The organism is Paraburkholderia silvatlantica (assembly GCF_003096715.1).
Lineage (GTDB): Bacteria > Pseudomonadota > Gammaproteobacteria > Burkholderiales > Burkholderiaceae > Paraburkholderia > Paraburkholderia silvatlantica.
On record NZ_QEOL01000041.1, the window covers coordinates 1 to 44,688 of the forward strand.

The window sequence follows — 44,688 nt, forward strand, 5'->3', positions numbered from 1 at the left end:
GCACGCGTGTTGTAGTGCTTTTCGTAATACAGATAGAAGAGCGCGGTGATGAGGCTGAACAGCACGAACACTTCATAGAGGTTCGAAATGGGTATGTGCCCGACGTCCGCGCCGATGAGGTAGGACTCGTACCAGCGCACCATCAGGCCGACGAAGCCCATGAGCACCGCCGCCCACGTGAGCTTCGAGCCGATCGCGCCGCCCGAGGGCGAACGCGAGAGCAGGCCGATCCAGTAGAACAGCGTGGCGAGCACGAACAACGCGCTCATCCACAGAATCGCCGACTGGCTGGAAAGGAAGTATTTGAGGAAGAAAGCCTGGTCCGCGCGCGCGAGGTCGCCCTGGTAGATCTGGATCGCGAACAGCGCGAGCACCGCGATGCCGGCCATGAGCAGCCGCGCCGGCTTCCAGCGCCAGCCCAGTACGACGAGCGCCGGCGTCGTGCCGCAAAGCACCAGCTTGTCGTAGTAGTTCATGTGCGCGTGGTAGCGCGAGAGCGCGAAACCCGCGCCCGCCACGAGCGCCAGCGCAAACAGCCAGTCCACCACCGTCAGGCGGCGCAGGAAGGGGCGTTCGTCGAACAGGGCGTCGGCGAGCGGATCGCGGGCACTCGAGGCGCCGTGCGCCACAGCGGCATTGGCCACCTGCGCACGTTCGGCGCGGCGAGCCTTCGCGGAGGAGGAAACCTGAGACAAGTCCATGGGCTTACCGGTGTTGATCGTGAGTGGCTGCAATCACGCGCGTGGATCAGGGCGCACGGTCCGTGCCGCTGCCGTTCGTGTCGCCCGCATCGTTCGTGGCGCCCGTCTGCGGCGCCGCGCCTAGCGCACGGCCGACCGCGTCGCGGGTACGGGCGAACTCCTTCTCGAAGTCGAGGGTACGGCGGGCGGTCGACATCGCCATGATGACGTCGACGCCGTGGTCCCGACCGTCCTGGCCCTTCCGGTCCTTCAGCCAGAACCACAGACGCCGCTCACGCACGTAGAACATCGAGAAGATGCCGAGCACGAGCAACAGGCTGCCAAGATACACGACTTTCTTGCCCGGCGCGCGCGTCAACTGAAATACCGAGGCTTGCACCTGCTTGAATGAATCGAGCTGTAGATAGACAGGGGATCCATACAGGAAGCTGTCGGATATCGCGTTGATCGAGTCCTGCACGAAGCGCGCGGCATCGGCATCGGGCTTCAGGTCGGGCTCGCCGGCCTGTTCGCGCGCGAGCTGCCAGAGGTCCCATGTCGCGCCCTCGAGCATGCGCAGCAGGAGGCTCGCCGCCTTTTCCTGCTGCTCCTTCGGCACCGACTTGTCGATGAACGCCGCCACGGCCTGGAAGCCGCCTGCGGCGCCTGCAGCACCTGCCTGCGGGGCGTCCGAGCCCGCGAACAGGCTCAAGACTCGCTCGGCGCTGTCCTCGAGATGCTGTTGCAGCTCGCGGTTCGAAGCGGGGACCGAGCGCGCGGCGAAACGCTTCGCCGCCTGAGCGCGCAATGCGGGGTCCTCGAAGGCCGCGCGCAGCATCATCCACTCTTTCGGCGTGCCGCCGCTGTCGGCGGGAATACGCAGGTAGCGGAACGGATCGTCGGGATTCTCGCGCATGCCGGCGAGGAACATGCGGTCGCCGCCCACATCCACGGGCAGCATGTAGTTGTTGTACTCGCGCGCCTGGCCGTCCTTGCCGCGCACCTTGTACTGCACCGAAGGGCCGACGTTGTGCAGGTCGAGCGGCTTCGAACTCTTCGCACCTGAGCCCAGGCGCTCGTCGAACGCTTCCTTGAGCGACTGATGCGCCACGCCGCGCGCGTCGTTCGCGCCGCTGCCGTTCGAGATGTTCTCGACGTTGATCGCGCGGAAGTCCGCGAATTCGATGGTCTGCCCATCCACGCCCGGCACCGTCTGGCCGGCGGGCACCGCGAGCGGCGCCGAATTGCCGATCGTGCCGCCGAACGGGAAGCTCTTCGCGCTCGCACCCGACATGGGCCACGCCGTCATCGACATCTGCGAGCCGCCGTCCTGGAAGCTCGACTGATAGATCGACACGCCGTCGTATTCGAACGGTTCGTTCACCTCGATACGCGCCGGAATGCGCTGGCCCGTCTTGTGGTCGATCACGACGATGTCGCTCGCGAACAGCTTGGGCATGCCGGTCGAGTAGTAATCGACGATGAACTTGTTGAGCTGGATGGAGAACGGCAGGTCCTGGATCAGCGAGCCGTCGGGCTGGTTGAGGATGGCCGTGGAGACGAACTGGCCCTCGGGCACCCAGGCGTAGCCGCGGAAGGTCGGGTTCGACTGCGAGAGCCGGTGCTCGGGCGCAATGTCGTTGATGACGGCGTTGCTGCGGATCGGCGTCTTGTCGAAGAGCCACATCTGGAATTTGATCGGCAGATTGCTGTCGAGCAGGCCGCCGAGGCAGATGATCACGATCGCGAGGTGCGCGAAGATGTAGCCGATCTTCGTGAGCGCACCGCGCTTGGCCGCGATGAGCGTGGCGCCTTCGCTCTCGCGCGTGACGAACCGGTAGCCCATGCGCCCCGCCAGCTTGCCGAGCGTGGCGGCCGTTTGCTCGCGCGTGCCGCCGTCCAGCGCGAACTCGCCCTTGTGATGGAACGCGCGCAGACTGCCTTCACGGACCTTGTCCTTCCAGCTCTTCATGTCCGCGAGCATCTTCGGCGCGTTGCGGATCACGCACAGCGAGATCGACACCACGAGAAAGCCGAGAATCGTCATGAACCACCACGCGCTGTAGACCGTGTAGAGGCTCAGCGAGCGGAAGATGTCGGCCCAGAAGGGGCCGAACTGGTTGACGTAGTTCGGGTACGGGTCGTCCTGCGTGAGCACCGTGCCGATGATGCTCGCAATGGCGAGCACGACGAGCAGCGCAATCGCGAAGCGCATCGAACTGATCAGCTCGACGGCGCTCTTCACCGCCTTCTGGCGAACATTCAACTGCAAACCCTGCGTGGTGACGCTCATTCAAACTCCGCTTTTTCGCTCTTGCCGCTTTCTTGCCGACCAGGCATGACAGCAAAAAAGGGTGCAGGCGCGCCGTCAGCGCGACGACGCCCTCACCCTTTTCTTGTTTTCCTGCCAGCTGCGCCGTGAAACCACCGATCAAACGCGCGGCGACCCTGTTGCGCTCAATGCAGGCCGGCCGCGTAATCGGCGACGGCCTTGATCTCGTCGTCCGAGAGCCGGTGCGCGATCGTTCGCATCGGATCGTTATTGTTACGCGTGCCCTGCTGGAACGCATTGAGCTGTGCAACGACATATTCCGACCACTGGCCCGAGAGGCGCGGATACTGGATCGGAATGCCCTGGCCCGTGGGTCCGTGGCAGGCCGCACAGGCCGGCACGCCCCGGTCGGCGATACCGCCACGCCAGATCGACTGGCCGAACGGCACGGTCTTCGCGTCGCGCGCGTAGCCGGGTTTGGGTGTCTGGGAGGCGAACCAGGCTGCGACGTTGATCATATCCTGGTCTGACAGCGCGGCAGCGAAGCCGGCCATGATGGGGTTTGCGCGCGCCGCCGGCTTGCCGCCGGGCTGCGGCTTGAAGTCCTTGAGTTGCTTGACGAGATAGTCGGCGTGCTGGCCGGCGAGCTTGGGATAGGCGCCGCCGGTGCTGTTGCCGTCGGCTGCGTGGCAGGCTGCGCACACCTGCGCAGCAATGGCCTGGCCCCGGGCGATGTCGGGCTTGGCCGGCGTTCCCTGGTCCGCCGCGTTTGCCTGCCCCGCCATCATGAATAAACCTGCTGTAAGACCTGACGCTATCGCACTCTCGAACACCTTCAAGCACTTGCCCAGTCGATTCATTCGCGCACCTTGTTTCGTCTTGTGGGAATCAGGTTCTGCAATGGACGACAGCGACCGATCTACCTCGAAGGCCCGCGCTGGCCTCACTGGTATTCAGTAAACCATCGCATTGTACAATAGCGCGCAAGGCGCTACGGCGCCAGTCGGGCCTGCCCCCGATATTCCAGAACCAGAATCCATCCCGGGCGCGTCCGGGCCCGGCGGCCCTTCCCGCCGCGTTGTTTCACATTGTGGTCCTTTTCCGATGGCCTTCCTGCTGCACCAAGCCCGCTTCTTCACGACGGTGAATCATCTGCGCGATCTGCCCGCTACGGCGCGGCCCGAGGTAGCGTTCGCCGGCCGTTCGAACGCCGGCAAATCCACCGCCATCAATCTGCTGTGCAACCAGAAGCGGCTCGCCTTCGCCTCGAAGACGCCGGGCCGCACCCAGCACATCAACTACTTCTCGGTCGGCCCCGCCGACGAACCCGCAGGTTATCTCGTCGACCTGCCCGGCTACGGCTATGCCGAAGTGCCGGAAGCCGCGAAGACGCACTGGGAGCAACTGCTTTCGCTCTATCTGCAAACGCGCGCGCAGCTGTCGGGCCTCATCCTGATGATGGACGCCCGCCGCCCCCTCACCGACCTCGACCGCCGCATGGTCGAATGGTTTGCGCCGACGGGCAAACCGATCCACGCACTCCTTACGAAGTGCGACAAATTGACGCGCCAGGAAAGCGTGCTCGCGCTGCGCACGACCAATAAGGCGTTCGACGAGTACCGCAAGCAAGGCTATGAAGGGAAGCTGAGCGCCCAGCTCTTTTCGGCGCTCAAGCGCGTGGGGCTCGACGAGGCGCACGCCGTGATCGAGAGCTGGATCGTGCCGCAGGAATCGGTCGGCGAGGCCGGCGCACACGCGTAGCAACCCCTCGGGCCGGTCGCTTCAGGCAGGCCCTCAGTCGTCTGCGAGCCCACGCTGTCGGGCTTTTCACGCGTATTCATCAGATCTTTTCGCATGGCGGGCGCGCCATTTGCCGTGTTATGCGCACTAGCGCACCGGTCAAGCCAACGCCAGGTGCAAGCGTCCTCTGTGGCCTGCGCCGCGGGCTTTGCTATGCCGCTTCCGTCGCACATAAAAAAACCCGCCGTGATTTCCGGCGGGTTAAACAGCCTTATCGAAAAACGACAGGCACCCGCTCAGGGAGGAGAAGCGGGGAGCTCGGCGCCAGGCGCCTCGCTCGATCGGTATGATATACCATTGTCCCGAAAAGTTTCCTGCGCTCCGGGACCCATCCCGTTTCAAGAATATCCGCCGACATGAGCTTCTATCCGCATCATCGTCCGCGCCGCATGCGACGTGACGATTTCTCGCGCCGTCTGATGCGCGAAAACCTCCTCACCACGAACGATCTGATCTATCCCGTATTCGTCATTGCGGGCAACAACGTGCGCGAAGCCGTGCCGTCGATGCCCGGCGTCGAACGCGTATCGATCGATCTGCTGATGGGCGTCGCCGAGCAGTGCGTCGAACTCGGCATTCCCGTGCTTTCGCTCTTCCCCGTTGTCGATCCGGCGCTCAAGACGCCCGATGGCATCGAGGCGACGAACCCCGACGGCGTGATTCCGCGCGCCGTGCGCGAACTGAAGAAGCGTTTCCCCGACCTCGGCGTGCTTTGCGACGTCGCGCTCGACCCGTACACGAGCCACGGCCAGGACGGCGTGCTCGACGAGAACGGCTACGTCATCAACGACGAGACCATCGAGATCCTCGTTGCGCAGGCGCGCGCCCAGGCGGAAGCCGGCGTCGATATCGTCGCGCCGTCGGACATGATGGACGGGCGCATCGGTGCGATCCGCGAGATGCTCGAGAGCGAGAATCACATCCACACGCGCATCATGGCGTACTCGGCCAAATACGCTTCGGCGTTCTACGGTCCGTTCCGCGACGCCGTGGGCTCGGCGTCGAATCTGGGCAAGGGCAACAAGATGACCTACCAGATGGACCCGTCGAACTCCGACGAAGCGCTGCGCGAAGTGCGCCTCGACATCGAGGAAGGTGCCGACATGGTGATGGTGAAGCCCGGCATGCCGTACCTCGACATCGTGCGCCGCGTGAAGGACGAATTCCGTTTTCCGACCTACGTGTACCAGGTGAGCGGCGAGTACGCGATGCTCAAGGCCGCCGCGCAGAACGGCTGGCTCGATCACGACAAGGTGATGATGGAATCGCTGCTCGCGTTCAAGCGCGCGGGCGCCGACGGCATCCTCACGTATTTCGCGCTCGACGCCGCTCGCTTGCTGCGCGCACAGAAGTAGGCGCGCCGCACGCATCGCATGAAAAAAGGCACGTCCGCGGACGTGCCTTTTTGCTTTTTGGGCCGATGCGCGATTGCACGCGCGCGGTATACCGTCGATCTGGCCAGTCAGGCCGATGGCGCTGCCTGCGTCTGCGGCACGGGCGCCGTCAAGCGATCGAGACGCGCGAGAAACCGGTCGGCATTCTCGTAGCCGACAACGCGCAACACTTCGCGCCCTTGTGTATCGAAGAAGATGATGCCCGGCGGTCCGAAGAGGCCGAAGCGCTTGAGCAGTGCCTGGTCGTCCGAATTGTTGGCGGTCACATCGGCACGCAAGAGTCCCAGCCCCGCGAGGCGCGCCTGCACGCGCGGGTCGCTGAAGGTGAACTTCTCCATTTCCTTGCAGCTCACGCACCAGTCGGCGTAGAAGTCGAGCATCGACGGCTTGCCCGCGGTCTTGAGCGCCGCGTCGAGTTGCGCGGGCGAGCGCACGGGTGCGAAGACCAATGCGTTCGCTTCGCCGGCGCCGGTGGACTGCGCCGCGCCGGCTGCGGCAACATCGCTCGCGCCGCCCGCGCGCGCGGCCAGCACCGCGAGCGGACGCAGCGGATCGGTCGAGCCCGCCGCAAGACCGACGATCAGGGTCGCGGCCCAGATTGCGAACGCCGCGCCGATACCACGCCCGAGGCGCCGCCAGACATTGGCCCCACCTGCGTTCGGTGTAAAGAGGCCAAGCGCGGCGGCCGCGAGCAGCAGCCAGAGTGCGGCGAGCAGCATCTGCGCGGTGGCGCCGAGCACCGGCCAGACGATCCACAGCGCGGCCGCGAGCAGCACGACGCCGAAGAAGACCTTCACGCCGTCCATCCACGCACCCGCACGAGGCAGCAGCGAGCCCGCGCCGAGGCCGAGGATCATCAGCGGAACGCCAAGACCCAGGCCCATCGCAAAGAGCGCCGCGCCGCCGAGCGCGGCGTTGCCCGTGTGCGCGATGAACGCCAGCACCGCGAAGAGCGGCGCGGTCATGCACGCGCCCACCACGAGCGCGGAGAGCGCGCCCATCACCGCGACTGCGGCGAATTTGCCGCCAGAACGGCCCTGGGTGGCGCGCGAGGCGCCGTCCTGCCAGCGCTGCGGCAACGCGATATCGTAGCCGGCAATCAGCATGACGGCGAACGCGGTGAGGAGCACCGCGAACACGCCCAGCACCCACGGGTTCTGCAGCCATGCGCCCAGGCTCTGGCCGACCAGCGCAGCGGCAATGCCCAGCACCGTGTAAACGAGCGCCATGCCGAGCACGTAGACGAACGAGAGCGCGAAGCCGCGCGAGCGCGTGACGCGGGCGCCCTCACCGACGATGATCGCCGAGAGGATCGGGATCATCGGGTATGAGCAGGGCAAGAGGCTCAGCACCATGCCGGCCACGAAGTACAGGCCGACCACGGCGAAAAAGCCGCCGCCTTGCAGCAGCGATTGCGCGTAATCGGCGCTCGTGGCCCGCTCGTACCAGGGCTCCCCCGTGTCGCCTGATGCGGGCGCTGCATTCGTTTGCGGCTCGGGCGCGGGCGGCGGGTTCGCCGCGCCCGGCACGGGGCTCTGGCCGGCCGTAGCGGCCTGCAAAGCCGCGCCGCTCACGTGAAACACGTGTTCCGCAGGCGGATAACAGATGCCCGCATCGGCACAGCCCTGCGATGTCACCGCGAGATCGAACGGACCGCTCGCCTTTTGCACCGGCACGCGGATCGTCAGCTCGCCTCGATAGGTTTCGACATTCTTCTGGAAGGTCGGATCGAACTTGACATGGCCCGGCGGAATCTGTGCCTCGCCGAGCTGCGCCGTGCCGTTGCGCGCGGCGAAGGCGAAGCGCTCGCGGTACATGTAGTAGCCGTCTGCGATCTTGAAATGCACGTCGATCGTGCCTGGCGCTTCGCTCGCGCTGAACGAGAAGGCCTGGTCGGGCGGCAGAAAGTCGTCGGCGGCGGCACGCGCGACCGACGCACCGAACAGCATTGGCAGCAGACAGCAGACGAGCAGGAGAAAGCCGGACAGCGAGGCGTACGGCGCGGCGTGCGAGCGCCGATCGAAGCGGTTAGACATGAAGGGTGCGCTGAGTCTCGGCATTGACCCATTGCCCGTAGGCGTTCGACGCCGTGGCTTGCCACGAGAGAATCTCGGGCGTCTCGTAGGGGTGCTGGGTCTGGATGAACTGTTCGAGCTCGGCCGCGCGGGCGAGGCTCGTCTTGAAGAGCAGCTGGATCTCGTTGCCCGACTCGATGTTGCCCTGCCAGTGATACTGCGAGTGCACCGCGCCAAGGCGTGTCACGCACGCGGCGAGACGCTGCGCGAGCGCCCCGGCGGCGAGCTGTTCGGCAGCGCCCTCGTCGGGCACTGTAGTCAGCATCAGGGTCACATTGAGGGTCACGACGAACTCCGGCGTGGTGCCCGCGTGCGGCAGCAAACGGGCTTCGGGGCAGAACGTAATCGTACCATCGGCGCCGATCGGCTTCTCTCGTGCGCCGTGTGGCAAAAGGGGACCGCACAACCGGCAAACACGGTTCGACGCGCTTTAATCCGCGCCCGAAAACAAAAAAGCCAGGCTAGGCCTGGCTTCTTCGTGTGCCACTCGATCCGGGGATCAAGCGACGGAAGGCTTATTCCGCTTCCTGGACGTTCTCTTCCGCGACTTCCGGACGGTCGAGCAGTTCGACCAGTGCCATCGGTGCGTTGTCGCCAACACGGAAACCGAACTTCAGGATACGCAGGTAGCCGCCCGGACGGTTCGCGAAACGCGGACCGAGCACGTCGAACAGCTTCGTGACCGAGTCACGATCGCGCAGGCGGTTGAACGCCAGACGGCGGTTTGCGAGCGACGGCTTCTTGCCCAGCGTGATGAGGGGCTCGACAACCTTACGGAGTTCCTTCGCCTTCGGCAGCGTCGTCTTGATGACTTCGTGCTCGATGAGCGAATTGGACATGTTACGGAGCATTGCCAGACGGTGGCTGCTCGTGCGGTTCAGTTTCCGCAGACCATGACGGTGACGCATTTCAATTTCCTTGAAACAAAGTTTTGGTCCAGCTCTTCTATCGCCTCGCGGGTTTGGCAACCTCGACGAAGCACGGGCCGGTACGTGAAAAAGGCAAGACGCGGATTTTAAAGGAAAATCCGCGTCCGTGCCACATACATTACTTGTCGAGACCAGCCGGCGGCCAGTTTTCGAGCTTCATGCCGAGCGTGAGACCACGCGAAGCGAGCACTTCCTTGATCTCGTTGAGCGACTTGCGACCCAGGTTCGGGGTCTTGAGCAGCTCGTTCTCGGTGCGCTGGATCAGATCGCCGATGTAGTAGATGTTCTCGGCCTTCAGGCAGTTCGCCGAGCGAACCGTGAGTTCGAGATCGTCCACCGGACGCAGCAGGATCGGGTCGATCTGCGGTGCGCGCGAAGGCGCTTCCGCGGCCGTTTCCGTGCCTTCCAGAGCCGCGAACACCGACAGCTGATCCACGAGAATGCGGGCCGACTGGCGGATCGCTTCCTCAGGCGAAATCACGCCGTTGGTTTCGATGTTCATCACGAGCTTGTCGAGGTCGGTACGCTGTTCGACACGCGCGCTTTCCACGGCGTAGCTCACGCGGCGAACCGGCGAGAACGACGCGTCCAGCACGATGCGGCCGATGATCTTGGCCGACTCGTCGCCGTAACGGCGCACGTTGCCCGGCACGTAGCCGCGGCCCTTTTCGATCTTGATCTGCACGTCGAGCTTGCCGCCCTTCGTCAGATGCGCAACCACGTGCTCCGGGTTGATCACTTCGCAGTCGTGCGAGAGTTCGATATCGCCAGCGGTGACGACGCCTTCGCCTTCCTTGCGCAGCGTAACCGTCACTTCGTCACGGTTATGCAGCTTGAAAACGACACCCTTCAGGTTCAGCAGCAGGTTGACCACATCCTCTTGCACACCATCGAGCGTCGAGTATTCGTGCACGACGCCTGCGATCGTCACTTCGGTCGGCGCGTAGCCCACCATCGACGACAGCAGCACGCGCCGGAGCGCGTTACCCAAGGTATGGCCATAACCGCGTTCGAACGGCTCCATGACCACTTTCGCGTGGTTGTCGCCGAGCGATTCCACAGCGATGATCTTGGGTTTCAACAAACTGGTTTGCATAGGTTTTCCTTTTCAATACCCTCGGCTCGTTACACCGATAAGGCTGAGATGGCAACAACCTGAAAAAAACGGCCGAGGTTGCCTCCTGCGCGAAGCACAGAGGTTACCCCGGCCGTCAATCCGATTACCGCGAATACAATTCGACGATCAGGCTTTCGTTGATGTCGCCAGCGATGTCGCTGCGCTCAGGCATGCCCTTGAACGTGCCTTCGAACTTCTTCGCGTCGACCGACACCCAACCCGCCATGCCGCCTTGCTCTGCGAGCGAGAGGGCTTCGACGATACGCGCCTGCTTCTTCGCCTTTTCGCGAATCGCGACGACGTCGCCAGCCTTCACTTGCATCGACGGGATGTTCGCGACGACGCCGTTCAGCGTGAGAGCCTTGTGGCTCACGAGCTGACGCGCTTCAGCGCGGGTCGATGCGAAGCCCATGCGGTACACGACGTTGTCGAGACGCGACTCGAGCAGCTTCAGCAGGTTTTCGCCGGTGTTGCCCTTGATACGGTCAGCTTCCGCGAAGTAGCGGCGGAACTGGCGCTCGAGCACGCCGTAGATACGCTTCACTTTCTGCTTTTCGCGCAGCTGCGTGCCGTAGTCGGACGTACGTGCGCCCGAGGTGCGGCCGTGCTGACCCGGCTTGCTGTCGAGCTTGCACTTGTCGGCGAGCGAGCGGCGTGCGCTCTTCAGGAAGAGGTCGGTGCCTTCACGGCGGGACAGCTTGGCCTTCGGGCCGATATAACGTGCCACGTTGCTTTCCTTCGATAATTGATCACGCGAAACCCCTGGAGGTATCGCGCTAGTCCGGCCCTTTGGACCGAACGGTGGGCTTAGTCAATTCAATAACGCCGAGAGCCTGGGTCGCCGTTTCCGGCGGCTCAGGCGAACGGCTAACGCGACGCCTTAGATACGGCGGCGCTTCGGCGGACGGCAGCCGTTGTGCGGGACCGGCGTCACGTCGGAGATCGCGGTGATCTTGATGCCAAGACCATGCAGCGCGCGCACCGCCGATTCGCGGCCAGGACCGGGGCCCTTGATCCGCACTTCGAGGTTCTTCACGCCGTATTCCATCGCCACGCGGCCAGCCGACTCGGCTGCGACCTGAGCTGCGAAGGGGGTCGACTTACGCGAACCCTTGAAGCCCTGACCGCCCGACGTTGCCCAGGCAAGCGCGTTGCCTTGACGGTCGGTGATCGTGATGATGGTGTTGTTGAACGACGCGTGAACGTGAACCACGCCCTCGGCGACGTTCTTCTTAACCTTCTTGCGAACGCGTTGCGCCGCGGAGTTGTTCGAAGCCTTAGCCATTACGTTTTCCTGTAACTTTCAGTTCCGCTTACTTCTTCAGCGACTGTGCTGCGCGGCGCGGACCCTTACGCGTACGTGCGTTGGTACGCGTACGTTGGCCACGCAGGGGCAGGCCCTTGCGATGGCGCACGCCGCGGTAGCAGCCGAGGTCCATCAGGCGCTTGATGTTCATCGTCACTTCACGGCGGAGATCGCCTTCGACGACAAACTTGCCCACTTCCTCACGCAGCTTTTCCAGATCCGCGTCGTTCAGGTCCTTGACCTTCTTGTTGAACGGCACACCGGCGGCCACGCAGATGTTGCGCGAACGCGTGCGGCCAACACCAAAAATTGCCGTCAGGCCGATTTCGGTGTGCTGGTGGTTCGGGATGTTAACCCCTGCAATACGAGCCATTGTTTTTCCTCAAACAAAAAGCGCAAGCGCGCTAATCAGCCTTGGCGCTGCTTGTGGCGCGGGTCCGAGCTGCAGATCACGCGAACGACGCCGTTGCGCTTGATGATTTTGCAGTTGCGGCAAATGCGCTTTACCGATGCCATCACTTTCATGATATTACCCTTTTTCCTAAATCACTTCGCCCGGAACACGATCCGCGCACGCGACAGATCGTAAGGCGTCAACTCAACCGTCACCTTGTCGCCCGGGAGAATGCGGATGTAGTGCATCCGCATCTTTCCGGAAATATGTCCCAGAACGACATGGCCGTTTTCCAGCTTCACCCGGAAGGTCGCGTTGGGGAGGTTTTCGATAACCTCGCCCTGCATCTGGATTACATCGTCTTTGGCCATAGGTCCTTTTAACGCATCGGGACGCCGCCGCCCTTGAAGTTGGCCTTCTTGAGCAGCGATTCATATTGTTGCGACATCACGTACGACTGCACCTGCGCCATGAAGTCCATTGTGACGACGACAATGATCAGCAGCGACGTTCCACCAAAATAAAACGGCACATTCCAGCGCAGCACCAGAAACTCCGGCAGCAGGCAAACGAACACGATATAGATCGCACCGGCCAGCGTCAGACGCGTGAGGATGCGGTCGATATAGCGTGCCGTCTGATCGCCCGGACGGATGCCAGGTACGAACGCGCCACTCTTTTTCAGGTTGTCGGCCGTTTCCCTGCTGTTGAACACCAGTGCGGTGTAGAAGAAGCAGAAGAACACGATCGCCAACGCATACAGCAACACGTACACGGGCTGGCCAGGCTTGAGGGCTTCGGCCACATTGTGCAGCGTGTCCGCAAACCAGCCGGTTCGCGAACCCGAACTGAACCAGTTCAGGATGGTTGCCGGGAACAGGATGATCGACGACGCGAAGATCGGCGGAATCACACCCGACATGTTCAGCTTGAGCGGCAGGTGGGACGACTGCCCGCCGTAAATCTTGTTACCGACCTGACGCTTCGCATAGTTCACGAGGATCTTGCGCTGGCCGCGTTCGATGAACACCACCAGGTACGTCACGGCTGCGATCAGAACGACCACGATGATCGCCGAGATGATGCTCATCGAGCCGGTGCGAACCAGTTCGAAAAGACCACCGAGCGCATTCGGGAAGCCTGCCGCGATCCCGCCGAAGATGATGATCGAGATACCGTTGCCAAGCCCGCGTTCCGTGATCTGCTCACCAAGCCACATCAGGAACATCGTGCCCGTTACGAGCGTCACGACCGTCGTCAAGCGGAACACCATGCCCGGATCGATCACGAGGCCAGGCTGATTTTCCAGCGCGACCGCGATGCCGAACGCCTGAAACGTCGCCAGCACCACCGTGAAGATCCGCGTGTACTGCGTGATCTTGCGTTGTCCAGCCTGCCCTTCCTTCTTCAGCGCTTCCAGCTGCGGCGAAACGATCGCCATCAGCTGCAGGATGATCGACGCCGAAATATACGGCATGACACCCAGCGCGAAGATCGTGAACCGCGACAGTGCGCCACCCGAGAACATGTTGAACATGCCAAGGATGCCGCCCGACTGGCTCTGAAAGAGCTTCGCCAGCTGGTCCGGATCGATACCCGGAACCGGAATATGCGCGCCGATACGATAAACGACCAACGCCAGCAGCAGGAACACTGCACGCCGGCGCAGGTCGCCGAATTTCGGAGCGCTGCGACCGGTTTTTGCGAGACTCGGGCTGTTAGCCAAGTAGCTTCTCCGATGCAGATGCTAGTGACGGCGGGCAAGCCCGCACGCACCACTCACAATCACTCGGCAAAAGAACCGCCTGCTGCTTCAATCGCAGCACGCGCATTCTTCGTCGCACCCAGACCCTTCACGACGACCTTACGCTTGATCTCGCCGGTGGCGATGATCTTCGCGCTCCTGGTCAGTTCGCCCACGAGGCCTGCCTGCTTGAGAGCCAGCAGATCGATTTCGTCGACCGGCAGCTTCTCGATGTCGGCAAGGCGCACTTCACCGACGAATTCCTTCGTCAGCGAGGTGAAGCCGCGCTTCGGCAGACGACGCTGCAGCGGCATTTGACCGCCTTCGAAGCCAACCTTGTGGAAGCCGCCCGAACGCGATTTCTGACCCTTGTGACCACGGCCAGCGGTCTTGCCGAGGCCGGAGCCGATGCCGCGACCGACGCGACGCTTTGCGTGCTTCGCGCCTTCTGCCGGCTTCAGGTTATTCAATTCCATTTTCAACTCCTGGAGTCCTGGTCGACCGCTTAGCCGATGACCTTGACGAGGTACGAGACCTTGTTGATCATGCCGCGCACAGCCGGCGTGTCCTGCAGCTCGGAAACCGAGTTCAGGCGGCGCAGGCCGAGACCGCGCACGGTGGCACGGTGCGATTCGCGGGTCCCAATCAGGCTCTTGACGAGCTGAACCTTGACAGTTTTATCAGACATGGTGCCCACCCTTAGCCCAGAATGTCTTCGACGGACTTGCCGCGCTTCGCTGCGATGTCAGCCGGGGTCGACTGCTTGCGCAGGCCGTCCAGCGTGGCACGAACGAGGTTGTACGGGTTCGTCGAACCGTGGCTCTTGGCCACGACGTTCTGCACGCCCATCACGTCGAACACTGCGCGCATCGGGCCGCCGGCGATAACACCGGTACCGTCCTTCGCCGGAGCGAGGAGGACCACCGATGCGCCGTGCTTGCCGTGCACTTCGTGTTGCAGGGTGCCGTTCTTCAGGGGCACCTTGAACATGTTGCGGCGAGCCTGTTCCATCGCCTTCTGGACAGCGACCGGCACTTCCTTAGCCTTGCCCTTGCCCATACCGACGCGGCCATCACCGTCGCCAACCACGGTCAGTGCGGCGAAGCCGAGAATACGGCCACCCTTCACGACCTTGGTCACGCGGTTGACCGAAATCATTTTTTCGCGAAGGCCGTCGTCGCGCTCGTCAGCCTGAACTTTCGCTTGCATCTTTGCCATGACGAATTCCTTCCTTAGAACTTGAGCCCGGCTTCGCGCGCAGCATCAGCCAGCGCCTTGACGCGGCCGTGATAGCGGAAACCCGAGCGGTCGAAGGCGACGGATTCGATGCCGGCTGCCTTGGCCTTTTCTGCGATACGCTTGCCGATCAGCGTGGCAGCGGCGACGTTGCCGCCCTTGCCCGACTGGTCAGCCAGTTGCGCACGCACTTCGGCTTCGAGCGTCGACGCGCTGGCCAGCACCTTGGTGCCGCAGGGCGAGAACACTTGCGCATAGATGTGCGTGTTCGTGCGATGCACGGCCAGACGCGCGACCTGCAGCTCAGCGATCTTGAGACGCGTCTGACGAGCGCGGCGCAGGCGAGATTGAGTCTTATCCATGATTGCGCACCCTTACTTCTTCTTCGTTTCTTTGAGGATCACAACCTCGTCGGCGTAACGCACACCCTTGCCCTTGTAGGGCTCAGGCGGGCGATAACCGCGCACTTCTGCAGCGGTTTGGCCGACTTTCTGCTTGTCGATCCCCTTGATCACGATTTCCGTTTGCGACGGGGTTTCGGCCTTCACGCCTTCCGGCATCTGGTGCACCACGGGGTGCGAGAAACCCAGCGACAGGTTCAGCTTGTCGCCTTGCGCTTGAGCACGATAACCGACGCCAACCAGCGTCAGCTTGCGCTCGAAACCCTTCGTCACGCCTTGCACCATGTTCGCGACAATCGCGCGCATCGTGCCCGACATCGCATTGGCTTCGCGGCTTTCATCGGTCGGCTCGAACTTGAGCGTACCGTTGTCGTTCACCACCTTCACGAGGCGGTTCGCAGCTTGCGAAATCGTACCCAGCGGGCCCTTGACGGTAATCTTCTCGTCGCTGAGCGTCGCTTCTGCGCCTTGCAGCGCGATCGGGCTCTTACCTACTCGAGACATGTTTCTTCTCCTTAGGCCTTAAGCGACGTAGCAGATAACTTCGCCGCCGACGCCAGTAGCGCGCGCCTTGCGGTCCGTCATCACACCCTTCGGCGTCGAAACGATCGCCACGCCAAGGCCGTTCATGACCTGGGGGATTTCGTTGCGGCCGCGGTACACGCGCAGACCCGGCTTCGAGACGCGCTCGAGGCGCTCGATAACGGGACGGCCAGCGTAGTACTTCAACGCAATGTTCAATTCCGACTTCGCACCTTCGGTCTTCACCGCGAAGTCGTCGATATAACCTTCGTCCTTCAGAACCTGCGCAATCGCAATCTTCACTTTCGACGAGGGCATAGCAACCGAAACCTTCTCGACCATCTGCGCATTGCGGATGCGAGTCAGCATATCGGCGATAGGATCACTCATGCTCATTTATGTTTCTCCTATTACCAGCTCGCCTTGGTGACGCCAGGGATCTCACCACGGAACGCGATTTCACGAATCTTGTTACGTGCGAGACCGAATTTGCGGAACGTGCCACGCGGACGGCCCGTGATCGCGCAGCGGTTACGCTTGCGGGTCGGGTTCGAGTTGCGGGGCAGTTGTTGCAGTTCGAGGCGAGCTGCGTAGCGCTCTTCTTCCGACTTGCTTTGGTCGTCGATGATCGCCTTCAGCGCTGCGCGCTTCGGCGCAAATTTCGCTGCCAGACGAGCGCGCTTCTTTTCACGTTCGATCAGTGCCAGTTTAGCCACGGTAACCTCAGTTTCTGAACGGGAACTTGAAGCCGGCGAGCAGTGCCTTTGCTTCTTCGTCGGTCTTCGCAGTCGTCGTGATGCTGATGTTCAGCCCACGCAGCGCGTCGATCTTGTCGTAGTCGATTTCGGGGAAAATGATCTGCTCTTTCACACCGATGTTGTAGTTACCACGGCCGTCGAACGCCTTGCCCGACACGCCGCGGAAGTCGCGCACGCGGGGCAGCGCAACCGTCACGAAACGGTCGAGGAATTCGTACATGGCCTGGCCACGCAACGTGACCATCGTGCCGATCGGGTAGCCTTCACGGATCTTGAAGCCGGCGATTGCCTTGCGCGACTTCGTGATGACCGGCTTCTGGCCGGCGATCTTCGTGAGGTCGCCAACGGCGTGCTCGAGGACCTTCTTGTCAGCGACGGCTTCACCGACACCCATGTTCAGGGTGATCTTGGTGAGGCGCGGCACTTCCATGATCGACTTGTAACCGAACTTCTCGATCAGGCCAGGAACGACCTTCTCTTTATAAAATTCTTGCAAACGTGCCATTTTTTACTCCGCAGCGTCAGGCGCTCAGGACAGCACCGGTCGTCTTCAGGAAACGAACCTTCTTGTCCCCTTCGACCTTGATGCCTACGCGCGACGGCTTGCCGTTCGCGTCGACCAGTGCGACGTTCGAGATAGCCAGCGGCATTGCCTTGGCTTCCACGCCACCCGTCGTACCCTTCATGGGGTTCGGCTTCACATGCTTCTTGGCAATGTTGATGCCTTCGACGGTCACGCGCTCTTCGCCCACGGCCAGCACGACACCGCGCTTGCCCTTGTCTTTGCCGGTGATGACGATGACTTCGTCACCCTTGCGAATCTTGTTCATCGCGACTCCTTACAGCACTTCCGGCGCCAGCGAAACGATCTTCATGAATCGTTCGCTACGCAGCTCACGCGTGACCGGCCCGAAGATACGGGTGCCGATCGGCTCAAGCTTGGTATTCAAAAGCACGGCGGCGTTGCCATCGAACTTGATCAGCGAGCCGTCTTGACGGCGCACGCCCTTCGCGGTGCGAACCACAACAGCGTTGTAGATTTCGCCCTTCTTCACGCGCCCACGCGGCGTTGCTTCCTTGACGCTCACCTTGATGATGTCGCCAATGCTGGCATAACGACGCTTCGAGCCGCCGAGCACCTTGATGCACAGGACTTCACGTGCACCCGTGTTGTCGGCCACTTCAAGCCGAGTTTCGGTCTGGATCATGGTTTATCTTTCCCAACTTAATCCGGTTGCGCCACCATGGCACATCCGGTCAGTCTTGGTCCCGTCAGCCGCGCCGCCACTAGAACGACCGCTCAGCTGCTTGGGTAAGAACAGCAGCGACGGCAAACGAAACCGGCCATCGCATTCCGGTGAATCTTGCTAACCCGGACTGGCGCCCGGATCTGCTTCCCCACCTACTTCCACTTGCCGCTTTGCCAACAGCAAGCCCATAAAGAGGGAAGACCGAGACTATAACTCGATAATCTTGGTCTAGCAAGCGAAATCTTTAGCGATTTCAATTACTTCGACACCCCGGGAAGTGGCTCCCCGGGGTGTTGCGCCACTTTTAGATGACGCGTGCTGCTTCGATCAGCTTCGACACGGTCCAGGCCTTCGTCTTCGAGAGAGGACGGGTTTCCTGGATTTCCACGAGGTCGCCCTCGTTGTACGTGTTCGCTTCGTCGTGAGCGTGGTACTTCTTCGACTGCACGACGTACTTGCCGTAGATCGGGTGCTTGACGCGGCGCTCGACCAGGACGGTGACCGTCTTGTCCATCTTGTTGCTGACGACCTTGCCGACCAGCGTCCGCTTAAGCGAGGTTTTCACGCTTTCGTTCATTTCTGGTTCGCCTTCTGAGTCAGGACGGTCCGCACACGTGCGATGTCGCGACGAACCTTCTTCAGCTGGCTCGTGTTCGTGAGCTGCTGGGTCGCGAGTTGCATGCGCAGGCCGAATTGCGCCTTCAAGAGGTCCGACAGCTCTTTGTCGAGCGCGGCCTTGTCTTTCTGAAGAAGTTCAGATGCCTTCATCAATCACTCCTTAGGCGCCGAGCTGGCGAACCATGAAGACCGTCTTCAGCGGCAGCTTGGCTGCAGCCAGACGGAAGGCTTCACGGGCCAGTTCTTCGGACACACCATCCATTTCATACAGCATCTTGCCCGGCTGAATCTCGGCGACGTAGTACTCAGGGTTACCCTTACCGTTACCCATACGCACTTCCGCCGGCTTTTGCGAGATCGGCTTGTCCGGGAAGATACGGATCCAGATGCGGCCGCCACGCTTGATGTGACGCGTCATTGCACGACGCGCCGCTTCAATCTGACGCGCGGTCAGGCGACCACGACCGATAGCCTTCAGACCATATTCACCGAACGAAACGGCGTTGCCGCGCGTTGCGATACCGGTGTTACGACCCTTCTGCTCTTTGCGATACTTCCTGCGTTTCGGTTGCAGCATCGTTATTCTCCACTCTTGCCGTCACCGCCGGCGGCGCCACGGCGCGGTGCGCCACGACGGGCGCCCGGTGCGCCTTCGCCATCACGGCGCGGACGACGATCGCCCGGGCGCGCGTTGCGGCGCGGACGCTTTTCTTCGGCGACTTCTTCCACCACCGGTGCGTCGTTGCGGCCGAGCGTGTCGCCCTTGTAGACCCAAACCTTCACGCCGATGATGCCGTACGTCGTCTTCGCTTCCGAGGTTGCATAGTCGATGTCGGCACGCAGCGTGTGAAGCGGCACTCGACCTTCGCGGTACCACTCGGTACGTGCGATTTCGATACCGTTCAGACGGCCGGCGCTCATGATCTTGATGCCCTGGGCACCCAGACGCATTGCGTTCTGCATCGCGCGCTTCATTGCGCGACGGAACATGATGCGGCGCTCGAGCTGCTGCGTGATCGAATCGGCGATCAGTTGAGCATCGGTTTCCGGCTTGCGGATTTCCTCGATGTTCACGTGAACCGGAACGCCCATGCGCTTCTGGAGTTCGGCCTTGAGGAGTTCGATGTCCTCGCCCTTCTTGCCGATCACCACACCCGGACGCGAGCTGTAAATCGTGATGCGAGCGTTCTTTGCCGGACGCTCGATCACAACACGGCCCACCGAAGCGTTCTTCAGCTTCTTCTTCAGGTATTCACGAACACCGATGTCTTCCTTCAACATCGCCGCGAAATTGTTGTTGTTCGCGTACCAACGCGAAGCCCAATTGCGGCTGACGGCCAAACGGAAGCCAGTCGGATGAATTTTCTGTCCCATCGTATGGCTCCTTAATTCCCGACCGTCACAGTGATGTGACAGGATTGCTTCTCGATGCGGTTGCCGCGGCCCTTGGCGCGCGCGGTGAAACGCTTCAGCGAAGCTGCCTTGTCGACGTAGATGCTCTTGATCTTGAGCTCGTCGATGTCGGCACCTTCGTTGTGTTCCGCGTTTGCGATCGCCGAGAGCACAACCTTTTTCACGATGCCAGCCGCTTTCTTCGGCGAGAACGTCAGAACGTTCAGTGCCTTGTCGACCGGCAGACCGCGGATCTGGTCAGCCACAAGGCGCGTCTTCTGCGCCGAGATGCGGGCACCGCGATGAATTGCCTTCACTTCCATCTTGATTGCCCCTTATTTCTTGGCCTTCTTGTCGGCCGCGTGACCCTTGAACGTACGGGTCAGTGCGAACTCGCCAAGCTTGTGGCCGACCATGTTTTCCGTGACATACACCGGAACGTGTTGACGGCCGTTGTGCACGGCGATCGTCAGGCCGATGAAGTCCGGCAGGATCGTCGAGCGACGCGACCAGGTCTTGATCGGTTTCTTGTCACGCGATGCTGCAGCCGCCTCAACCTTCTTCAGCAAATGGGCGTCGCAGAACGGACCTTTCTTGATAGAACGTGCCATTGCCTACTCCTTAACGCTTGTGACGGCGCTGGACGATCATGCTCGTCGTGCGCTTGTTGCTGCGGGTGCGATAGCCCTTGGTCGGCGTGCCCCACGGGCTCACCGGGTCGCGACCTGCAGCCGTGCGGCCTTCACCACCACCGTGCGGGTGATCGATCGGGTTCATTGCAACACCACGGACCGTCGGGCGGATACCGCGCCAGCGGTTCGCGCCAGCCTTACCGATTTGACGGAGGCTGTGCTCTTCGTTGCCGACTTCACCGATCGTCGCGCGGCATTCGACGTGCACGCGGCGGATTTCGCCCGAACGCAGACGAACCTGCGCGTAGACGCCTTCACGTGCCAGCAGCATTGCCGACGTACCGGCCGAACGCGCCATTTGCGCGCCCTTGCCCGGCAGCATTTCGATGCAGTGGATCGTCGTACCGACCGGAATATTGCGGATCGGCAGCGTGTTGCCTGCACGGATCGGCGCTTCCGAACCCGACATCAGCTGCGCGCCAACCGTCACGCCCTTCGGCGCGATGATGTAGCGGCGCTCGCCGTCTGCGTAAAGAACCAGCGCAATGTTCGCGCTACGGTTCGGGTCATACTCGAGACGCTCCACCTTCGCGGGGATGCCGTCCTTCGTACGACGGAAATCGATCACGCGGTAGTGCTGCTTGTGACCGCCACCCTGATGACGCGTCGTGATGCGGCCGTTGTTGTTACGACCAGCCTTCGAGGACTTCTTTTCGAGCAGCGCTGCAAACGGCGCACCCTTGTGGAGGTCCTTGTTGACGATCTTGACCATCGCGCGGCGACCCGGCGAGGTCGGCTTAACTTTCACGATTGCCATGATTACTTGGCCTCCGCTTCAAAGTTGATTTCCTGGCCGGGCTTCAGGCAGACATACGCCTTCTTCACGTCCTTGCGCTTGCCGTTGAAGCGGCCAAAGCGCTTGGCTTTGCCCTTCTGGACCAGCACGTTGACGGACTCGACTTCCACCTTGAACAGCAGCTCGACAGCAGCCTTGACTTCCTGCTTGTTCGCGTCCGGCGCGACTTCGAAGACGACTTGTTCGTTCTTCTCCGCAACCAGCGTCGCCTTTTCGGAGATCACCGGTGCGAGCAGGACCTGCATCAAACGATGATCGTTCTTGCGAATCTCGCTCATGACAGCAACTCCTCGATCTGGGCGACCGCTGCCTTCGTGATCAGGATCTTCTTGAAGTAGATCAGCGAGAGCGGGTCGGCAAAACGCGGCTCAACGACTGCCACGTGGGGCAGGTTGCGCGACGCGAGATACAGGTTCTCGTCGACCGTGTCGGTGATGACCAGCACGGATTCGAGACCCATGGCCTTGAACTTTTCGGCCAGCAGCTTCGTCTTCGGCGCTTCGAGCGAGAGCTCTTCGACGACCGAGATACGGCCTTCGCGGGCCAGCTGCGAGAAGATCGAGCAGAGACCTGCGCGATGCATCTTCTTGTTGACCTTGTGCGAGAAGTTTTCTTCCGGCGAATTCGGGAAGATGCGACCACCGCCGCGCCACAGCGGGCTCGACGACATACCGGCACGAGCGCGGCCCGTACCCTTCTGACGCCACGGCTTCTTGGTGGTGTGCTTGACCTGTTCGCGGTCCTTCTGCGCGCGGTTACCGCTGCGCGCGTTCGCCTGGTAGGCGATAACGATCTGGTGGATCAGCGCTTCGTTGTAGTCACGGCCGAACACGACGTCCGACGCGTTGACAGCTGCGCCTTCCTGACCATTAGCGTTCAGGAGCTTCAGTTCCATTATTGCGCTCCTTTCTTGGCGCGCGCCTTGACGGCGGGCGTCACGAAAACCTTGCCGCCCTTTGCACCCGGCACGGCACCCTTGACCAGCAGCAGCTTGCGCTCTGCGTCGATACGGGCGATTTCGAGGTTTTGCACCGTCACGGTTTCGTCACCCATGTGACCGGTCATGCGCTTGCCCGGGAACACGCGACCCGGATCCTGCGCCATACCGATCGAGCCCGGCACATTGTGCGAGCGCGAGTTACCGTGCGAAGCACGACCCGAAGCGAAGTTGTAACGCTTGATGGTACCGGCGTAGCCCTTACCGATCGAGGTGCCTTGCACGTCGATCTTCTGGCCTTCTTCGAAGAGTTCCACACCGATCACGGCGCCAGCGGACAGTTCGGCGGCCTTAGCGGCGTCGATCTGGAATTCCTTGAGGATTTCACCGGCTTGAACGCCAGCTTTGGCGAGATGACCTGCGAGCGGCTTCGTCACGCGCGATGCGCGGCGAGTACCGAAAGCAACCTGCACGGCCGTGTAGCCGTCGGTTTCAACAGTCTTGATCTGCGTCACGCGGTTGTCGGACACGTCCAGCACGGTCACGGGAATCGAATCCCCTTCGGCCGTGAAGATACGGGTCATGCCAACCTTGCGACCTACGAGTCCAAGGCTCATCGTTTTCTCCATTCCCGACTGCGATTGGTCGGGGCTAATTTACAAAGTACCGGCATGTTTTCGAGGCGCTTTTGACAGACGGGCTCGAAAGGGACACACCGATTTTTTGCGCAAACGCGCGAAAAGACGTCAAGTATAACGTCCTTCCTCGTTTTCCGCAAGCAATCAAAGACTTAGCGCCACCCGAAGATTCCGGCGGCGCTCGAGACTCTTACTGCAGCTTGATTTCGACGTCCACGCCAGCCGGGAGGTCCAGCTTCATCAGCGCGTCAACGGTCTTGTCCGTCGGGTCGACGATGTCCATCAGGCGCAGGTGCGTACGGATTTCGAGCTGGTCGCGCGACGTCTTGTTGACGTGCGGCGAACGCAGGATGTCGAAACGCTGGATACGCGTCGGCAGCGGCACCGGACCGCGGACGATTGCGCCCGTGCGCTTCGCCGTATCGACGATTTCAGCAGCCGACTGGTCGATCAGACGGTAGTCGAAAGCCTTCAGACGGATACGGATTTTTTGGTTCTGCATGACGATTCCTTGAAAAGAGCGAGGCGGACTTGCGCCGCCAGACGATATAAAGAGCGCAGGACCACCCCGCGGCAAGGCGCCGCGAGGTGGTCCCTGGGTACATCAACTGCTACAGCAAGCCGGGTATTCTACCCGATTTACTCGATGATCTTTGCAACCACGCCGGCGCCGACGGTACGGCCGCCTTCGCGGATCGCGAAGCGCAGACCTTCTTCCATCGCGATCGGCGCGATCAGCTTCACCGTGATCGACACGTTGTCGCCCGGCATCACCATTTCCTTGTCCTTCGGCAGCTCGATCGAGCCCGTCACGTCCGTCGTACGGAAGTAGAACTGCGGACGGTAGTTGTTGAAGAACGGCGTGTGACGGCCGCCTTCGTCCTTGCTCAGCACGTACACTTCAGCCGTGAAGTGCGTGTGCGGCGTGATCGAACCCGGCTTGGCCAGAACCTGGCCACGCTCCACGTCTTCACGCTTCGTGCCGCGCAGCAGGATACCCACGTTGTCGCCCGCCTGACCCTGGTCGAGCAGCTTGCGGAACATTTCCACGCCCGTGCAGGTCGTCTTCACCGTCGGCTTGATACCGACGATTTCGATTTCCTCGCCAACCTTGATGATGCCGCGCTCGACGCGACCCGTCACCACCGTGCCGCGGCCCGAGATCGAGAACACGTCTTCCACCGGCATCAGGAACGCGCCGTCAACCGCACGCTCCGGCGTCGGGATGTACGTGTCCAGTGCGTCGGCCAGGTTCATGATCGCCACTTCACCCAGCTCGCCCTTGTCGCCTTCCAGCGCCAGCTTGGCCGAACCCTTGATGATCGGCGTGTCGTCGCCCGGGAAGTCGTACTTCGACAGCAGCTCGCGCACTTCCATTTCGACCAGCTCGAGCAGCTCGGCGTCGTCCACCATGTCGCACTTGTTCAGGAACACGATGATGTAAGGCACGCCAACCTGACGGGCCAGCAGGATGTGCTCACGCGTTTGCGGCATCGGGCCGTCAGCGGCCGAGCACACCAGGATCGCGCCGTCCATCTGCGCCGCGCCCGTGATCATGTTCTTCACGTAGTCGGCGTGGCCCGGGCAGTCGACGTGTGCGTAGTGGCGGTTAGCCGTTTCGTACTCGACGTGCGCGGTGTTGATGGTAATACCACGTGCCTTTTCTTCCGGCGCTGCGTCGATCTGGTCGTACGCCTTCGCTTCGCCGCCGAACTTCGCGGTCAGAACCGTCGTGATCGCTGCCGTCAGCGTGGTCTTGCCGTGGTCAACGTGACCGATCGTGCCCACGTTCACGTGCGGCTTGGTCCGTTCGAATTTACCTTTTGCCATGTTTCTCTTCTTTCAAAAAAGTGGTGAATCGGTGACTGTGCTACGCGGACCCGGCCCATGCCGGGTCCGCTGCGTGCTCAAATGAGCGCCGATGCTTACTTCGCCTTCGCGCTGATGATCGCGTCGGCCACGTTACGCGGTGCTTCTGCGTAGTGCTTGAATTCCATCGTGTACGTTGCACGACCTTGCGTCAGCGAGCGCAGCGACGTCGAGTAGCCGAACATTTCCGACAGCGGCACTTCGGCGCGAACGATCTTGCCGCCGCCAACCATGTCTTCCATGCCCTGGACGATACCGCGACGGCCCGACAGGTCGCCCATCACGTTGCCCATGTAGTCTTCCGGCGTTTCGACTTCCACAGCCATCATCGGTTCGAGGATGACCGGCTGGGCCTTGCGCATGGCTTCCTTGAACGCCATCGAACCGGCCATGCGGAACGCATTTTCGTTCGAGTCGACGTCGTGGTACGAACCGAACGTCAGGTGAACCTTGACGTCGACGACCGGGAAGCCCGCCAGCACGCCAGCCTTCAGCGTGTCCTGGATACCCTTGTCGACCGCCGGGATGAATTCGCGAGGAATCACACCGCCCTTGATCTCGTCCAGGAACTCGTAGCCCTTGCCCTGCTCGTTCGGCTCGAGCGTGATGACCGCGTGGCCGTACTGGCCGCGACCACCCGACTGCTTGACGAACTTGCCGTCCACGTCCTTCGCCGTTGCGCGGATCGTTTCGCGGTAGGCAACCTGCGGCTTGCCGACGGTCGCTTCCACGTTGAATTCGCGCTTCATGCGGTCGACCAGAATTTCGAGGTGGAGTTCGCCCATGCCCGAAATGATGGTCTGGCCCGATTCCTCGTCCGTCTGGACGCGGAACGACGGGTCTTCCTGCGCCAGGCGGTTCAGGGCGAGGCCCATCTTTTCCTGGTCAGCCTTGGTCTTCGGCTCGACAGCCTGCGAAATCACCGGCTCCGGGAACACCATGCGTTCCAGAACGATCGGGTGCTGCGGGTCGCACAGCGTGTCGCCCGTGGTCGCTTCCTTCAGGCCAACGGCTGCAGCGATGTCGCCGGCACGAACTTCCTTGATTTCTTCACGGTTGTTCGCGTGCATCTGCAGAATACGGCCAAGGCGTTCCTTCTTGCCCTTGGTCGAGTTCAGCACGGTGTCGCCCGAGTTGACGATGCCCGAGTACGCGCGGAAGAAGATCAGCTGGCCGACGAACGGGTCGGTCATGATCTTGAACGCGAGTGCCGAGAACTTCTCTTCGTCCGAAGCCTTACGCTCGGCGGTTTCGCCGTTTTCGAGCTCGCCCTTGACCGGGGGAATGTCCACCGGCGACGGCAGGAAGTCGATCACGGCGTCGAGCATGCGCTGCACGCCCTTGTTCTTGAACGCGGTGCCGCACAGCATCGGCTGGATTTCGCAAGCGATCGTACGGTCGCGCAGCGCCTTGACGACTTCGGCTTCCGAAAGCTCTTCGCCGCCGAGGTACTTTTCCATCAGCTCTTCGCTGGCTTCGGCGGCCGACTCGATCATCTTTTCGCGCCACTCGTTGCACGTGTCAACGAGTTCAGCCGGGATGTCGACGTAGTCGAACTTCGTGCCTTGCGAGGCCTCGTCCCAAATGATCGCCTTCATCTTCAGGAGGTCGACGACGCCCTTGAAGTTTTCTTCTGCGCCGATCGGCACCACGACCGGAACCGGGTTCGCCTTCAGGCGGTTCTTCAGCTGGTCGTAGACCTTGAAGAAGTTCGCGCCGGTACGGTCCATCTTGTTGACGAACGCGAGACGGGGAACCTTGTACTTGTTCGCCTGACGCCACACCGTTTCCGACTGCGGCTGCACGCCGCCCACTGCGCAGTAGACCATGCACGCGCCGTCGAGCACGCGCATCGAGCGCTCGACTTCAATCGTGAAGTCGACGTGGCCCGGGGTGTCGATGATGTTGATGCGGTGCTCGGGGTAGTTACCGCCCATGCCCTTCCAGAACGCGGTCGTAGCAGCGGACGTGATCGTGATGCCACGCTCCTGTTCCTGCTCCATCCAGTCCATGGTCGCGGCGCCGTCGTGAACTTCACCAATCTTGTGGTTCACGCCGGTGTAAAACAGAATGCGCTCGGTCGTCGTCGTCTTGCCGGCGTCGATGTGAGCGCTAATACCGATGTTACGGTAGCGCTCGATAGGAGTCTTGCGAGCCACTTTGATCCTCTATCGGGAGGTGCGCGCCGGATCGATCCCGACCGGGTTGATCCCAACGCGCCTGAACACAAACGGGCGAGGCGCTCGATAAGCGCACCCGCCCGGAATTTTTTCCGTTTTTGGAGCAAACCCCGGTAGGGGCCTTCTCTTAGAAGCGGAAGTGCGAGAACGCCTTGTTCGCTTCTGCCATCCGGTGAACTTCGTCGCGCTTCTTCATCGCGCCGCCACGGCCTTCGGCCGCTTCGGAGAGTTCACCTGCCAGACGCAGGGCCATCGACTTCTCGCTGCGCTTCTTCGCGGCTTCACGCAGCCAACGCATCGCCAATGCCATACGACGCGAGGGGCGCACTTCGACCGGAACCTGATAGTTCGCACCACCAACGCGGCGGCTCTTCACTTCCACCACCGGCTTCACGTTGTTGAGCGCGACAGTGAACACTTCCAGCGGGTCCTTGCCACCCTTGGTCTGGATCTGTTCGAAAGCGCCGTACACGATACGCTCGGCAACCGACTTCTTGCCGGAGAGCATCAGCACGTTCATGAACTTGGCTACATCAACGTTGCCGAACTTCGGATCCGGCAACACTTCCCGCTTGGGGACTTCGCGACGACGCGGCATGTTTCTTCCTTTAACTTTTCAGTTGAAGCGCGGGTTCAAACCTTGCGCTCCGCGGCCACCAACTAACCCGATTCATCCCGGGTTTTACTTCCCCGGACTTACCAGCCTGGTCGGGTGACCACTTACTCGACAGCACCGGCCAATCCGGCACCTGTCGCTTTTATCGCCGGCACTCCTGCGAGCACGACGACCCGTACAACCCGGCTGCTTACTTCGCAGCCTTCGCGCGCTTCGCGCCGTACTTCGAACGAGCCTGCTTACGATCCTTGACGCCCTGGGTATCCAGCGAGCCACGAACCATGTGGTAACGCACACCCGGCAAGTCCTTCACACGGCCGCCGCGAATCAGCACGACCGAGTGTTCCTGCAGGTTGTGGCCTTCACCACCGATGTACGAAATGACTTCGAAGCCGTTCGTCAGGCGCACCTTGGCGACCTTACGGAGTGCCGAGTTCGGCTTCTTCGGCGTCGTCGTGTACACACGGGTGCACACGCCGCGACGCTGCGGGCAGTCCTGCAGGGCCGGCGACTTGCTCTTCGTAGCTTCCGAAGCGCGGCCTTTGCGAACCAGTTGATTGATGGTTGGCATTGTTTATTCCTGAAATTGAACAAAATCGACGCATTTCTTTCCGGGCAAAGCGGAAAGCCACGCGTATCGAGCTCCGGATTGGGCAATTTGACGTTAGTTTTCGTCAAATTAATTGACGAGCACAGACATCCCAAAGACCGGAACCCAGCATGATATTCCGAAAAGACCAAGCGAGTCAATGGTTTGCGACATTTCGGACGACGGAGGAAGTGACAGCGCCGTGACAATCGGGCCGCGCCCGCAATACCCGGAACGCCCGGCGGGAAACGGCGCGCCTTATTCGTCGCCGACGACCTCGACAAGCTCCTCGCCAAAGCGTTCGAGCTTGCGCGCCCCGATGCCCGGGATGTCGCGCAGCTCGTCCACCGACTCCGGGCCGTTGCGCGCGATTTCCGCCAGCGTGGCATCGTGGAAGATGACGTAGGCCGGCACGCCCTCGCTCTTCGCGGTTTCGGTACGCCACAGACGCAGGCGCTCCCAGCGCGAACGCTGACGCGGGCTCATGCCAAGGGTCGGATCGGCGCGCTCACTCGTGCGGCTCGACGACGTGCGTGTGCGCGTGGGCTTCACGTAACGGCGCATCGTGACACTCTGCTCGCCCTTGAGCACCGGCTTGCTCGCCTCGGTGAGCACGAGCGAGCCGTAGCCGTCGTGGTCGACGGTGAGATAACCGAATGCCACCAGTTGCCGGAAGATCGCGCGCCATTCCGGCTCCGAAAGCGCCGAGCCGATGCCGAAGGTGGAGATCTTCTCGTGCCCGCGCTGCAGGATCTTCTCGTTGCGATTGCCGCGCAGGATGTCGATCAGGTGGCCGGCGCCGAAATTGAAGCCGCTCGCGCGCTGCGCGCGGAACACGCACGAGAGCGCCATTTGAGCCTCGCGCGTGGCGTCCCAGGTGGCGGGCGGCTCGAGGCAGGTATCGCAGTTGCCGCATGGCTTGCTCTCTTCGCCGAAGTACGCGAGCAGGCGCACGCGCCGGCATGTGGCCGCTTCGCACAGGCCGAGCAGCGCGTCGAGCTTGCCTGTTTGCACACGCTTGTGCTGCTCGTCGGCTTCGGACTCGTCGATCATCTTGCGCTGCTGCACCACGTCGCCGAGACCGTAGGCCATCCACGCGTTGGCCGCCAGCCCGTCGCGCCCCGCGCGGCCGGTTTCCTGGTAGTAGCCTTCCACGCTCTTGGGCAAATCCAGATGCGCGACGAAACGCACGTCCGGCTTGTCGATGCCCATGCCGAACGCGATGGTGGCGCACATCACCACCCCCTCCTCGCGCTGGAACAGTTCCTGGTGCTTCTGGCGCACCTCGAATTCCATGCCGGCGTGGTACGGCAGCGCGCGCAACCCCTGCCCTTTCAGCCACTCCGCCGTTTCCTCGACCTTGCGGCGCGAGAGGCAATACACGACGCCGGCATCCGTGGTGCCGTCGGCGCGCGTATGCTCCGCGCGGATGAAGTCGAGCAACTGCGAGCGCGCATTGTCCTTCTCGACGATGCGGTAGCGGATGTTCGGCCGGTCGAAGCTCGAGACGAACACACGGGCGTCGTCGAGTGCGAGACGGTGCGCGATCTCGTTGCGCGTGATGGCGTCGGCCGTTGCCGTGAGCGCGATGCGCGGCACGTTCGGAAAGCGCTCGTGCAGCACCGAAAGCTGGATATATTCGGGCCGGAAGTCGTGGCCCCACTGCGAGACGCAGTGCGCTTCGTCGATCGCGAAGAGACCAATGCGCGTGCGCTCGAGCAGGTCGAGAAAGCGCGGCGTCATGAGGCGCTCGGGCGCGACGTAAAGCAGGTCGAGATCGCCCTCGCGCAGCGCCCGCTCGGTAGCCGCCGCTTCGGCGCCGCTCAGCGTCGAGTTGAGATAAGCGGCGCGCACGCCCACTTCCGTGAGCGCGGCCACCTGGTCCTGCATGAGCGCGATGAGCGGCGACACGACGATGCCGGCACCGAGCCCGGCTTCGTGCCGTACGAGCGCCGGAATCTGGTAACAGAGCGATTTGCCGCCGCCGGTCGGCATGAGCACCAGCGAATCGCCGCCCCCTGCGACGTGCTCGACGATTTCGGCTTGCTGCCCTCTAAACGCGGGATAGCCGAAGACTTCGTTGAGGATTTCGAGGGAACGGGACATGAATGCGGTGAGCGTGCGAAGCTAAGGCGGTGGGCAGGATTTTACCAACCCGGACGAGCCTTAACCGCCGCCACCGTGAAGATTGGCCATTCGGCCAGGAGAAACCGCGCAAGTCGCGCTCGCAGACGGCGAACGCGAACCCAAACGCGAACAACCCGGGCGAAGCGGGTACGTCAGGCAACGAGGCGCCGGCGCACGACCCGAAACGCACCGACGATCGTCACGAGGGCCACGACCGCGGCGGCGATCGCAAATACGCTCGCGCCGAAGAGTACGACGTTGGCGCCGACGAACGTCAGCGAGCCGATCGTGAGCAGCGCGGCGCCGCCCTTGACCCGGCCCGCCAGCAGCATGATGAAACCGATGATCAGGAATGCCCACATCACGAGGAAGGTCGCAAAGAAGTTCGCTGCGGACTGGTTGCTGACGTGATGCAGCAGCTGCGAAAAGCTGGCGACGCACGCCACCAGATTCAGGATGAGACCGACCCCGACCACCCACATGATTACCGCCTCCAGATTCAGATAAATACCGCCGGTGTCGTACGAAAAGACCCGCACAGGCGGACTTGGCGCGCTACGTTAGCACGCCTCACCGACGCGCGCAGCGAGCGGACCGGCACTGCGGCACGAGGCCGCAGGCTTGAGCGAAAAGTGCCAGCGCCAACAAAAAAGCCGCCCGGTGGAAACCAGGCGGCTTTGGCGTGGGCATTCGAGCCCGCAGCGAAAGGCGGCTTGCGCCGCCCCGCGCTTACTCGTCCGTCGTATGCGGCTGTTGCGGCTGCTCGGCGGCCGGGGTTTCCGGCGTACCGAACTCGAACGCTTCTTCCGCTGCGATCTGGTCGAAACGCTCGCGATCCGACGATTCCTTCGCACGGCGCGCCTTGTGGAAGGCGAGACCCGTACCAGCCGGAATCAGACGGCCGACGATCACGTTTTCCTTCAGACCACGCAGATCGTCGCGCTTGCCCATGATCGCCGCTTCGGTCAGCACGCGGGTCGTTTCCTGGAACGATGCCGCCGAGATGAACGAATCGGTCGAGAGCGACGCCTTCGTGATACCGAGCAGCACGTTCTCGTACGTTGCCGGACGCTTGTCTTCCGCGTTCATGCGGTCGTTTTCGTCCAGCATGTCCGAACGCTCAACCTGCTCGCCCGGGATGAAGCGCGTATCACCGTTGTCGGTGATCTGCACACGGCGCAGCATCTGACGCACGATCACTTCGATGTGCTTGTCGTTGATCTTCACGCCCTGCAGACGGTACACGTCCTGCACTTCGTCCACGATGTAGCGCGACAGCGCTTCGATACCCTGCAGACGCAGGATGTCGTGCGGATCGGCCGGGCCGTCCACGATCATTTCGCCCTTGTTGACGACCTGACCGTCGTGGACCAGCACCTGCTTTTCCTTCGCGATCAGGAACTCGTGCTGATTGCCTTCGAGGTCCGTGATAACGAGACGCTGCTTGCCCTTCGTGTCCTTACCGAACGACGTCGTACCCGTGACTTCCGCCAGGATACCTGCGTCCTTCGGCGAACGGGCTTCGAACAGTTCCGCCACACGCGGCAGACCACCGGTAATGTCACGCGTCTTCTGGGCTTCGGTCGGGATACGTGCGAGCACTTCACCGACCTGCACCTGCTGACCGTCCTTCACGGTGATCAGTGCGCCGACCTGGAAGCCGATCTGCACAGAATGCTCCGTGCCCGGGATCTTCACTTCGTCGCCGTTCGCGTCGAGCAGCTTGACCTGCGGACGCACGCTCTTCGCAGCCTGCGAGCCGCGGCGCTTCACGTCGATCACGACGAGGGTCGACAGACCCGTGACGTCGTCGATCTGCTTGGCCACGGTCACGCCTTCCTCGACGTTCTCGAACTTCACCGTACCGCCGTACTCGGTGATGATCGGACGCGTGAGCGGATCCCACGTCGCGAGCTGCGTGCCGGCCTTGATCGCTGCGCCATCGAGCTGCAGCAGCGTCGCGCCGTACGGCACCTTGTGACGCTCGCGCTCGCGGCCGTGATCGTCGGCGATGATGGCTTCGCCCGAACGCGAGATGACGACTTGCTCGCCCTTCGCATTCGTGACGTAACGCATCGTCGCCGTGAAGCGCACGGTACCGTTCGACTTGGCTTCCACCGACGAGGCCACTGCCGCACGCGACGCCGCACCACCGATGTGGAACGTACGCATCGTGAGCTGCGTGCCCGGTTCGCCGATCGACTGTGCCGCGATCACGCCGACGGCTTCGCCGACGTTCACGCGCGAGCCGCGGCCGAGGTCGCGGCCGTAGCACGCGGCGCACAGACCGTAGCGCGTTTCGCAGGTGAGCGGCGTGCGCACGCGCACTTCGTCGATGCCGAGGCTTTCGATCGTTTCGACCGCGTCTTCGTCGAGCAGGTCGCCCGAAGCGTAGATCGTTTCCTGCGTTTCCGGATTGACGACGTCCGCCACCGCGACGCGGCCGAGAATACGGTCGCGCAGCGCCTCGACGACTTCACCGCCTTCCACGAGGGCCTTCATCGCCACGCCGTTCGACGTGCCGCAATCGTCCTCGACGACCACGAGATCCTGCGTCACGTCGACGAGACGACGCGTCAGGTAACCCGAGTTCGCGGTCTTCAGTGCCGTATCAGCCAGACCCTTACGTGCACCGTGGGTCGAGATGAAGTACTGCAACACGTTCAGACCTTCGCGGAAGTTCGCGGTAATCGGCGTTTCGATAATCGAGCCGTCCGGCTTCGCCATCAGGCCGCGCATCCCCGCCAGCTGGCGAATCTGCGTCGCGGAACCCCGCGCGCCCGAGTCGGCCATCATGTAGATCGAGTTGAACGATTCCTGACGCGTTTCTTTGCCGTCGCGGTCGATCACCGGTTCCGTCGAGAGCTGCTCCATCATCGCCTTGCCGACCGCTTCCGACGTATTCGACCAGATGTCGACCACGTTGTTGTAGCGTTCCTGCGCGGTGACGAGACCCGACATGTACTGACGGTCGTACTCCTTCACCTTCTTCGCGGCTTCGCCGACGATGGTTTCCTTCTGCGGCGGCACGAGCATGTCGTCCACACAGATCGAAATACCGGCGCGCGTTGCGAGGCGGAAGCCCGACTGCATCAGCTGGTCGGCGAAGATCACCGTTTCGCGCAGACCGCACTTGCGGAACGCGGTGTTGATCAGACGCGAAATTTCCTTCTTCTTCAGCGGCTTGTTCAGCACCGAGAACGGCAGACCCGGCGGCAGGATTTCCGACAGGATCGAACGGCCAACGGTCGTTGCGTACAGCGAGACCTTCGGCACGAATGCCGGTGCGCCTTCCGATTTGTCCTCGTTGTGGACCATTTCGGTAATCCGCACGTTCACGCGCGAAGCCAGTTCGACTTCCTTGTTCTCGTACGCGCGGAGCACTTCCGACACGCCCGTGAACGTCATGCCTTCGCCCTTGCCGTTGATCGCTTCACGCGTGGCGTAGTACAGGCCCAGCACGATATCCTGCGACGGCACGATCGACGGATCGCCGTTGGCCGGGAACAGGACGTTGTTCGACGCGAGCATGAGCGTACGCGCTTCCATCTGCGCTTCGAGCGACAGCGGAACGTGAACAGCCATCTGGTCGCCGTCGAAGTCGGCGTTGAACGCCGCGCAAACGAGCGGGTGCAGCTGGATTGCCTTGCCTTCGATCAGCACCGGCTCGAAAGCCTGAATGCCGAGACGGTGCAGCGTCGGCGCACGGTTGAGCATGACCGGATGCTCGCGGATCACCTCTTCGAGGATGTCCCACACCACCGGCGTCTGGTTCTCGACTTCCTTCTTCGCAGCCTTGATGGTCGTCGCAACGCCCATCGTTTCCAGCTTGTTGAAGATGAACGGCTTGAAGAGTTCGAGCGCCATCAGCTTCGGCAGACCGCACTGGTGCAGCTTGAGCGTCGGACCCACCACGATGACCGAACGGCCCGAGTAGTCCACGCGCTTGCCCAGCAGGTTCTGACGGAAGCGGCCGCCCTTACCCTTGATCATGTCGGCGAGCGACTTCAGCGGACGCTTGTTGGCGCCCGTCATCGCCTTGCCGCGACGGCCGTTGTCGAGCAGCGAGTCCACGGCTTCCTGGAGCATCCGCTTTTCGTTGCGGACGATGATCTCCGGCGCCTTGAGCTCGAGCAGACGCTTCAGACGGTTGTTACGGTTGATGACACGGCGATACAGATCGTTCAGGTCCGAAGTCGCGAAACGGCCGCCGTCGAGCGGCACCAGCGGACGCAATTCGGGCGGCAGCACCGGCAGCACTTCGAGCACCATCCATTCGGGCTTGATACCCGAACGCTGGAAGGCCTCGAGCACCTTCAGGCGCTTCGCGTACTTCTTGATCTTCGCTTCCGAGCCGGTGTTCTTCAGCTCGGTGCGCAGCGTCTCGACCTGCTCGTCGATGTTGATCGCGCGCAGCAGCTCGCGCACGCCTTCCGCGCCCATCTCGGCACGGAATTCGTCGCCGTATTCCTCGACCTTGTTGTAGTAATCCTCTTCGGTCATGATCTGCCGCGCCTTCAGCGGCGTCATGCCCGGTTCGATCACCACGTATGCCTCGAAGTACAGCACGCGTTCGATGTCGCGCAGCGTCATGTCGAGCACCATGCCCAGACGCGACGGCAGCGACTTCAGGAACCAGATGTGCGCGACCGGCGAGGCCAGCTCGATGTGGCCCATGCGTTCGCGGCGCACCTTCGCGAGCGTCACTTCAACGCCGCACTTCTCGCAGATCACGCCACGGTGCTTCAGGCGCTTGTACTTGCCGCACAGGCACTCGTAGTCCTTGATCGGCCCGAAGATCTTCGCGCAGAACAGACCATCCCGTTCCGGCTTGAAGGTACGGTAGTTGATGGTCTCCGGCTTCTTCACTTCGCCGAACGACCACGAGCGGATCTTGTCCGGCGAGGCCAGACCGATCTTGATCGCGTCAAAAACTTCTTCTTGTTGGACTTGCTTGAATAGATCGAGCAGAGCTTTCATTGCCTTCTCTCCGTAGTCCGATTAGTTGCGGTCGAGGTCGATGTCGATGCCGAGCGAGCGGATTTCCTTCACCAGCACATTGAAGGATTCCGGCATGCCCGCGTCGATCACGTGGTCGCCCTTGACGAGGTTCTCGTACACCTTCGTCCGGCCCGTCACGTCATCGGACTTCACCGTCAACATTTCCTGCAGCACATACGAAGCGCCATACGCTTCGAGCGCCCACACTTCCATTTCACCGAAGCGCTGACCACCGAATTGCGCCTTGCCACCCAGCGGCTGCTGCGTCACGAGCGAGTACGGACCCGTCGAACGCGCGTGCATCTTGTCGTCGACAAGGTGGTGCAGCTTCAGGTAGTGCATGTAGCCCACGGTGACCGTACGCTCGAACATCTCGCCCGTGCGGCCGTCGTACAGACGCACCTGGTTCTTCGAGGGCGTCATGCCGAGGTTCGCCGCGATGTCGTCCGGGAACGCCAGGTCGAGCATCTTCGACATTTCCTCTTCGGTCGCACCGTCGAACACCGGCGTTGCGAACGGCACGCCTTCGCGCAGGTTCTTCGCGAGTTCGAAGATTTCGTCGTCGCTGAAGCTGTCGAGGTCTTCCTTGTGGCCCGATTCGTTGTAGATCTTCGTGAGGAATTCACGCAGCTCCGCAACCTTCGTCTGACGCTGCAGCATTTCGCCGATACGCCAGCCCAGACCCTTCGCGGCCCAACCGAGGTGCACTTCGAGAACCTGGCCCACGTTCATCCGCGACGGCACGCCGAGCGGGTTCAGCACGACGTCTGCCGGACGGCCGTCGGCCATGTACGGCATGTCTTCGATCGGAACGATCTTCGACACCACGCCCTTGTTACCGTGACGGCCTGCCATCTTGTCGCCAGGCTGCAGACGGCGCTTCACCGCGAGGTACACCTTGACCATCTTCAGCACGCCCGGCGGCAGTTCGTCGCCTTGCGTGAGCTTCTTGCGCTTCTCTTCGAAGGCCAGATCGAACTGGTGACGCTTCTCTTCGATCGAGTTCTTGATCGCTTCGAGCTGCGCCGCGGCTTCTTCGTCCGCGAGGCGGATGTCGAACCAGTGGTAGTGATCCAGATCTTCGAGGTACGCGCGCTCGATCTTCGTGCCCTTCGCGAGCTTCTTCGGACCGCCGTTCGCGACCTTGCCGTCGAGCATGCGTGCGAGACGCTGGAACGCGTCGCCTTCCACGATGCGCAGCTGGTCGTTCAGGTCGAGGCGATAGCGCTTCAGTTCATCGTCGATGATCTGTTGTGCGCGCTTGTCGCGCTGGATGCCTTCACGCGTAAACACCTGCACGTCGATGACGGTGCCGCTCATGCCCGAGGGCACGCGCAGCGACGTATCCTTCACGTCCGAAGCCTTCTCGCCGAAGATCGCGCGCAGCAGCTTTTCTTCCGGCGTGAGCTGGGTTTCGCCCTTCGGCGTGACCTTGCCCACGAGCACGTCGCCCGCTTCGACTTCCGCGCCGATGTACACGATGCCCGACTCGTCGAGACGGCCAAGCTGCACTTCCGCGAGGTTCGAAATGTCGCGCGTGATTTCTTCCGGTCCGAGCTTCGTGTCGCGTGCCACGACATTCAGTTCTTCGATGTGGATCGACGTGTAACGGTCGTCCGCCACCACCTTCTCCGAGATCAGGATCGAGTCTTCGAAGTTGTAGCCGTTCCACGGCATGAACGCGATCAGCATGTTCTGGCCGAGCGCGAGCTCGCCCAGATCGGTCGATGCGCCATCGGCCAGCACGTCGCCGCGCGCAACCTTGTCGCCCATCTTCACGATCGGGCGCTGGTTGATGTTCGTGTTCTGGTTCGAACGCGTGTACTTGATGAGGTTGTAGATGTCCACGCCGACTTCACCGGCGACGGCTTCATCGTCGTTCACGCGAATCACGATACGGCCTGCGTCGACGTAGTCGACCACGCCGCCACGCAGCGCCTGAACCGTCGTACCCGAGTCGACCGCAACCGTGCGCTCGATGCCCGTACCGACGACCGGCTTTTCCGGACGCAGGCAAGGCACGGCCTGACGCTGCATGTTCGAGCCCATCAGTGCACGGTTCGCGTCGTCGTGCTCGAGGAACGGGATCAGCGAGGCGGCAACCGAGACGATCTGCGACGGCGCCACGTCCATGTACTGGATGCGGTCCGGCGTGACCATCAGCGTTTCGCCCGCTTCACGCGACGACACCAGTTCGTCGGTCAGCGTACCGTCTTCGGCCACTGCGGCGTTCGCCTGAGCGATCACGTAACGGCCTTCTTCGATCGCCGACAGGTAGTCGATCTGGTCGGTCACCTTGCCGTCAGCCACCTTGCGATACGGCGTTTCGAGGAAGCCGTATTCGTTCAGGTGCGCGTACAGAGCGAGCGAGTTGATCAGACCGATGTTCGGACCTTCCGGCGTCTCGATCGGGCACACGCGGCCATAGTGGGTCGGGTGCACGTCGCGGACTTCGAAGCCTGCGCGCTCACGCGTCAGACCGCCCGGGCCCAGTGCGGAAACACGACGCTTGTGCGTGATTTCCGAGAGCGGGTTGGTCTGGTCCATGAACTGCGACAACTGCGACGAACCGAAGAACTCGCGGATCGCCGACGAAATCGGCTTCGAGTTGATCAGGTCGTGCGGCATCAGGTTTTCGCTTTCGGCCTGGCCGAGGCGTTCCTTCACGGCACGTTCGACGCGCACGAGACCCGCGCGGAACTGGTTTTCCGCGAGTTCGCCCACGCAACGCACGCGACGGTTGCCGAGGTGGTCGATGTCGTCCACTTCGCCCTTGCCGTTGCGCAGCTCGACGAGGATCTTGATGGTCGCGAGGATGTCGTCGTCCTGCAGCGTCATCGGGCCGACGATTTCGTCGCGGCCGACGCGGCGGTTGAACTTCATACGACCCACCTTCGAGAGGTCGTACGCTTCTTCGCTGTAGAACAGGCGGTTGAACAGCGCCTCGACCGCTTCTTCGGTCGGCGGCTCGCCCGGACGCATCATGCGGTAGATCGCAATGCGCGCGGCCATCTTGTCGGCGGTTTCGTCGATACGCAGCGTCGACGAGATGTACGGACCCTGGTCCAGATCGTTCGTGTAGAGCGTCTGGATGTCCTTGATCTTCGCTTCGCGCAGCTTCTCGAGCACGCTTTCGGTGATCTCGTCGTTCGCGTTCGCGATCACTTCGCCCGTGTCGCCGTCGACGACGTTCTTCGCGAGAACGCGGCCGAGCAGATAATCTTCGGGGACCGAAATGTACGTCGTCTTCGCGCTTTCGAGGTCGCGAATGTGCTTCGCGTTGATGCGCTTGTCCTTCTGGACAATGACCTTGCCTTCGCGATCGCTGATGTCGAAGCGCGCGACTTCACCACGCAGACGCTCCGGCACGAACTCCATCTGCGCGCCTTCCGGCATCAGCGTGAAGTTGTCGAACACGAAGAAGTTCGCGAGGATCTGTTCCGGCGTGAGGCCGATCGCCTTCAGCAGGATCGTGACCGGCATCTTGCGGCGACGGTCGACGCGGAAGTACAGCACGTCCTTCGGGTCGAACTCGAAGTCGAGCCACGAACCGCGGTAAGGAATGATACGGGCCGAGAAGAGCAGCTTGCCCGAGCTGTGCGTCTTGCCCTTGTCGTGTTCGAAGAACACGCCAGGCGAGCGGTGCAGCTGCGAGACGATGACACGCTCGGTGCCGTTGATGACGAACGAACCGGTAGGCGTCATGAGCGGAATTTCGCCCATGTACACTTCCTGCTCCTTCACTTCCTTCACGACCGGCTTGCTCGGCGATTCCTTGTCGAGCAGGACGAGACGGACCTTGGCGCGCAGCGCCGAGCAGTACGTCAGGCCGCGTTGCTGGCATTCCTTGATGTTGAATGCCGGCGACGACAGCATGTAGCTGACGAACTCTAGACGAGCAAAGCCGTTATGGGAAACAATAGGGAAAACGGACGAAAACGCTGCCTGCAGACCTTCCGGTTTGCGTTGTGCGGTCGCCGTTTCTGCTTGCAGGAATGTGCTGAATGATTCAAGCTGGGTAGCCAGCAGGAAAGGAACCTGGTGAACGATGGGGCGTTTCGCGAAACTCTTGCGAATACGCTTCTTCTCGGTGAAGGAATAGTGCATACGATCTCCGAATCACGGCGGGTAGGACGACCCGAGTGTTCACCGACTGAGACCCGATGGCTTCGCGAGCCCTGGAAGCTTGGTGGTTGGCCTCTACCAACCGCTGGCTGACGGCAACGGATTTCGGCTTGTCATAACGTGCCCGCTGCCCGACCAAACTTGCCTTCTGCAGTCGCTTCAGAAGACAAAGAGAAGCGTCGTGCGCCCTGATGGAGCCCTTGAGGCCCTCACCCGGCGAAAGACGTTTTTCTTTGGCTTCTGGGTCCCGCATCCCGCCTCCGACTTCTAAAAAATCGAACACAAAAACGCAGAACCCACAAAGCACAAAAAGGCCGGCGGTGTAAAAACCGCCAGCCTTCGCACAGCGCGCTGAAACTTACTTGATTTCAGCCTTCGCGCCGGCTTCTTCCAGCTTCTTCTTCGCTTCTTCAGCAGCAGCCTTGGGCACCGCTTCCTTCACGGGCTTCGGTGCGCCGTCGACCAGGTCCTTCGCTTCCTTCAGGCCGAGACCCGTCAGTTCGCGAACGGCCTTAATGACCGAAACCTTGTTTGCGCCGGCTTCGAGCAGGTTGACCGTGAATTCGGTCTGCTCTTCAGCAGCAGCAGCAGCGCCGCCGCCTGCCGGGCCAGCGACTGCCACAGCAGCTGCCGACACGCCAAACTTCTCTTCGAAAGCCTTGACCAGTTCGTTCAGTTCGAGAACCGACATCGAGCCGACGGCTTCGAGGATGTCTTCTTTTGCGATTGCCATTTGTAATTACTCCAGATTTGAATTCGGAAACAGCTAGCGATCTTTCTCGCTTGCCTGTCGTTATTAAGCAGCTTCGGCTTGCTTCTTTTCCGCCAGCGCGGCCAGAGCGCGCGCCATACCGGAAACCGGAGCCTGCATAACGAACAGCAGCTTCGAGAGCAGTTCTTCGCGGCTCGGGATGTTGGCCAGCGCTTGCACGCCTGCCTTGTCCATCACCTTGCCTTCGTAGGAACCAGCCTTGATGACCAACTTGTCATTGCCCTTCGCGAAGTCATTGACGACCTTCGCAGCAGCAATGGCATCTTCCGAGATGCCGTAGATCAGGGGGCCAGTCATCTGCTCTGCCAGCGGAGCAAACGGGGTACCTTCGACAGCGCGACGCGCCAGCGTGTTCTTCAACACGCGGAGGTACACCTGCTGCTCACGCGCTTTCGCGCGCAGCTTGGTCAGATCGCCAACCGCGATTCCACGATACTCGGCCAACACGACGGTCTGAGCCTTCGCGACTTGCGCGGAGACTTCAGCCACGACGGCCTGCTTATCTTCTTTGTTCAGTGGCACGGTTAACCTCCAGATTCGACACACTTTGCTTTCGCTACATGTGCCGCGTTCAACAACGGCGACCGACCAGTCCGGAGTAACTCAGCTCGCTTCGTCGGGCGTTACCGCCCGCTTCCACTTACTACAGCACTTCAAAACCTTTTCGGGTTCGCCATCTGCGTTGGCTTTACATTAAGGAAACACCCAACTACTGCACTTCCGCCAACGGTCTTTGACAACCGGTTGCGCCGCGCTTGCTGCCGCTGCACAACCGCCCAAAGCCCTTTAAATCCGCGCTGCGATCCGACCCAGCTTCGTTTCGAACTTCAGCGCGGCAAAACTTGTTACGCTGCGAGCGACGTCTGGTCGACGCGAACGCCAACGCCCATCGTGCTCGAGACAGCGATCTTGCGCAGGTACACGCCCTTGCTCGTTGCCGGCTTCGCCTTGGTCAGCGCGTCGAGGAGCGCGTCCAGGTTGGTGCGCAGCGCTGCCGGCTCGAACGATGCACGGCCGATGGTCGCGTGGATGATACCGGCCTTGTCGACACGGAATTGCACCTGACCCGCCTTCGCGTTCTTGACCGCGGTCGCCACGTCCGGCGTCACGGTACCGACCTTCGGGTTCGGCATGAGGCCACGCGGGCCGAGGATCTGACCGAGCGTACCGACGACGCGCATCGTGTCCGGCGAAGCGATCACGATGTCGAAGTTCAGGTTGCCGCCCTTGATCTGCTCGGCGAGGTCTTCCATACCGACGATCTCTGCGCCTGCCGCCTTGGCTTGTTCAGCCTTTTCACCTTGGGCGAAGACTGCAACGCGGACCGACTTGCCGGTACCGGCGGGCAGAACGACCGAGCCGCGAACGACCTGGTCCGACTTCTTCGCATCGATGCCGAGCTGCACGGCAACGTCGATCGACTCGTCGAACTTCGCCGTGGCGCATTCTTTCACGAGCGACAGTGCGTCGCCGATCGGGTACTGCTTTTGGCGGTCGATCTTGGCAGCCAGTGCCTTTTGACGCTTGGAAACCTTAGCCATTTACACGCCCTCCACGACGATGCCCATCGAGCGGGCGCTACCAGCGATCGTGCGAACCGCTGCATCCATATCGGCTGCCGTGAGGTCCGGCATCTTGGTCTTGGCGATTTCCTCGGCTTGCGCGCGGGTGATCGTAGCGACCTTGTCGGTGTGCGGCTTGGCCGAACCCTTGTCGACCTTCGCTGCCTTCTTGATCAGAACCGTAGCCGGCGGCGTCTTCAGGATGAACGTGAAGCTCTTGTCCGCGAATGCCGTGATCACGACCGGAACCGGCAGACCCGGCTCCATGGCTTGAGTCTGCGCGTTGAACGCCTTGCAGAACTCCATGATGTTCAGGCCGCGCTGACCCAGTGCCGGGCCGACCGGCGGCGACGGATTGGCCTTACCTGCAGGAATCTGCAGCTTGATAAAGCCGATGATTTTCTTTGCCATGTTGAAAACCTCTTTGGAACGCGTGAGCGTTCTGGTGAGTGGTAGCGCGCGTTCGCCACAATCTTCGCTGTGCCAACTGCTTTGACGACATTGGCAGCCGACTGGACTACTAGCGCTCCTCTACGGCCATAACGCGGACCGTAAGCGCGGAAAAACGGATCGCACCCGGGGCGCGATCCGTGGATATTCGATTTACAGCTTTTCGACCTGGCCGAATTCGAGTTCGACCGGTGTAGCGCGACCGAAAATGGTGACAGAGACCCGAACGCGCGATTTCTCGTAGTTGACTTCTTCGACGCTGCCGTTGAAGTCCGTGAACGGACCTTCCTTCACGCGGACCATCTCGCCGACTTCGAACAGGGTCTTGGGGCGCGGCTTCTCAACGCCTTCCTGCATCTGCGACATGATCTTTTCGACTTCGCGCGGCGAAATCGGGCTCGGGCGATTGCGCGCCCCGCCGACGAAACCGGTCACCTTTGCCGTGTTCTTCACGAGGTGCCACGTTTCGTCCGTCATTTCCATCTCAACCAGAACATAGCCCGGGAAGAAACGACGTTCGGTCACCGATTTGTGACCACCCTTCACCTCGACCACCTCTTCAGTCGGAACGAGGATCTGGCCAAACTTGTCCTGCATGCCAGCACGTTCGATGCGCTCCTGAAGCGCACGTTGCACGCTCTTCTCCATGCCGGAGTAGGCGTGCACCACATACCAACGTTTTCCGCTCGGGGATGCCGGTGTATCGCTCATATCATTTCCAACCCAGAATCGCCGAGAAAATCACCCACTCGATGGATTTGTCGCAAACCCACAGAATGATGGCCATTGCCAGCACAAAACCGAAGACCACCAGCGTCGTTTGCGTAGCCTCTTTGCGAGTCGGCCAGACGACCTTGCGAACTTCCTTGTACGAGTCTTTGGCAAACGCGATGAAGCTCTTGCCGGGCGCCGAGAGAAGACCGACTACCACCCCCGCGATCACGCCCACTGCGAGCGCCGCACCGCGGACATACCACTCCTGGCTACCGAGCCAGTAGAACCCTACGAACCCGGCCACAACCAACAATACGCCCGCCGCAAGCATCAGCTTGTCGCTGGAAGTATTAACAGTTTCGACGGAAGGATTCGCCATAACACCTTAAAGAACAACGCGCCGAGGCGCGAGAAGTTGGCAGGGGCAGAGGGAATCGAACCCCCAACCTTCGGTTTTGGAGACCGACGCTCTGCCAGTTGAGCTATACCCCTAAACCATTTTGGGGTTGGCGGCATCGCCAACCCCGAAACCACCCAGTCGATCAACGAGACTGGCAAAAACTTACTCGATGATCTTTGCAACCACGCCGGCGCCGACGGTACGGCCGCCTTCGCGGATCGCGAAGCGCAGACCTTCTTCCATCGCGATCGGCGCGATCAGCTTCACCGTGATCGACACGTTGTCGCCCGGCATCACCATTTCCTTGTCCTTCGGCAGCTCGATCGAGCCCGTCACGTCCGTCGTACGGAAGTAGAACTGCGGACGGTAGTTGTTGAAGAACGGCGTGTGACGGCCGCCTTCGTCCTTGCTCAGCACGTACACTTCAGCCGTGAAGTGCGTGTGCGGCGTGATCGAACCCGGCTTGGCCAGAACCTGGCCACGCTCCACGTCTTCACGCTTCGTGCCGCGCAGCAGGATACCCACGTTGTCGCCCGCCTGACCCTGGTCGAGCAGCTTGCGGAACATTTCCACGCCCGTGCAGGTCGTCTTCACCGTCGGCTTGATACCGACGATTTCGATTTCCTCGCCAACCTTGATGATGCCGCGCTCGACGCGACCCGTCACCACCGTGCCGCGGCCCGAGATCGAGAACACGTCTTCCACCGGCATCAGGAACGCGCCGTCAACCGCACGCTCCGGCGTCGGGATGTACGTGTCCAGTGCGTCGGCCAGGTTCATGATCGCCACTTCACCCAGCTCGCCCTTGTCGCCTTCCAGCGCCAGCTTGGCCGAACCCTTGATGATCGGCGTGTCGTCGCCCGGGAAGTCGTACTTCGACAGCAGCTCGCGCACTTCCATTTCGACCAGCTCGAGCAGCTCGGCGTCGTCCACCATGTCGCACTTGTTCAGGAACACGATGATGTAAGGCACGCCAACCTGACGGGCCAGCAGGATGTGCTCACGCGTTTGCGGCATCGGGCCGTCAGCGGCCGAGCACACCAGGATCGCGCCGTCCATCTGCGCCGCGCCCGTGATCATGTTCTTCACGTAGTCGGCGTGGCCCGGGCAGTCGACGTGTGCGTAGTGGCGGTTAGCCGTTTCGTACTCGACGTGCGCGGTGTTGATGGTAATACCACGTGCCTTTTCTTCCGGCGCTGCGTCGATCTGGTCGTACGCCTTCGCTTCGCCGCCGAACTTCGCGGTCAGAACCGTCGTGATCGCTGCCGTCAGCGTGGTCTTGCCGTGGTCAACGTGACCGATCGTGCCCACGTTCACGTGCGGCTTGGTCCG

50 protein-coding genes, 1 tRNA gene and 1 pseudogene are annotated in these 44,688 nt (G+C 61.7%); 2 read left to right on the forward strand and 50 right to left on the reverse strand.

Going from position 1 to position 44,688, the window contains the following annotated elements; all coding sequences use genetic code 11:
• From C7411_RS34915 to C7411_RS34925, 3 genes and pseudogenes are all read right to left on the reverse strand, one after another.
• A pseudogene (locus tag C7411_RS34915) lies at positions 1 to 701 on the reverse strand (c-type cytochrome biogenesis protein CcsB); the annotation flags it as partial.
• Positions 702 to 747: 46 nt separating this feature from the next.
• Positions 748 to 2,973: a cytochrome c biogenesis protein ResB gene (locus C7411_RS34920; RefSeq protein ID WP_110388737.1), complete on the reverse strand. Its 2,226-nt coding sequence runs from the start codon at positions 2,971 to 2,973 to the stop codon at positions 748 to 750.
• 164 nt (positions 2,974 to 3,137) lie between these two features.
• Complete coding sequence (locus tag C7411_RS34925; protein ID WP_110388738.1) at positions 3,138 to 3,812, reverse strand: c-type cytochrome; 675 nt, start codon at positions 3,810 to 3,812, stop codon at positions 3,138 to 3,140.
• A gap of 244 nt (positions 3,813 to 4,056) precedes the next feature.
• Here C7411_RS34925 and yihA point away from each other — a divergent pair, with 244 nt between their 5' ends.
• The gene (yihA, locus tag C7411_RS34930; RefSeq protein WP_110388739.1) at positions 4,057 to 4,713 is read left to right on the forward strand and encodes a ribosome biogenesis GTP-binding protein YihA/YsxC; all 657 of its coding nucleotides are present in this window, start codon (positions 4,057 to 4,059) and stop codon (positions 4,711 to 4,713) included.
• 395 nt (positions 4,714 to 5,108) lie between these two features.
• Complete coding sequence (hemB, locus tag C7411_RS34935; RefSeq protein WP_028206531.1) at positions 5,109 to 6,107, forward strand: porphobilinogen synthase; 999 nt, start codon at positions 5,109 to 5,111, stop codon at positions 6,105 to 6,107.
• A 107-nt stretch (positions 6,108 to 6,214) separates the two neighbouring features.
• Here hemB and dsbD read toward each other — a convergent pair whose 3' ends face one another.
• The 47 genes from dsbD to tuf (C7411_RS35180) all read right to left on the reverse strand — a co-directional run.
• Positions 6,215 to 8,182, reverse strand: a complete 1,968-nt coding sequence (gene dsbD / locus C7411_RS34940; protein ID WP_110388740.1) for a protein-disulfide reductase DsbD — start codon at positions 8,180 to 8,182, stop codon at positions 6,215 to 6,217.
• Positions 8,175 to 8,486 (reverse strand): divalent-cation tolerance protein CutA, encoded by a 312-nt coding sequence (cutA, locus tag C7411_RS34945; RefSeq protein WP_110388750.1) that lies wholly within the window; start codon positions 8,484 to 8,486, stop codon positions 8,175 to 8,177. Before cutA ends, dsbD begins: the two co-directional genes overlap by 8 nt.
• 250 nt (positions 8,487 to 8,736) lie before the next feature.
• A complete protein-coding gene (gene rplQ, locus C7411_RS34950) occupies positions 8,737 to 9,129 on the reverse strand; it encodes a 50S ribosomal protein L17 (protein WP_027797304.1) in 393 nt (130 codons plus the stop codon).
• Between the two features lie 139 nt (positions 9,130 to 9,268).
• Entirely contained in the window at positions 9,269 to 10,246 is a 978-nt protein-coding gene (locus C7411_RS34955) for a DNA-directed RNA polymerase subunit alpha (protein ID WP_027819335.1), read from the reverse strand.
• Between the two features lie 124 nt (positions 10,247 to 10,370).
• Entirely contained in the window at positions 10,371 to 10,994 is a 624-nt protein-coding gene (gene rpsD, locus C7411_RS34960) for a 30S ribosomal protein S4 (protein ID WP_042269728.1), read from the reverse strand.
• Positions 10,995 to 11,147: 153 nt separating this feature from the next.
• Complete coding sequence (gene rpsK, locus C7411_RS34965) at positions 11,148 to 11,552, reverse strand: 30S ribosomal protein S11 (RefSeq protein WP_006052224.1); 405 nt, start codon at positions 11,550 to 11,552, stop codon at positions 11,148 to 11,150.
• Between the two features lie 28 nt (positions 11,553 to 11,580).
• Complete coding sequence (gene rpsM / locus C7411_RS34970) at positions 11,581 to 11,946, reverse strand: 30S ribosomal protein S13 (RefSeq protein WP_028213337.1); 366 nt, start codon at positions 11,944 to 11,946, stop codon at positions 11,581 to 11,583.
• 35 nt (positions 11,947 to 11,981) lie between these two features.
• Positions 11,982 to 12,098 (reverse strand): 50S ribosomal protein L36, encoded by a 117-nt coding sequence (rpmJ, locus tag C7411_RS34975; RefSeq protein ID WP_027819338.1) that lies wholly within the window; start codon positions 12,096 to 12,098, stop codon positions 11,982 to 11,984.
• A 21-nt stretch (positions 12,099 to 12,119) separates the two neighbouring features.
• Complete coding sequence (infA, locus tag C7411_RS34980) at positions 12,120 to 12,338, reverse strand: translation initiation factor IF-1 (protein ID WP_004521905.1); 219 nt, start codon at positions 12,336 to 12,338, stop codon at positions 12,120 to 12,122.
• An 8-nt stretch (positions 12,339 to 12,346) separates the two neighbouring features.
• The gene (secY, locus tag C7411_RS34985) at positions 12,347 to 13,693 is read right to left on the reverse strand and encodes a preprotein translocase subunit SecY (RefSeq protein WP_028206524.1); all 1,347 of its coding nucleotides are present in this window, start codon (positions 13,691 to 13,693) and stop codon (positions 12,347 to 12,349) included.
• Between the two features lie 59 nt (positions 13,694 to 13,752).
• Entirely contained in the window at positions 13,753 to 14,187 is a 435-nt protein-coding gene (gene rplO / locus C7411_RS34990) for a 50S ribosomal protein L15 (protein WP_028206523.1), read from the reverse strand.
• 29 nt (positions 14,188 to 14,216) lie between these two features.
• A complete protein-coding gene (rpmD, locus tag C7411_RS34995) occupies positions 14,217 to 14,399 on the reverse strand; it encodes a 50S ribosomal protein L30 (protein WP_007730608.1) in 183 nt (60 codons plus the stop codon).
• Between the two features lie 11 nt (positions 14,400 to 14,410).
• Positions 14,411 to 14,929 carry a 30S ribosomal protein S5 gene (gene rpsE / locus C7411_RS35000; RefSeq protein WP_042269744.1) on the reverse strand — a complete coding sequence of 173 codons (519 nt, stop codon included), beginning with the start codon at positions 14,927 to 14,929 and terminating at the stop codon, positions 14,411 to 14,413.
• 14 nt (positions 14,930 to 14,943) lie between these two features.
• A complete protein-coding gene (gene rplR, locus C7411_RS35005) occupies positions 14,944 to 15,309 on the reverse strand; it encodes a 50S ribosomal protein L18 (protein WP_042269746.1) in 366 nt (121 codons plus the stop codon).
• A gap of 12 nt (positions 15,310 to 15,321) precedes the next feature.
• Positions 15,322 to 15,852, reverse strand: a complete 531-nt coding sequence (gene rplF, locus C7411_RS35010; protein ID WP_028222619.1) for a 50S ribosomal protein L6 — start codon at positions 15,850 to 15,852, stop codon at positions 15,322 to 15,324.
• 18 nt (positions 15,853 to 15,870) lie between these two features.
• Positions 15,871 to 16,266, reverse strand: coding sequence for a 30S ribosomal protein S8 (gene rpsH, locus C7411_RS35015; RefSeq protein ID WP_042269750.1), 396 nt, complete (start codon positions 16,264 to 16,266; stop codon positions 15,871 to 15,873).
• Positions 16,267 to 16,280: 14 nt separating this feature from the next.
• On the reverse strand, positions 16,281 to 16,586 hold the full coding sequence (gene rpsN, locus C7411_RS35020) for a 30S ribosomal protein S14 (RefSeq protein ID WP_028228152.1): 306 nt from the start codon (positions 16,584 to 16,586) through the stop codon (positions 16,281 to 16,283).
• A 7-nt stretch (positions 16,587 to 16,593) separates the two neighbouring features.
• Complete coding sequence (gene rplE / locus C7411_RS35025; RefSeq protein WP_028228153.1) at positions 16,594 to 17,133, reverse strand: 50S ribosomal protein L5; 540 nt, start codon at positions 17,131 to 17,133, stop codon at positions 16,594 to 16,596.
• Between the two features lie 16 nt (positions 17,134 to 17,149).
• The gene (gene rplX, locus C7411_RS35030) at positions 17,150 to 17,458 is read right to left on the reverse strand and encodes a 50S ribosomal protein L24 (protein WP_035531718.1); all 309 of its coding nucleotides are present in this window, start codon (positions 17,456 to 17,458) and stop codon (positions 17,150 to 17,152) included.
• 9 nt (positions 17,459 to 17,467) lie between these two features.
• A complete protein-coding gene (rplN, locus tag C7411_RS35035) occupies positions 17,468 to 17,836 on the reverse strand; it encodes a 50S ribosomal protein L14 (protein ID WP_028206517.1) in 369 nt (122 codons plus the stop codon).
• A 346-nt stretch (positions 17,837 to 18,182) separates the two neighbouring features.
• A complete protein-coding gene (gene rpsQ / locus C7411_RS35040; RefSeq protein ID WP_028206516.1) occupies positions 18,183 to 18,455 on the reverse strand; it encodes a 30S ribosomal protein S17 in 273 nt (90 codons plus the stop codon).
• Entirely contained in the window at positions 18,452 to 18,646 is a 195-nt protein-coding gene (gene rpmC / locus C7411_RS35045) for a 50S ribosomal protein L29 (protein WP_028206515.1), read from the reverse strand. The genes rpsQ and rpmC overlap by 4 nt, the downstream gene beginning before the upstream one ends.
• Positions 18,647 to 18,656: 10 nt before the next feature.
• Positions 18,657 to 19,073, reverse strand: a complete 417-nt coding sequence (rplP, locus tag C7411_RS35050; protein ID WP_042269753.1) for a 50S ribosomal protein L16 — start codon at positions 19,071 to 19,073, stop codon at positions 18,657 to 18,659.
• A 2-nt stretch (positions 19,074 to 19,075) separates the two neighbouring features.
• Entirely contained in the window at positions 19,076 to 19,870 is a 795-nt protein-coding gene (gene rpsC, locus C7411_RS35055) for a 30S ribosomal protein S3 (RefSeq protein WP_028213348.1), read from the reverse strand.
• Between the two features lie 11 nt (positions 19,871 to 19,881).
• Entirely contained in the window at positions 19,882 to 20,211 is a 330-nt protein-coding gene (gene rplV / locus C7411_RS35060; RefSeq protein WP_004199272.1) for a 50S ribosomal protein L22, read from the reverse strand.
• 12 nt (positions 20,212 to 20,223) lie between these two features.
• Entirely contained in the window at positions 20,224 to 20,499 is a 276-nt protein-coding gene (gene rpsS / locus C7411_RS35065) for a 30S ribosomal protein S19 (protein WP_006998484.1), read from the reverse strand.
• A 10-nt stretch (positions 20,500 to 20,509) separates the two neighbouring features.
• The gene (gene rplB, locus C7411_RS35070; protein WP_110388741.1) at positions 20,510 to 21,337 is read right to left on the reverse strand and encodes a 50S ribosomal protein L2; all 828 of its coding nucleotides are present in this window, start codon (positions 21,335 to 21,337) and stop codon (positions 20,510 to 20,512) included.
• Between the two features lie 2 nt (positions 21,338 to 21,339).
• Complete coding sequence (gene rplW / locus C7411_RS35075; protein ID WP_028206513.1) at positions 21,340 to 21,654, reverse strand: 50S ribosomal protein L23; 315 nt, start codon at positions 21,652 to 21,654, stop codon at positions 21,340 to 21,342.
• A complete protein-coding gene (gene rplD, locus C7411_RS35080; protein WP_028206512.1) occupies positions 21,651 to 22,271 on the reverse strand; it encodes a 50S ribosomal protein L4 in 621 nt (206 codons plus the stop codon). The genes rplW and rplD overlap by 4 nt, the downstream gene beginning before the upstream one ends.
• The gene (rplC, locus tag C7411_RS35085; protein ID WP_052406167.1) at positions 22,271 to 22,930 is read right to left on the reverse strand and encodes a 50S ribosomal protein L3; all 660 of its coding nucleotides are present in this window, start codon (positions 22,928 to 22,930) and stop codon (positions 22,271 to 22,273) included. Before rplC ends, rplD begins: the two co-directional genes overlap by 1 nt.
• A gap of 211 nt (positions 22,931 to 23,141) precedes the next feature.
• Positions 23,142 to 23,453 (reverse strand): 30S ribosomal protein S10, encoded by a 312-nt coding sequence (gene rpsJ, locus C7411_RS35090; protein WP_017777154.1) that lies wholly within the window; start codon positions 23,451 to 23,453, stop codon positions 23,142 to 23,144.
• A 137-nt stretch (positions 23,454 to 23,590) separates the two neighbouring features.
• A complete protein-coding gene (tuf, locus tag C7411_RS35095; protein ID WP_110388742.1) occupies positions 23,591 to 24,781 on the reverse strand; it encodes an elongation factor Tu in 1,191 nt (396 codons plus the stop codon).
• Positions 24,782 to 24,876: 95 nt separating this feature from the next.
• Positions 24,877 to 26,979 carry an elongation factor G gene (gene fusA / locus C7411_RS35100; RefSeq protein WP_110388743.1) on the reverse strand — a complete coding sequence of 701 codons (2,103 nt, stop codon included), beginning with the start codon at positions 26,977 to 26,979 and terminating at the stop codon, positions 24,877 to 24,879.
• 148 nt (positions 26,980 to 27,127) lie between these two features.
• Positions 27,128 to 27,598, reverse strand: a complete 471-nt coding sequence (rpsG, locus tag C7411_RS35105) for a 30S ribosomal protein S7 (protein ID WP_006053291.1) — start codon at positions 27,596 to 27,598, stop codon at positions 27,128 to 27,130.
• Positions 27,599 to 27,806: 208 nt separating this feature from the next.
• A complete protein-coding gene (gene rpsL, locus C7411_RS35110) occupies positions 27,807 to 28,187 on the reverse strand; it encodes a 30S ribosomal protein S12 (RefSeq protein WP_027797953.1) in 381 nt (126 codons plus the stop codon).
• Between the two features lie 276 nt (positions 28,188 to 28,463).
• Positions 28,464 to 30,311, reverse strand: coding sequence for a DNA helicase RecQ (gene recQ / locus C7411_RS35120; RefSeq protein ID WP_110388744.1), 1,848 nt, complete (start codon positions 30,309 to 30,311; stop codon positions 28,464 to 28,466).
• A gap of 173 nt (positions 30,312 to 30,484) precedes the next feature.
• A complete protein-coding gene (locus C7411_RS35125; RefSeq protein WP_133253755.1) occupies positions 30,485 to 30,814 on the reverse strand; it encodes a hypothetical protein in 330 nt (109 codons plus the stop codon).
• Between the two features lie 247 nt (positions 30,815 to 31,061).
• Positions 31,062 to 35,312: a DNA-directed RNA polymerase subunit beta' gene (rpoC, locus tag C7411_RS35130; protein ID WP_042272963.1), complete on the reverse strand. Its 4,251-nt coding sequence runs from the start codon at positions 35,310 to 35,312 to the stop codon at positions 31,062 to 31,064.
• A 21-nt stretch (positions 35,313 to 35,333) separates the two neighbouring features.
• Positions 35,334 to 39,440 carry a DNA-directed RNA polymerase subunit beta gene (gene rpoB / locus C7411_RS35135; RefSeq protein WP_110388746.1) on the reverse strand — a complete coding sequence of 1,369 codons (4,107 nt, stop codon included), beginning with the start codon at positions 39,438 to 39,440 and terminating at the stop codon, positions 35,334 to 35,336.
• Positions 39,441 to 39,816: 376 nt separating this feature from the next.
• Positions 39,817 to 40,191 carry a 50S ribosomal protein L7/L12 gene (gene rplL, locus C7411_RS35145; RefSeq protein WP_027821097.1) on the reverse strand — a complete coding sequence of 125 codons (375 nt, stop codon included), beginning with the start codon at positions 40,189 to 40,191 and terminating at the stop codon, positions 39,817 to 39,819.
• A 63-nt stretch (positions 40,192 to 40,254) separates the two neighbouring features.
• The gene (gene rplJ / locus C7411_RS35150) at positions 40,255 to 40,752 is read right to left on the reverse strand and encodes a 50S ribosomal protein L10 (protein ID WP_110388748.1); all 498 of its coding nucleotides are present in this window, start codon (positions 40,750 to 40,752) and stop codon (positions 40,255 to 40,257) included.
• Between the two features lie 323 nt (positions 40,753 to 41,075).
• Positions 41,076 to 41,771 carry a 50S ribosomal protein L1 gene (rplA, locus tag C7411_RS35155; RefSeq protein WP_110388749.1) on the reverse strand — a complete coding sequence of 232 codons (696 nt, stop codon included), beginning with the start codon at positions 41,769 to 41,771 and terminating at the stop codon, positions 41,076 to 41,078.
• Positions 41,772 to 42,203 (reverse strand): 50S ribosomal protein L11, encoded by a 432-nt coding sequence (rplK, locus tag C7411_RS35160; protein ID WP_027797945.1) that lies wholly within the window; start codon positions 42,201 to 42,203, stop codon positions 41,772 to 41,774. It lies immediately after the preceding gene.
• 192 nt (positions 42,204 to 42,395) lie between these two features.
• Complete coding sequence (nusG, locus tag C7411_RS35165) at positions 42,396 to 42,953, reverse strand: transcription termination/antitermination protein NusG (protein ID WP_028208939.1); 558 nt, start codon at positions 42,951 to 42,953, stop codon at positions 42,396 to 42,398.
• A gap of 1 nt (position 42,954) precedes the next feature.
• Complete coding sequence (secE, locus tag C7411_RS35170) at positions 42,955 to 43,335, reverse strand: preprotein translocase subunit SecE (RefSeq protein ID WP_028208940.1); 381 nt, start codon at positions 43,333 to 43,335, stop codon at positions 42,955 to 42,957.
• A 37-nt stretch (positions 43,336 to 43,372) separates the two neighbouring features.
• Positions 43,373 to 43,448: transfer RNA gene (locus C7411_RS35175), tRNA-Trp, on the reverse strand.
• 70 nt (positions 43,449 to 43,518) lie between these two features.
• The coding region (gene tuf, locus C7411_RS35180) for an elongation factor Tu (protein WP_243413452.1) at positions 43,519 to 44,688 on the reverse strand (1,170 nt) is incomplete at its 5' end.

Bases quoted from the DNA above. Each gene is read 5' to 3' on its own strand.
- C7411_RS34920 (WP_110388737.1), bottom strand. From the start codon at position 2,973: ATGAGCGTCACCACGCAGGGTTTGCAGTTGAATGTTCGCCAGAAGGCG.
- C7411_RS34925 (WP_110388738.1), bottom strand. From the start codon at position 3,812: ATGAATCGACTGGGCAAGTGCTTGAAGGTGTTCGAGAGTGCGATAGCG.
- yihA (WP_110388739.1), top strand. From the start codon at position 4,057: ATGGCCTTCCTGCTGCACCAAGCCCGCTTCTTCACGACGGTGAATCAT.
- hemB (WP_028206531.1), top strand. From the start codon at position 5,109: ATGAGCTTCTATCCGCATCATCGTCCGCGCCGCATGCGACGTGACGAT.
- dsbD (WP_110388740.1), bottom strand. From the start codon at position 8,182: ATGTCTAACCGCTTCGATCGGCGCTCGCACGCCGCGCCGTACGCCTCG.
- cutA (WP_110388750.1), bottom strand. From the start codon at position 8,486: ATGCTGACTACAGTGCCCGACGAGGGCGCTGCCGAACAGCTCGCCGCC.
- rplQ (WP_027797304.1), bottom strand. From the start codon at position 9,129: ATGCGTCACCGTCATGGTCTGCGGAAACTGAACCGCACGAGCAGCCAC.
- C7411_RS34955 (WP_027819335.1), bottom strand. From the start codon at position 10,246: ATGCAAACCAGTTTGTTGAAACCCAAGATCATCGCTGTGGAATCGCTC.
- rpsK (WP_006052224.1), bottom strand. From the start codon at position 11,552: ATGGCTAAGGCTTCGAACAACTCCGCGGCGCAACGCGTTCGCAAGAAG.
- rpsM (WP_028213337.1), bottom strand. From the start codon at position 11,946: ATGGCTCGTATTGCAGGGGTTAACATCCCGAACCACCAGCACACCGAA.
- rpmJ (WP_027819338.1), bottom strand. From the start codon at position 12,098: ATGAAAGTGATGGCATCGGTAAAGCGCATTTGCCGCAACTGCAAAATC.
- infA (WP_004521905.1), bottom strand. From the start codon at position 12,338: ATGGCCAAAGACGATGTAATCCAGATGCAGGGCGAGGTTATCGAAAAC.
- rplO (WP_028206523.1), bottom strand. From the start codon at position 14,187: ATGGAATTGAATAACCTGAAGCCGGCAGAAGGCGCGAAGCACGCAAAG.
- rpmD (WP_007730608.1), bottom strand. From the start codon at position 14,399: ATGTCTGATAAAACTGTCAAGGTTCAGCTCGTCAAGAGCCTGATTGGG.
- rpsE (WP_042269744.1), bottom strand. From the start codon at position 14,929: ATGGCAAAGATGCAAGCGAAAGTTCAGGCTGACGAGCGCGACGACGGC.
- rplR (WP_042269746.1), bottom strand. From the start codon at position 15,309: ATGGATAAGACTCAATCTCGCCTGCGCCGCGCTCGTCAGACGCGTCTC.
- rplF (WP_028222619.1), bottom strand. From the start codon at position 15,852: ATGTCTCGAGTAGGTAAGAGCCCGATCGCGCTGCAAGGCGCAGAAGCG.
- rpsH (WP_042269750.1), bottom strand. From the start codon at position 16,266: ATGAGCATGAGTGATCCTATCGCCGATATGCTGACTCGCATCCGCAAT.
- rplE (WP_028228153.1), bottom strand. From the start codon at position 17,133: ATGGCACGTTTGCAAGAATTTTATAAAGAGAAGGTCGTTCCTGGCCTG.
- rplX (WP_035531718.1), bottom strand. From the start codon at position 17,458: ATGAACAAGATTCGCAAGGGTGACGAAGTCATCGTCATCACCGGCAAA.
- rplN (WP_028206517.1), bottom strand. From the start codon at position 17,836: ATGATCCAGACCGAAACTCGGCTTGAAGTGGCCGACAACACGGGTGCA.
- rpsQ (WP_028206516.1), bottom strand. From the start codon at position 18,455: ATGAACGAAAGCGTGAAAACCTCGCTTAAGCGGACGCTGGTCGGCAAG.
- rpmC (WP_028206515.1), bottom strand. From the start codon at position 18,646: ATGAAGGCATCTGAACTTCTTCAGAAAGACAAGGCCGCGCTCGACAAA.
- rplP (WP_042269753.1), bottom strand. From the start codon at position 19,073: ATGCTGCAACCGAAACGCAGGAAGTATCGCAAAGAGCAGAAGGGTCGT.
- rpsC (WP_028213348.1), bottom strand. From the start codon at position 19,870: ATGGGACAGAAAATTCATCCGACTGGCTTCCGTTTGGCCGTCAGCCGC.
- rplV (WP_004199272.1), bottom strand. From the start codon at position 20,211: ATGGAAGTGAAGGCAATTCATCGCGGTGCCCGCATCTCGGCGCAGAAG.
- rpsS (WP_006998484.1), bottom strand. From the start codon at position 20,499: ATGGCACGTTCTATCAAGAAAGGTCCGTTCTGCGACGCCCATTTGCTG.
- rplB (WP_110388741.1), bottom strand. From the start codon at position 21,337: ATGGCAATCGTGAAAGTTAAGCCGACCTCGCCGGGTCGCCGCGCGATG.
- rplW (WP_028206513.1), bottom strand. From the start codon at position 21,654: ATGAGCGAGATTCGCAAGAACGATCATCGTTTGATGCAGGTCCTGCTC.
- rplD (WP_028206512.1), bottom strand. From the start codon at position 22,271: ATGGAACTGAAGCTCCTGAACGCTAATGGTCAGGAAGGCGCAGCTGTC.
- rplC (WP_052406167.1), bottom strand. From the start codon at position 22,930: ATGAGCCTTGGACTCGTAGGTCGCAAGGTTGGCATGACCCGTATCTTC.
- rpsJ (WP_017777154.1), bottom strand. From the start codon at position 23,453: ATGCAGAACCAAAAAATCCGTATCCGTCTGAAGGCTTTCGACTACCGT.
- tuf (WP_110388742.1), bottom strand. From the start codon at position 24,781: ATGGCAAAAGGTAAATTCGAACGGACCAAGCCGCACGTGAACGTGGGC.
- rpsG (WP_006053291.1), bottom strand. From the start codon at position 27,598: ATGCCGCGTCGTCGCGAAGTCCCCAAGCGGGAAGTGTTGCCGGATCCG.
- rpsL (WP_027797953.1), bottom strand. From the start codon at position 28,187: ATGCCAACCATCAATCAACTGGTTCGCAAAGGCCGCGCTTCGGAAGCT.
- recQ (WP_110388744.1), bottom strand. From the start codon at position 30,311: ATGTCCCGTTCCCTCGAAATCCTCAACGAAGTCTTCGGCTATCCCGCG.
- C7411_RS35125 (WP_133253755.1), bottom strand. From the start codon at position 30,814: ATGTGGGTGGTCGGGGTCGGTCTCATCCTGAATCTGGTGGCGTGCGTC.
- rpoC (WP_042272963.1), bottom strand. From the start codon at position 35,312: ATGAAAGCTCTGCTCGATCTATTCAAGCAAGTCCAACAAGAAGAAGTT.
- rpoB (WP_110388746.1), bottom strand. From the start codon at position 39,440: ATGCACTATTCCTTCACCGAGAAGAAGCGTATTCGCAAGAGTTTCGCG.
- rplL (WP_027821097.1), bottom strand. From the start codon at position 40,191: ATGGCAATCGCAAAAGAAGACATCCTCGAAGCCGTCGGCTCGATGTCG.
- rplA (WP_110388749.1), bottom strand. From the start codon at position 41,771: ATGGCTAAGGTTTCCAAGCGTCAAAAGGCACTGGCTGCCAAGATCGAC.
- rplK (WP_027797945.1), bottom strand. From the start codon at position 42,203: ATGGCAAAGAAAATCATCGGCTTTATCAAGCTGCAGATTCCTGCAGGT.
- nusG (WP_028208939.1), bottom strand. From the start codon at position 42,953: ATGAGCGATACACCGGCATCCCCGAGCGGAAAACGTTGGTATGTGGTG.
- secE (WP_028208940.1), bottom strand. From the start codon at position 43,335: ATGGCGAATCCTTCCGTCGAAACTGTTAATACTTCCAGCGACAAGCTG.